We start from the raw sequence: 56374 nt of genomic DNA on the forward strand, positions 1-56374 counted from the left end.
CTGGTGCGGGAACAGCGCGAGCGGAGCGTCCGCCGGCTCCCCCGAGAAGAAGGTCTTCGCACGGGCGAGCGCGTCGGCGTCCTTGAGGACGTCCCCCCGCGAGGTCCCGTTGCCGAAGAGCACCCCGCCGAACCGCATACCCATATAGGCGGCCGAGTTGTTCAGGGTTCCCACGTAAGGGTCGGCAACCGAGACCTCCTCGGTCGCCAGCGCACAGACCCCCCAGAGCGTGCGCCCCTTAAGGGTCCCCTTGAAGTCGATCCCGGGCACCCGCAGCCACCCCGACCAGTAGTCCAGGTAGCGCTTGGTGAGCGCCGAGACCGAGTACCAGTACAACGGCGACACGATCACGATGTCGGTAGCCCGAAGCGTCGAATCCAGCAACAGCCGCGCATGCTCGTCAACCGGCGCGGCGATCCCCTCCCCGTCATGCCGCAGATCCACAAAGTCCGGCAACGGCCGCTCCACCAAACTGACCCACTCCTGCGACACCCCACCCGGCAACTGCTCAGCGGCCCGCCGAGCAAGCAACTCGGAATTCCCCCCGAGCCGACTACTACCGACCACGAACAGAAAACGACGGTCCGCCATGACGCCCCCAGGGATGAACGAGCCAGATCAGTACGACGGTACTTTATATGCGCGTGCATGGATTGAGCTAGGGCCGCTTCGGGCGCAGGCTGGGCTACTTCCGGGACCGGTCGGCCCACTTCGGGGACCGCTGGAAAGGGGCCGGACGCCCCGCCCCCACCTCCCGGGCCACCTCCAACAGCAGCCGCTCCCGCCCGTGCCGCGCGACGATCTGGAGCCCGACCGGGCATCCGTCCGCCCCCACTCCGGCCGGCACGCTGATCGCCGGATGGCCGCTCAGGTTGAATGCCCAGGTCAGGGCGGTGGAGTAGCGGTCGCCCGGGCCGTCGTGGCCGTGGGCGGCGTTGGGGGTCGTAGGGGTGAGGAGCAGGTCTGCGCGCCGGAAGACGTCGTCCAACTGCCGCTGATTGAGCCGACGTTCGCCGGGGGAGCCGCCTTCGGGGGAGCGGAGTGCGAGCCATGCCGGGGCGGGGTCGTCGAGGAGGAGGGCGTCGGAGGGCCCGGCGAGCCGTATGACACCGCCGCCGACGAGCCGCCGCATGGTGGCTTCGGCCAGGGAGAGGGGCTCGGGATCGGGGGTGACGAAGCCGAGGCCGGGGGACCAGAGGGCGGTGAGGGGGCGTTCGGGAACGGGTGACGAGGGGGCGGAGAGGGGCCGTTCGTCCAGAGGGGCTTGCGCGGGCCTGCCCAGAGAGGTTTGCGCGGGTCGACTCAGAGGGGCTTGGACAAGTCCGTTCGGGGAGGCATGCGCGGGCCCGCCCAGAGAGATTTGTGCGGGCCGGTCCAGCGGGGCTTGCGCGAGCCTGCTCAGAGGGGCTTGAACGGACCCGTTCGGAGAGGCTTGTGCGGGCCTGCCCAGATGGGGTTGCGCCTGGTCCGGAGGGGCTTGTGCGGGCCTGTCCGGAGAGGTCTGCGCGGGCCTGCCCAGATGGGGTTGCGCCTGCCCGTCCGGAGGGGCTTGTGCGGGCTGGTCCGGAGAGGCATGCGCGGGCCCGTCCAGAGAGGCATGTGCGGGCCTGTCCGGAGAGGCCGGCTCAAGCCCGTCCAGAGGAGTTCGTCTCGGCCTGCCCGGAAGCGTCTGCGCGGTCGCCCCGGAGACGACCTCCCAAGCGGCCAGCACATCGGCCGGATCGAGCCCCATCAGCCCAGGCGCCGCAAGTCCGGTCCGATCCGGAGAGGGGAACCGCCCATTGGTCACCTTGAGCCCGACAACTCCGCACCACGCGGCGGGAATCCGCACCGACCCGGCCCCGTCGCTCCCGGTGGCCAGCGGCACGAGCCCCGCGGCCACGGCGACGGCGGACCCGGCGGAGGACCCGCCCGGCGTACGGTCGTGCCGCCACGGATTGACCGTCCGCCCATGCCGCCCAACTCCCCATGTCTTCCAGGCAGTTCCCGCACCCGGCACGGCAGTGGCCCCCACCGGCACACACCCGGCCCGCACCAGCGCCGCCACCACCGGAGACCACCCCTTCACCCCGATCGGCACCCCGGCCAACACCAACAACTCCCCACCCCGAACCCGCACATCCACGTCCCGCGCCCACTCCAGCGCCTCCTCCTCCCACACCTCGGAAAACGCACACAACACAGGATCGAGCCGAGCGATACGAGCCAGCGCAGCCCGAACAACCCCCACAGCAGAAACAGCCCCACCCCGAACAGCCCGTGCGACAGAGAGAGCACTCATACAACTCCGAACAACAGAACAGCCCTTGAGGAGGGGAGGGGGTGGAGGAGGGGGAGACTTTGGGTGAGGCTGGCTGACGTACGCCGGGAAGGCCGAACGCCGGGAGGATCGTACGGCGCGCAGGCGTCGGCAGACCCCCGGGCCGGGGGAGAGCAGCGAACGGCGGGAGGCCCGTACGCATGGGAGCCCCCCCACGGGCGGAAAGCCGCGCACGGCGGGAGGGGACGACGGCGCGCAGGCGTCGGCAGGACCCGGCGCAGGCGGGAAGCCGCGTACGGCGGGAAGGGGACGTGGCGGGGGGTGTCCGCCCGCAGCGTCCGGCGTCAACTCCGGCTCCCGGCATGAGAAGCAGAACCGCCGGACCGAGGACGGACACCCCCCGGCACGGCACCGACCCACGACCGAACCGCAGGCGACAACCCACCGGCGAGGAACGCGCAGACGATCCCGAGCCCCCCCGGCGAGACACCCGCAGACGACCCCAAGCCCACCCACCCGCACACCCCACCCCCCGCTTTCTGGAACGAGGCTGTGACGTCCCGGTGACGTGACCACCCGGCCCGACCGGACATACTCGCCAGTAAGCGTGCGGATCCGAGCGAGGGAAAGATGGCGCTGCTCAGGCGTGGGAAGAAGCGGGACGAGAAGGGTACGGCCCAGCCGGCCGCCGTACTGGCCCCCGCACCGATCGACGTCCGCGTCACGAGGCCCGCCCCCGGCGCCACCGCGTCCATCGGCGGCGTACAGATCACCGCCCCCGACGGCGAGGACATCCAGCACACGGTCCTCGCCCACCTCCGCCGCATCGCGCTGGCGACAGGCCAGCCGGTCCAGGCGACGATCCACGACGAACCGGGCGGATACGTGGTCCCCATCCAGGTGGACGCGGACGGCGCGAGCAGACTGCTGGGCGAGCCGAGGTGCCTGCCGGCGCAGGAGCAACTGCCGCAGAAGCAACCGGCCCAGGAACTCCCGGCCCAACGCCCGAGCCCCCCGGAGATCCCCCCGATGCCGACGACCCCACCGACGGTCCCGGCACCGACGCCTGCCCCCGTGGACGAGGACTTCCCCCCGCCCACCCCACCACTGCCGCAGAAGAACTCCCCCCGAACGTTCCCCCTAAGGGCGATCCCGGAGCACACGGCGGACGGGCGGGACGCTGAGCCGAAGCCGTACGTGGAGCAGTCCCCGACGTTCGGACTGCGCCGGAAGCAGGGGAGCACGGCGGACGGTCAGGACGTCGGGCCGAAGCCGTACGTGGAGCCGTCCCCGACGTTCGGGCTGCGGCCGAAGTCGAAGAACGCGGTGGACAGGCAAGCCCCCGAGGCCCAGCCCTACCAAGACCCCGAGCCGAAGCCGTACGTGGAGCAGGTCCCCACCTTCGCGCTGCGCCCGCAGCGGCAGAACACGGCGGACCGTCAACCCCCCGCCCCCCAACCCCCCACCCCCCAGCCGTACACAGAATCCGCCCCCACCTTCGCCCTCCGGCCGGCGCAGGACCACCCCGACATGGCGAACTCCCCGTACACGGAACCCACCGGCACGGTCACACCCCCCACCGGAGTCTTCGGCCCGCCCCCGGACATGGCCCTCCAACTCCCCATCCCGATCGACGTGAAACCCCTCCCCACCGAACCGAACCCGCACCCCCCGACACCCGCCCCCACCCCCCTGATCGACCCCGAGTCCCTCGCCCCGGAGCCGGAACCCAGGCCCACCCCGGCCCGAGGGTTCGACGCGGTGGCGGAGTCCGTCCTGGCCGACGCCCCCGCCACACCCCCCGCCCTCCTGGCGGAGCCCATCGCGAGGGTCAACGAGGCGGTGCGGGCGGGCCGGATAGACGCGGCGGTGGCGCTGGCGGAGCAGACGGTGGTCGAGGCGTCGGCGACGCTGGGCCCGGAGCACCCGGAAGTACTCCGGACCCGTGAACTCGCCGCGTACATCGCGTACTTGTCCGGCGACCCGCTGCGCGCCTTCCACGTCTCCCTGGACCTCGCGAGGATCCACCGCAGGACGGGCGACCAGGAGTCCGCGTACGGCAACGTCCAGAGCGCGGCGACCGCGTGGCGTGCCGTACGCGAACCCGTACAGGGCCTCAACCTGGGCACCGAACTCCTGGTCCTGTGGACGGAGTTGGCGACGGAGGAGGGCACCCCGGCGGCGGCGGACATGGACCGCCTGGAGTCGGCCCGCACCAGGATGCTCCGCTTGGCGGACCGGGCACGGGCGAAGGAAGGCAACTGACTCAGGGAAGCCACCGCAACCCGAAAGTCACCGCAACCCGAAAGCCGCTGCACCCCCGAAGGTCGCCGCACCCGCGATAGCCGCCGCAGCCCTGAGCTGCCGCACCCCCGAAGGTCGCCGCACCCTCGAAAGCCGCCGCAGCCCTGAGCTGCCGCACCCTCGAAAGCCACCGCAGCCCTAAGCCGCCGCAACCCCGAAAGCCGCCGCACCCGCGATAGCCGCCGCACCCCTCAAGCCACCGCACCCCGGAAGGCGCCCCCCCTCAGGAAGACGCCCCCCGAAGCCCGCCCTCAAGCCCAACCCCCAAGCCCACCCCCCAATCCGCCCCGCCCCCACCCCATCACCCCCCTACGAAGACAACCCCCACACCGCATAAGCCACCGCATCCGCATTCCGATCCAACGCGGTGTCATTGATGTTCGCGGTCGTGTCGCACGAAGAGTGATAGCAGGAGTCGAACGCCCGCCCCGAAGTCCCACCCCACTTGCCGGCCTGCGCAGCCGTCTTCACATAGTCGGCCCCGCTGAAGATCCCCCCGACCGGCACCCCCACGTTCTTGAACGGCGCGTGATCCGACCGCCCGTCCCCCTCGGTCTCGATCTCGGTGGAGATCCCGATCCCCGCGTAGTAGTCCTTGAACGTCTTCTCGATCGTCGGATCGTCGTCGTACACGAAGTACCCGGGGTTGGGCGACCCGATCATGTCGAAGTTGAGATACCCGCTGATCTTGGCCCGGTTGGCGGCGGAGAGGTTGTTGACGTAGTACCGCGACCCCACGAGCCCCAGCTCCTCGGCCCCCCACCAGGCGAACCGAAGATGCTTGGTGGGCTGATAGTTCGCGCGGGCCACGGCGAGCGCGGTCTCCAGGATCGCCGCCGACCCGGACCCGTTGTCGTTGATCCCGGCCCCGGAGGTCACACTGTCCAAATGTGACCCGGCCATGACAACCTGATTCGAGTCTCCGCCGGGCCAGTCGGCTATGAGGTTGTACCCGGTCCGCCCGCCGGAGGTGAACTGCTGCACGGTCGTGGTGAACCCGGCCGAGTCCAGCAGCCCCTTCACATAGTTGACGGAGGCGAGATAACCGGCCCGCCCGTGCGCCCGGTTGCCCCCGTTGGCGGCGGCGATGGAGGAGAACTGGGTGAGGTGGGCTTTGACGTTGGCCAGCGAAATATCGGGCGCGGCGAGGACGCGGGGCGCGTCGACGGCCCCGGCGGACGAGCCGGTGGCCAGCAAGGTGACACCGGCGACGACGGCAGCCGCCGCCGACCGCGCGGAAACAGAGAGCTTCATGTGGGGGGTCGCTTCCAGCTCCAGGTGGGCCGCCCGCACGGGGTAACACGCGGGCGCCCACGGTGAATTGGGGTGACTGGATGGTGAAGCGGGAGTCAACGATCCGTCAAGAGGGAGTTCGCGTCATCAGCTTGTACGACCCCCCGCGCGGCCCCTGAACCGGACCCCGAACCGGACGCCGACCCGGCCCCCGAACCGGCCACCGCCGCCACAGCCACCCGCCCCCGCCGAGCCGCCCGCAACGCATCCCACGTCAACACCATCAACGAAACCCACACCAACCCGAACCCCACCCACCGCTCACCAGACATCGCCTCATGGAAATACAGCACCCCGAGCAGAAACTGAAACACAGGCGCCAGATACTGCAACAACCCCAGAGTCGACAACGGCACCCGTATGGCCGCGGCCCCGAAACACACGAGCGGCACGGCCGTGACGACCCCGGTGGAGGCGAGCAGCAGCGAATGCCCGGCCCCTTCCCCCAGGAACGTCGACTCCCCCCGCACCCCGAGCCACACCAGATACCCCAGCGCGGGTAGGAACAGCACGGCCGTCTCGGCGGCCAGCGACTCCACCCCGCCGAGCCCGACCTTCTTCTTCACCAGCCCGTACGTCGCGAAGGAGAACGCGAGGACCAGCGAGATCCAGGGCGGCCGCCCGTACCCGACGGTGAGGACGACGACGGCGCCGAACCCGGTCCCCACGGCCGCCCACTGCACGGGCCGCAGCCGCTCCTTCAGCAGCAGCACGCCCATCGCTATGGTGACCAGCGGATTGATGAAGTACCCGAGGGACGCCTCGACGACGTGCCCGTTGTTGACGGACCAGATGTACAGCCCCCAGTTGACGCTGATCACCACGGCGGCGACCACCACCAGCGCCAGCCGCCGGGGCTGCCGCAGCAACTCCCCGGCCCATGCCCAGCGCCGTACGACGAGCAGCGCGCCGGCGACGAAGACGAGGGACCACGTCATCCGGTGGGCCAGGATCTCCACGGACCCCGCGGGTTTCAGCAGCGGCCAGAACAGCGGGACCAGGCCCCACATCCCGTACGCCGCGACCCCGTTCAGCAGCCCGGTCCGCCCCTCACGCTCGTCCGCCACGACCCCTCCGCTCCACCGCCCGAACGCCCCACACGGACGCGCCCCGAAGGTAACGCCGAGAGCCCCCGGCTGTCATGCCCGTATCGGGATACGGTCATGACAGCCGGGGGCGGAGAACAGCAGCGGAACACCGGCCCAGAGCCCAGCCCCGAGCCCAGCGGCACTCAACCCGAGCCCAGCGCCCGAGCCCAGCCCCGCCAACCCCCCCCCGCTCAGCCCTTCAACGCCACCGCGATAGCCTCGGCCACCGGCGAAGCCGGCCGCCCGATCAGCCGCGCCAGATCCCCGGACGTGATCAGCAGCTCCCCCTTCTCGATCGCCGCGTCCACCCCCGCGAACAGCGCCGCGACCGGCTCCGGCAGCCCCGCCCCGGTCAGGATCCCGATCAGCGTCTCGACGGAGACGGGGTGGTACCCGATCTCCTTGCCGGTCTGCCGGCCCACCTCGGCGGCGTACTCGGCCTGGCTCCAGGACACGTCGCTGCCCAGCTCGTACGTCTTGTTCTCGTGCCCCTCGCCGGTCAGCACCGCGACCGCGGCGGCGGCGTAGTCCGCGCGGCCGGCCGTCGAGATGCGGCCCTCGCCGGCGGCGGCGGTCACCGCGCCGTGCTCCAGGACCGGCGCGAGGTTCTCGGTGTACACCTCGTGGTACCAGCCGTTGCGCAGCAGCACGTACGTCAGCCCGGAGGCGAGCAGCGCCTTCTCGGTGGCCCGGTGGTCGTCGGCGAGGGTCGCGGTCAGCGTGCCCGGCGCGGAGGTGTACGCCAGCAGCGCGACGCCCGCGGCCTTGGCGGCGTCGATGACGACCTGGTGCTGCGCGGGGCGGCCCTTGTCGAACTCGTTGCCCGAGATCAGCAGGACCTTGTCACCGGCCGCGAAGACGCCGTCGAAGGTCTCGGGGGCGTTGTAGTCCGCGACGGCCAGCTTGACGCCCCGCGCGGCGAGGTCGGCGGCCTTGGCCTCGTCGCGCACGACGGCCGTGATCTGCTCGGCGGGCACCTTCTCCAGCAGCTGCGTGACGACGTGACGGCCGAGGTTCCCGGTGGCTCCGGTGACGACGATGCTCATGATCTGTGACTCCTTGTGGGGTGCGTGGCACTCACCCTAAGATCTGCGCTAACCAAAAGAAAGTACCCACTTCAAAGTAAGGTACTGGCATGACGGTAAGCACCTATCTCACCCACGACACCGACGGCGCGGTCTGCCCCCACCGCCTGGTCATGGAACACCTCACCAGCCGCTGGGGCGTCCTCGTCCTGATCGAACTCCTGGACCGCCCCTACCGCTTCAGCGAACTGCGCCGCGCGATCGGCAGGGTCAGCGAGAAGATGCTCACCCAGACCCTCCAGACCCTGGAGCGCGACGGCTTCGTCCACCGCCACGCCCACCCCGTCATCCCGCCCCGCGTCGACTACTCCCTCACCCCCCTCGGCCGCGAGGCAGCCGAACAGGTCAGCGCCCTGGCCGCCTGGACCCAGCACCGCCTCGACGAGGTGCTGGCAGCCCGCGAGGAGTACGACGCCCGCAAGGCGAAGTAGGGCAGACGGCGCTCCCGGGGGCACACGTACGGCAGCGCGCCCCGCGCCCCGACCACCCTGACCTTCCGTGCGCCCCCTCTCCGCCTCCCATGCGTGTTTGCCCCGCCGGGCACGCTGAGGTCGAGGCGGTTCGCCCACCGCCCGCCACCTGACCAGGGGGTTGCCTTGAGGGGCCCACAGAAAACGCCCGGGCGGCACCGATTAGGTACCGTGCTGGCCGCCGGCGCCGGCCACCTCCGCGCCCGCCTCGCCCCGGGCACCCGGCGCCGGCGGTACGAGGAGCTGATGCTCCAGCTGGTCCACCAGGTCGCGCTCATGACCGAGGAGGTCCGCAAGGCCAATCTGATCCAGCAGTACCGGCTGACGGTCGAACAGCTCGACCGCACCATCGACGACCCCGCCCTGGCGGACGCGATGAGCACCCTGACGGGCCTGCCCCCGTCCAAACGCCGCCAACTCCTGTTCGCCAACCGGGAGTACGGCATCCTCTTCCTCGCCTACCGCACGGAATCCCTGACCTGGGAGGAACTGCTGGGCCACCTGAGGGTGCTGTGCCGCAACCCGGTGTTCGCGGAGTACTGGGACCGGACGACCGATCACCGGCGGAGCTTGCCGGAGGGGTCGCCCGAGGCCAGGGTCGGAGCGGCGGTCGATCAGATGTTCACCGATCTGGAGGACGACCCGGACGAGTGGTGGGTGGTAGGTCCATAACATGCCTCTTCACCCGCCCCGCATCTCCCGCCGCCTAGGCGACGCCCCCAAACTCCGCGGCAGCATGACCGCCGAAACCTGCCCCGACCTCTTCGAACTCTCCGACGGCTCCTTCGCCGTCATCGGCACCGAAGCCACCGCCACCCTCACCCCCCACCTCCCCCCAGGCATCACCCGATCCCCGGGCGAGACGATCGTCATCGTCCCCAGAGACTGCATCGCCCGAGCCAAACGGGACATCCCCGACGCCTGACCCACCCCCCCCCCCACAGCAGAAGGGCCCGGTACGACACCACCGGGCCCCAGCCGTACAAAACAGCCGTACCAAAAGCAGCCGCCTCAGCCCACCACGGTCCAGGTGTCCCCCCCGGCAAGCAGCGCAGCCAGGTCCCCCTTGCCCTGCCGCTCCACCGCCGTGTCGAGCTGCTCGGCCATCTGGGCGTCGTACACAGGGCGTTCCACCGAGCGCAGGACCCCGATCGGGGTGTGGTGGAGGGTGTCCGGGTCGGCCAGGCGGGAGAGGGCGAAGGCGGTCGTGGGGGAGGCCGCGTGCGCGTCGTGGACCAGGATGTCCGCCTCGTTCCCGGGCGTGACGTCGACGACCTTCAGGTCGCCCGTCAGCCGGTCGCGTACGACCCCCCGCGCCCCGTCCGCGCCGAACCTGACCGGCTGCCCGTGCTCCAGCGGGATCAGGGCCTCCTGGGCGGAGTCGCGGTCCTTGAGGGCGTCGAAGGCGCCGTCGTTGAAGATGTTGCAGTTCTGGTAGATCTCCACCAGGGCCGTGCCGGGGTGGGCCGCCGCCTGGCGCAGGACCGACGTGAGGTGCTTGCGGTCGGAGTCGATGGTGCGGGCCACGAAGGACGCCTCCGCGCCGATCGCCAGGGACACCGGGTTGAAGGGGGCGTCCAGCGAGCCCATCGGCGTCGACTTCGTGATCTTGCCGACCTCGGACGTCGGTGAGTACTGGCCCTTCGTCAGCCCGTAGATCCGGTTGTTGAACAGCAGGATCTTCAGGTTGACGTTGCGGCGCAGGGCGTGGATCAGGTGGTTGCCGCCGATCGACAAGGCGTCGCCGTCGCCCGTCACCACCCACACCGACAGGTCCCGGCGGCTGGAGGCGAGCCCCGTCGCGATCGCGGGCGCGCGGCCGTGGATCGAGTGCATCCCGTAGGTGTTCATGTAGTACGGGAAGCGGGAGGAGCAGCCGATGCCGGAGACGAAGACGATGTTCTCCTTCGCGAGACCGAGCTCCGGCATGAAGCCCTGGACGGCGGCGAGGATCGCGTAGTCCCCGCAGCCCGGGCACCAGCGCACCTCCTGGTCGGACTTGAAGTCCTTCATGGACTGTTTCGCCTCGGCCCGCGGCACCAGCTGGAGGAGCGGGTTGGCGTCGGACACCTCAGCCATCGATGGCCTCCTTCAGCGCCGTGGCGAGCTGCTGCGCCTTGTACGGCATGCCGTTGACCTGGTTGTAGGAGTGGGCGTCGACGAGGTACTTCGCCCGGACGAGGGTGGCGAGCTGGCCGAGGTTCATCTCGGGGATCACCACCCGGTCGTAGCTCTTCAGGACCGTCCCGAGGTTCTTGGGGAAGGGGTTGAGGTGGCGCAGATGGGCCTGCGCGATCGCGTCACCGGCCGCCCGCAGCCGCCGTACCGCCGCCGTGATCGGGCCGTACGTCGAGCCCCAGCCCAGCACCAGCGTGCGCGCGCCGGAGGGGTCGTCGACCTCCAGGTCGGGGACGGTGATGCCGTCGATCTTCGCCTGGCGGGTGCGGACCATGAAGTCGTGGTTGGCCGGGTCGTAGGAGATGTTGCCCGTGCCGTCCTGCTTCTCGATGCCGCCGATGCGGTGTTCCAGACCCGGGGTGCCGGGGACCGCCCAGGGGCGGGCCAGGGTCTCGGGGTCGCGCAGATACGGCCAGAAAGAGCCGTCGGGGCGGTTCGGCGCCTGCGCGAACCGCACGGCCAGGTCCGGGAGTTCGTCGATCTCGGGGATGCGCCACGGCTCGCTGCCGTTGGCCAGGTAGCCGTCCGACAGGAGCATCACCGGGGTGCGGTAGGCCAGCGCGATGCGCGCCGCCTCCAGGGCCGCGTCGAAGCAGTCGGCCGGGGTGCGCGGGGCGACGATCGGCACCGGCGCCTCGCCGTTGCGGCCGTACATCGCCTGGAGGAGATCCGCCTGCTCGGTCTTGGTCGGCAGGCCCGTCGAGGGGCCGCCGCGCTGGATGTCGACCACCAGGAGCGGCAGTTCCATGGAGACGGCGAGGCCGATGGTCTCCGACTTCAGGGCGACGCCGGGCCCCGACGTCGTCGTCACCGCGAGCGAACCCCCGAAAGCCGCCCCCAGCGCCGCCCCGATACCGGCGATCTCGTCCTCCGCCTGGAAGGTGCGCACGCCGAAGTTCTTGTGCCGCGACAGCTCGTGGAGGATGTCCGAGGCGGGGGTGATGGGGTAGGAGCCGAGGTAGAGCGGCAGGTCGGCCTGGCGGGAGGCGGCGATGAGGCCGTACGCGAGGGCGAGGTTGCCGGAGATGTTGCGGTAGGTGCCCAGCGGGAACGCCTGGGCGGCGGGGGCCACCTCGTAGGAGACGGCGAAGTCCTCCGTCGTCTCGCCGAAGTTCCAGCCCGCGGTGAACGCCGTCAGGTTCGCCTCGGCGATCTGCGGCTTCTTCGCGAACTTCGCCCGCAGGAACTTCTCCGTGCCCTCCGTGGGCCGGTGGTACATCCATGACAAGAGGCCGAGCGCGAACATGTTCTTGCTGCGCTCGGCCTCTTTGCGGGTGAGGTCGAAATCCTTCAGGGCCTCGACGGTCAAGGTGGTCAGCGGCACCGGATGCAGCCGGTACCCGTCCAGCGAACCGTCGTCCAGCGGCGAGGTGTCGTACCCCACCTTCTGCATCGCGCGTTTCGTGAACTCGTCCGTGTTGACGATGATCTCCGCGCCGCGCGGCACGTCCGCGATGTTCGCCTTCAGCGCCGCCGGGTTCATCGCCACCAGGACGTCCGGGGCGTCGCCCGGGGTCAGGATGTCGTGATCGGCGAAGTGCAGCTGGAAGGACGACACCCCGGGCAGCGTGCCCGCGGGGGCGCGGATCTCGGCGGGGAAGTTGGGAAGGGTGGAGAGGTCGTTGCCGAAAGACGCGGTCTCCGAGGTGAAACGGTCCCCGGTGAGCTGCATCCCGTCGCCCGAGTCACCCGCGAACCTGATGATCACCCGGTCGACACGGCGTACGTCCTTCGCCGCACCGGCCGGTTTGCGCTGCTCTCCCACGACGGCTTCGTCGGCCTGCTCCGTTGCGCTGACCTGACTGGTCACTGAACTGGACCTCCTTCGAGGCGGCTGCCCTGGGAGCAGCCTTCCCGCAGGCCCTCCCAGATCAAGCGTACGTCGGTACTGTGGCACGCCGGCCTTGCCCGCGACTTGCCGGACAGGCCCCTAACCTGACGCGGACCGCCCCTAAATTCCGGCCCGCTCAGGAGTTCAGATAGGTCAGCACGGCCAGCACCCGCCGGTGGTCCCCGTCGCTCGGCGCGAGCCCCAGCTTCAGGAAGATGTTGCTGACGTGCTTCTCCACCGCCCCGTCGCTCACCACCAGCTGCCGGGCGACCGCCGAGTTCGTCCGCCCCTCCGCCATCAGCCCCAGCACCTCCCGCTCACGCGGCGTGAGCCCCGCCAGCACGTCCTGCTTGCGGCTGCGCCCCAGCAGCTGCGCGACGACCTCCGGATCCAGCGCCGTCCCCCCGCGCGCGACCCGCACCACCGCGTCGACGAACTCCCGCACCTCCGCGACCCGGTCCTTCAGCAGATACCCCACCCCCCGGCTGGAACCGGCCAACAGTTCGGTGGCGTACCGCTCCTCCACGTACTGTGACAGCACCAGCACCCCGAGTCCCGGATACGCCCGCCGCAGCCGCACGGCCGCCCGGACGCCCTCGTCCGTGTGGGTCGGGGGCATCCGGACGTCGGCCACGACGACGTCCGGCAGCGCGCCCCCCTCGGCCAGCTCGGTGATCGTCTTGACGAGCGCGTCCCCGTCCCCGACCCCGGCGACGACCTCGTGCCCCCGGTCGGTGAGCAGCCTGGTCAGGCCCTCCCGCAGCAGTACCGAGTCCTCAGCGATGACGACTCGCACCTTGTCCTCCACGATGTCCGGCCCCCCGGTTGCTGTGTACGGCTGTTGTGCACACAGCATCGCAGGGGGGACGGGGTCGGCGGAGTTCCGGGCGCTGGCGGGCTGGGATTCACCGGGCTGTGGGGTTCGGATCCACCGGCCCGCTGGGATTCACCGCGCCTCGGGGCTGGGATTCACCGCGCTGTGGGGTCGGGATTCACCGGTCCGCTGGGATGCACCGATCCCGCCAGGCTGGGATTCACCGGCCCGGCCAGCTGCGCTCACCGGTCCCGCCAGGCCGCGTTCACCGGTCCCGCCACGGCAGCTCGGCCGTCACCCGGGTGGGCCCCCCGGCCGGCGAGTCCACCACCAGGATCCCGTCGACGGCGTCCAGCCGCCCGGCGAGCCCCGCGAGCCCCGAGCCGGCGGAGACGTCCGCGCCGCCCGCCCCGTCGTCGCAGACCTGGAGCATCAGCCGCTCCTCCACCCGCCACACGTCCACCGAGGCGGACCGGGCCCGCGCGTGCTTGCTGATGTTCTGGAGCAGCTCGGAGACGGTGAAGTAGGCGATGCCCTCGATGGCGGCGGCGGGCCGTCCCGGGAGGTCCACGTCGACGCGCACCGGGACCGTGCAGCGGGAGGCGACGGAGGAGAGGGCGGCGTCGAGCCCCCGGTCGGTGAGGACCGCCGGATGGATGCCGCGGGCGAGATCCCGCAGCTCCTGGAGTGCCGTCTTCACCTCGCCGTGCGCCTCGTCGACCATCCGCGCCGCCGCCTTCGGATCCTCGCGCAGCTTCTCCTTGGCGAGCCCGAGATCCATCGCGAGACTGACCAGCCGCGCCTGCGCCCCGTCGTGCAGATCCCGCTCGATGCGCCGCAGATCGGCGGCGGCCGTGTCGACGACCACCCCCCGGTCCGACTCCAGCTCCACCACCCGCGACGCCAGCCGCGAAGGGCTCAGCAGCCCGTGCACCAGCCCTCGGTCGACGGTGAGCAGCGCCCGCACGATCCACGGCGCCGCCAGCACCACCAGCAGCCCGACCAGCGCGGTCACGCCGATCTCGAAGGGGTTGTCCAGATAGACGTCGCGCGTCCCGTCGCCGTACAGCTGGATCCCGTCCTGCCCGGCGTACACCGGGAACACCCAGAACCACAGCGGGTACGTGAACAGCGCCCACCCGGTCGTCCACAGCACCACGGCGACCACGAACGTGAACACCGCCCACGGCAGGTGCAGCAGCCCGTACAGCAGATGCCGCCAGGCGACCCCGTCCTTCAGCACGGCCCCCATCCACGACAGCGCGCCCCGTTTACGGGCCCGCACCGGCGCCGGCTCCGCCACCCGCATCCCGAGCAGCCCCCGCGCCCGCGCCCGCTCCAGCTGCCCGAACCCCCGGCACCCGATGAGCCCGGCGGCCATCACCGGTACCCCGAGGAAGGTGACCAGCAGTCCGGCGCCGGCGGACATCATCGGCACGGCGAAGGAGAAGAACAGCACGGCCACCGGCAGCCCGGTCACCGCATAGGCCAGCTCTCCCCAACTCCGCCCGTCAAACGGCGCCGGCCCCCGCCGCCGCCCGCTTCGCAATCCCGTCTCAGCCATGGGGTCAAGCCTGGCGGGGGGTGAGGGTGGGGGGCCATGTGGTGGGTCGGCGTGTGGGGTGGGGGGTTATCCCTACCTTGGTGGTGGTGGTGGTGGCGGCGGTGGCGGTGGCGGTGGCGGTGGCGGTGGCGACTCTTGAAGGGGCGGCCCTTAGGGACGGTCCGTAAGGGGGCTGCCCTTAGGGGGCGGTTCTTGAAGGGGTGGCCCTTAGAGATGGCCCGTAAGGGACGCTGCCCTTAAGGGACGGGGCCGTAGGGGAGCCGCGCCCGTAAGGGACGGCCCGTAGGGGAGCTGCCCTTAAGGGGACCGTCTTAGGGGGGCTGCCCCTCGCTCGCGCCTACCCCTGTTCCCGGTCCCGCCAAGGGAGTTCGGCTGTCACTGTCGTCGGGCCGCCCGGTGGGGAGTCGACGACGAACAGGCCGTCGACGGCGCCGAGGCGGTCGGCGAGGCCCTTCATGCCGGTGCCGGCGGAGAGGGAGGCGCCGCCGCGGCCGTCGTCGGTGACCTGGATGAGCAGGCGCTCCTTGGCCCGCCAGACGTCGACGGCGGCCGAACGGGCACCGCTGTGCTTGCTGACGTTCTGGAGCAGCTCGGAGACGGTGAAGTAGGCGATGCCCTCGATGGCGGCGGCGGGCCGCCCCAGGAGGTCCACGTCGACCCGCACCGGGACCGTGCAGCGGGAGGCGACGGAGGAGAGGGCGGCGTCGAGCCCACGGTCGGTGAGGACGGCGGGATGGATCCCACGTGCGAGATCCCGCAGTTCCTGAAGCGCCAGTTTCACCTCCCCGTGCGCCTCCGCGACCATCTCCGCCGCCGCGTCCGGATCCTCCAGCAACTTCTCCTTCGCCAGCCCGAGCCCCATCGCGAGATTGACCAGCCGCGCCTGCGCCCCGTCATGCAGATCCCGCTCGATCCGCCGCAGATCCGCCGCGGCCGTATCGACGACCACCCCCCGGTCCGACTCCAGCTCCGCGATCCGCCGCTCCAGATCATCGGACGGCGACAACAGCGCCCGCACCATCACCCGGTCCACATTCGTCAGCCCCCGCGCGAGAAACGGCAGCACGGGCCAGGCCACGAAGAGGGAGACCAGCGTGACGGCGAAGGTGAGGATGCCCCAGGGCAGCCGTACGACGTTGTAGAGCACCGTCCGCCAGGCGACGGGGTCTTTGAGGGCGAGCCAGAGGGAGGGGAGGAACCCTTGGCCGGGGCCGCTGCGTTGGCGTTTGTCATGCGGGCGCCGGTCGTTCCGGTGCTGGTCGTTCCGGTGGGTGTCGTTCCGGTGTGTGCCGTACCGCCGCTGGCCGTTCCGGTATTTGCCGTGCCGCCAGGACAACCGGCTGGGCTCCTCCACCCGCACCCCGAGCAGCACCCGCGCCCGCATCCGCTCGAACCGCCCGAGCAGCCGCACCCCCATCAGCCCCATCGCGAGCAACGGCAGCCCGACGACGGTAGCGGTCAGCCCGACGCCGGTCGCCAGCATCGGCACGGTGTAACAGAACCCGGCCAGCGCGACAGGGAAGTTCGACAGAAGATGCGCGATCTCCTTCCAGGTGACGCCGTCGAAGGCGAACCGTGGCGAGGGGAGCGGCTCGTCGGACCCGGGGGACATCGAAGGAACTGCGGTCATGGGGCCAGCCTGCCGTGCCGGGGGGTGGAGACGCCATGAAGTTGCCCGCCGGGGGGAGCGGGGGGAAACCCCACCTCGGGGCGGGGCGTTTTCGGGCGCCGGACGCGTGACGGCCTACTTACCGTCCCTTTAGCAGGCCCTAGACTCCCGTGCGGAACGAATGGTCGTACAGGACAGCAGTGAAGGGACGGACGTGCGGGAACCGACCGGCGCCGATCCGACCGCGGTCGCGGCGGACTACTTCCAGTCGTACTCGGTCGTGGGGCTGCTCGCCGTCGTAGGCGTGCTGTTCGTGGCCGTGGCGTTCACCGCGGGCCGCCTGCTGCGCCCGGTGGTGCCGACGCCGGAGAAACTGATGACGTACGAGTGCGGGGTCGACCCCGTCGGGGAGGGCTGGGCACACACCCAAGTCCGCTATTACGTCTACGCGTTCCTGTACGTCGTCTTCGCCGTCGACTCGGTCTTCCTGTTCCCCTGGGCGACGGTCTTCGCGGCCCCCGGTTATGGCGCGACCACCTTGATCGAGATGTTCATCTTCCTGGGCTTCCTTGCTGTGGGCCTGCTGTATGCCTACAAGAAGGGGGTTTTGGAATGGGCGTGATGCCGGGGGAGGGGGCTGCTGAGGGGGCCGGAGCGGAGGTGTCGCCGTCGGTGGATGGGCGGGCCGGAGTCGGGGGCGAGAGGGTGCCGTCGGTTGGCGGGCGGTCCGGAGGTGAGAGGGTGCCGTCGGCCGGTGAAGGGGCCGGAGCGGAGGTGTCGCCGTCGGCGGATGGGCCGGTCGGCATCGGGGCGTCGGTGGATGGGCGGGCCGGAGTCGGGGGCGAGAAGGTGCCGTCGGCCGGTGAGCGGGTCGGAGCTGAGGCGGTGGCGTCGGCTTCGGCGTTGCCGGGGGCCGGATCGGGGCCGGTGCCGTTGCCGGACCCGGTTCTTCAGCCGAAGCTGCTGCCGGAGCCGTCGGCGGGGGCCGGCCGGCTGGGGGCGCTCGCCCGACTCGCTCCCGAGCCGATGAAGGTGATCCTCAACTGGGGCCGCCGCTACTCCCTCTGGGTCTTCAACTTCGGCCTGGCCTGCTGCGCGATCGAGTTCATTGCCGCGTCGATGGCCCGCCATGACTTCATCCGCCTAGGCGTGATCCCCTTCGCCCCGGGCCCCCGCCAGGCCGACCTGATGGTGGTCTCCGGAACGGTCACCGACAAGATGGCCCCCGCAGTGAAACGGCTGTACGAGCAGATGCCGGAACCGAAATACGTCATCTCCTTCGGCGCCTGCTCCAACTGCGGCGGCCCGTACTGGGATTCGTACTCGGTGACGAAGGGCGTGGACCAGATCATCCCGGTAGACGTCTACGTCCCCGGCTGCCCACCCCGCCCCGAAGCCCTCCTCCAGGGAATCCTGAAACTCCAGGAAAAGATCGCCGGGGAGTCGTTGGCGAGCAGATACTCCGCTGGGGGCGAGGGCGAGGGCGAGGGCGAGGGCGAGGGGCAGGGCCAGGGGCAGAGGCTGGGACAGAGCCCCCCTCTCCCGACCACAGCTCTCCAGAGCGACTTGACCCTGCGACCGACTCTGGACCAGGGGAAGGGGACGGGACGATGACGGGGGAGAGGGAGGAAGGGTCTGGGGAGTTGGACGGGAGGGAGCCTGAGGGGGCGGGGCGCACGGAGCCGGTAGGAACGCCGGAGCCGACGGAGGCTGCGAAGCCGGCAGGGACACCGGGGCCGGCAGAGCTGACGGAGGCTACGGAAGCGAGGGCGGTCTCGAAGCCCGCAACCCCTCAGACGTCGGAGCGGGCGGAAGCTGAGGCAGCCTCGAAGCCCGCAGATCCCCAGCCCCCGAAGCAGACAGAGCCGCTGACCCCTCTGAGTTCACCGAGTCCTCCAAACCTTCCGAACTTTCCGGACCCGGCGGAGCCGATGGGACCGGCGGCCGTGCCCACGACCTCGTCGGCGCCCCCGCCCGCCCCCCCGACCGGCTGGCTGCCCTCCCCGACGACGGAACTGTTCGGCGAAGGTGCGACCGCGGAGGAGTCGTACGAGGTCCTGACCGTCGACGTCCCCCCCACCTCCTGGATCACCGCCCTGCAAACGGCCCGCACGACACTGTCCTGCACGTACTTCGACTGGCTGAGCGCGGTGGACGAACCGTCGGTGGGCTTCCGGGTGTCGGCGCACGTCGTGGCGCTGCACCCCGTCCGCCGCCTCCTGCTGCGCACGACGGTCCCGCACACGCACCCCTCCCTCCCCACGGCGGTGGACGTATACGCGGGCGCCGCCTGGCACGAGCGCGAGACCCACGAAATGTTCGGCATCACCTTCGAGGGCCACCCCGCCCTGACCCACCTCCTCCTCCCGGAGACCTTCGAAGGCCACCCCCTGCGCAAGGACTTCGTCCTGGCCGCCCGCGTGGCGAAACCCTGGCCCGGCGCGAAGGACCCCGGCGAGTCGGACGGCACCCCCAAACGCCGCCAGATGCTCCCCCCGGGCGTCCCCGACCCCAACGACTGGGGCCCCCAAAAAGGCCAACTCCCCACCCTCCCCCCAACTCGCCGCACCCGCACGGCAACTCCACCCACGGAAGGACGACGGGCCACCTCGGCACACCCAGCCGAAGAAAGAACACCGGCCCACCCCGAAGCAACACCACCGGCACCCACCCCACCCCCCCGCCGCAACCGCTCAGCCTCCCAAGGCTCGGCCAGCCAGACCCAGCCGAAGGAAACAACACCAACCGAGGCAACGCCCCGCACCGGCGGACCAACTCTCGCCGAGGCAACGCCCCCGCCCGCCGCCCCCGGCCCCTCAACACCCCGCCGTAACCGCAGCGCATCTCAGGGCTCCGCAAGCCAGCCCCAGCCCGGGGGAGCGACCCCGGTTGAAGCAACGCCCCCGCCCACCCCCGGCACCTCAACGCCCCGCCGCAACCGCAGCGCCTCCCAAGGCTCCGCAAGCCAAACCCAGCCCGAGACCCCGGCCCCGCCCGCCGGATCGGCCCCGGCCGAGGAGCCGCCGTCCCCCACCCCCGGCACGCCGTCCCCCCGCCGCAACCGCAGCACATCTCAGGGCTCTGCAAGCCAACCTCCCCGCCGCTCCCGCAGCGTCTCCCAAGGCTCAGCCTCCCAACACCCCCAACCCCCCACAGACCAGCAGCCCCCTCCCACCCCCCGGACCCCCCGCAGCTCCGACGCCCCCTGGCACCACGCCCGCCCAGCCTTCGACGACCAGCAGGCCACCCCCACGGAACAGCCCCCGGAGCAGCCCCCAGCGAAGCAAGCCCCCGCCAGGCACCCCTCCGCGGAACAGCCCCCGACGAAGCAACCCCCCGCCAAGCAGCCCCCAGCGGACCAAGCCCCCGAAGCCACCCCCAGCACCACCCCCGACGACACCACCCCCGACACCCCCACAGGAGGCCGGCAGTGAACGACGCCCTGGACGTCGCCCTGCGGCTCCTGATCGTGTTTGTCGTCTTCCTCACCTTCCCCCTGATCGTCGGCCAGACAGAACACAAGGTCATGGCCCACATGCAGGGCCGCCTGGGCCCGATGTACGCCGGCGGCTTCCACGGCTGGGCCCAACTGATCGCCGACGGCGTGAAGTTCGCGCAGAAAGAGGACATCGTCCCCACCGGCGCGGACCGCCGCATCTTCCAGCTCGCCCCGGCCGTGGCCCTCCTCCCCTATCTCCTGGTCCTGCTCGCGATCCCGATCGGCCCCGGAGAAGGCGCCGTCGGCCAGGCCCTCGACGCGGGCGTCTTCTTCGTCCTCGCCGTGATGGGCGTCGGCGTCCTCGGCTCCCTCATGGCCGGCTGGGCCAGCGCCAACAAGTTCTCCCTCCTCGGCGGCCTGCGCACCGCCGCGCAACTGCTGGCCTACGAACTCCCGATGCTCCTGACCGCCGCCTCCGTCGCCATGGCGGCCGGCACGGTCTCCCTGCCCGGCATCCTCGACGCCTTCGAGTGGTGGTGGCTGCCCTGGCAACTCGTCGGTGCCGTCGTCTTCTTCGTCGCCGGCCTCGCCGAACTCCAGCGGCCCCCCTTCGACATGCCCGTCGCCGACTCGGAGATCATCTTCGGCGCCTACACCGAGTACACCGGCCTGCGCTTCGCCCTCTTCCTCCTCGCCGAGTACGCCGGGATCGTCGTCCTGTGCGGCCTCACCACCGTCCTCTTCCTGGGCGGCTGGCACGGCCCCTGGGGCGCCGACGGCCTCGGCTGGCTCTGGACCCTGCTGAAGACGGCCCTCCTCGCCTTCGTCGTCATCTGGCTCCGCGTCACCTACCCCCGGCTGCGCGAGGACCAGTTGCAGAAACTCTCCTGGACCCTCCTCGTCCCCCTCTCCCTCGCCCAGATCGCCCTCACCGGCGTCGTCAAGGTGGTGACCTCCTAGCCATGGCCCCGATCCCCGGCTCCGGGCTGGCCAAGGGCCTGGCCGTGACCCTGCGCACGATGACCCGCAGGTCCGTCACCGAGCAGTACCCCGACGCCCAGCCCGAACTCCCGCCCCGCACCCGCGGCGTCATCGGCCTGTTCGAGGAGAACTGCACGGTCTGCATGCTCTGCGCCCGCGAGTGCCCCGACTGGTGCATCTACATCGACTCCCACAAGGAGACGATCCCCGCCGCCGCCCCCGGCGGACGCGAGCGCAGCCGCAACGTCCTCGACCGTTTCGCCATCGACTTCTCCCTCTGTATGTACTGCGGTATCTGCATCGAGGTCTGTCCCTTCGACGCCCTCTTCTGGTCCCCGGAGTTCGAGTACGCCGAGACCGACATCCACGAACTCACCCACGAGCGGGACAGACTCCGCGAGTGGATGTGGACGGTCCCCCCGCCGCCCCCCGCGGACCCCGCCGCCGAACCCCCGAAGGAACTCACCGCGGCCCGCAAGACGGCAGAAAAACCGACCCCCGCCCAACAACAGCCCTCCACCCAGCGGCCACCCGCCCAGCAGCCCCCGGCCCCCTCGACCGACCGGCCCGGCCGAAGCACCCCCGGGCCCGACACCCCCCAGGGAGACCGGCCGTGACCCTCGCCCAAGCGCCGCACGGCTTCCTCTCCCCGACCGGCGTCGAGATCGCGTTCCTCCTCGTCGGCCTGGTCACCCTCGGCGCGGCCCTCGTCACCGTCACCACCAAGCAGCTGGTGCACGCCGCCCTCTGGCTGGTGGTGGCGCTCGGCGGGCTCGCCGTCGAGTACCTCCTGCTGACGGCGGAGTTCATCGCCTGGGTGCAGGTCCTCATCTACGTCGGTTCCGTCGTCGTCCTCCTCCTCTTCGGTCTGATGCTCACCCGCGCCCCCATCGGCCGCTCCCCGGACGCCGACTCCGGCAACCGATGGCCCGCCCTGGCCGTCGCGACCGCCGCCGCTGCCGCCCTGGTCTGGGTGGTCGCCGACGCCTTCCGCACCACCTGGGTCGACCTCGACGGACCGGCCGCCGGCTCCACCGAGGTCACCGGCGAGAGCCTGTTCCAGAACTGGGTCCTGCCCTTCGAGGCCCTCTCCGTCCTCCTCCTCGCGGCACTGGTCGGCGCGATCGTCCTGTCCCGCAAAGCGAACTCCGAATCAAGCTCTCCCCTCGTGAACGCCCGGACCGTCACACAGAGTTCCCACCCCGTCACAGATTCCCGAAAAACTTCTCCGGCCCCGGAAACCACCAAAACTCCGGGCCCCCAAAAAACTCCGGAACCCCCCAACACCCCACCCACCCCCACCGAGCAGGAAGGCACCTGATGCACCTCGCCTACCCCGCCCTCCTCTCGGCCCTCCTCTTCTGCACCGGCCTCTACGGCGTCCTCGCCCGCCGCAACGCGATCCTGGTCCTGATGTCGGTCGAGCTGATGCTCAACGCCGTCAACCTCAACCTCGTCGCCTTCGACGTCTGGCTCAGCAGGGCCGCGCACGACACCCTCCACTCCGGCCAGGCCCTCACCCTCTTCACGATCGCCGTCGCCGCCGCCGAGATCGGCATCGGCCTCGCGATCGTCCTCGCCGTGCACAGGAACCGCGGCACCTCCGACATCGACAAACTCCGCGACACCGCCGAGGCTCCCGGCAGCGGCGCCGACGAGACGGCCGCCGACGCGGACGAGAAGGCCGAGGCCGGCGCGTGACCACGACCACCCTCGCCGTCCTCGTCCCCCTCCTGCCGTTCCTCGGCGCCGCCGCCGGCCTCCTCCTGGGCCGCACCGCCCCCGGCTTCACCCGCCCCCTCGCGGTCCTGCCGGCCCTCGCCGCCCTCGCCCTGGCCGTCACCGTCGCCGTACGCCAGGGCGGCGGCACGCCCGTCGACGCGGCGGCCGAACTCACCCCCACCGGCTCGGTCCCGATCGAACTCGCCCTGCACATCGACGGGTTCGCCGCCCTCGTCGCCGTCCTGGTCACCCTGGTCGCGGCCTGCGTGCAGATCTACTCCACCGGCTACCTCCGCGACGACCCCCGCTACCCCTCGTACGCGGCCCTCGTCTCCCTCTTCACCGCCGCGATGCTCCTGGTCGTCTACTCCGGCGACCTGATCGTGCTGCTCGTCGGCTGGGAGGTCATGGGCATCTGCTCGTACTTCCTGGTCGGCCACCACTGGGAGACCCCGGCGGCCCGCGCCGCCTCCATCAAGGCGTTCCTCGTCACCAAACTCGGCGACGTCCCCTTCCTCATCGGCCTGTTCGCGCTCGCCGCCGACACCGGCTCCTTCCGGATCACGAAGGTCCTCGACGCCGTCGCGCACGGCGGTCTCGGCCACCCGACCCTGATCGCGCTGCTCCTCCTCGCGGGCGTCGCCGGCAAGTCCGCGCAGTTCCCGCTGCACACCTGGCTCCCCGACGCGATGGCCGGCCCCACCCCCGTCTCCGCGCTGATCCACGCGGCCACGATGGTCGCCGCCGGCGTCTACTTCACCGCCCGCCTCCTGCCCGTCTTCGAGTCCTCGCGCGCCGCGATGGTGGTCCTCGCCGTCATGGCCGCCGTGACGATGCTCGGCTCCGCGCTCGCCGCCCTCGCCCAGGACGACCTCAAACGCGTCCTCGCCTACTCGACGATCGGCCAGCTCGGCTACATGACCGGCGCCCTCGCCGTCGGCGACCGCTCCGCCGCCGTCTTCCACCTCCTCACGCACGGCGCCTTCAAGGCCCTGCTGTTCCTCGCGGCCGGCGCGCTCATCCACACCGCCGGCACCAACTCCCTCACCGCCCTGTCCCGCACGGGCGGTCTGCGCGCCCGCGTTCCCGACGCGTTCTGGACGATGACCGTCGCCCTCCTCGCCCTCGCCGCGATCCCCCCGTTCAGCGGCTTCTTCTCCAAAGAGTCCGTCCTGGGCGCCGCCGAACACGTCACCGCCGGCCACACCACCCACGCCCCCGCCGCCGCGGGCTGGCTCATCCTCGTCGCCGGCCTCACCACCGCCCTCCTCACCGCCGCCTACGCGACCCGTCTCTGGCTGCTCGCCTGGGCGCCCCCGCCGGTACGGAAAGCGCGGACCGCCGACGAAGCCGCTGCCTCAACCGTAGGCGATAGCCTCACTGAAAGTCACGGAAAGTCACCCGTTGTGATGAATGCCGTCCTCTGGGTCCTCGCCGTCCCCTCCCTCGCCCTGGGCGCCCTCGCCTACCGCCCCCTCCCGCACTGGTTCGACGGCACCCCCCTCGCCCCGACCCTCACCACCTCCGTCCTCGGCACCGCCGCCGCCCTGGCCGGCGGCCTCATCACGTACGCCGCCCGGCGCGCCCGCCCCGCCACCGACCCCGGCCGCCTCCTGCTCGGCCCCCTGCACCGCCACGCCGCCGCCGGCTTCCACCTGGACACCGCGTACGACACCCTGTTCGTCCGCCCGGTCCAGGCCGCCGCGAGCCTCGTACGGTTCCTCGACCGCGAGGTCGTCGACACCTACGTCCGGGGCGCCGCCGCCGTCCCCCGGCTGCTCGGGGCCGCCGTGCGCCGGGCCCAGACCGGCAACGTCCAGACCTATGTGAGCGCGCTGCTCGCCGGCACCGTCGTCCTCGCGGTGGCCGCCCTTCTCCTCGCCTCGGGAGCGTGAGCAGCCGTGATCGATATCAGCGAGTCCGTCATGCGGCTCCTCCTGGCGTTCACCGTCGCCGCCCCCTTCCTCGGCGCCGTCGCCGCCCTGCTGCCCGCCCCGCCCGGACTGAAGGGCACCTCGCCGCAGCAGGCCGTCCTGCGCCACGGCGTGACCGTCACCGCCGCCGTCCTCGCCGCGGCGATCGCCCTCGCGCTGGGCTTCGACCACGGCCACCCGTCGAAGATGCAGGCCAGTACGGACATCAGCTGGATCCCCGCGCTCGACGTACGCGTCCACCTCGGCATCGACGGCATCTCCCTCCCCCTGCTGGTCCTGACCGCGCTGCTGACCTTCCTGTGCGCGCTGTACTCCTACTTCAAGCCCCCCGCCGGCGGCTCCCCCAAGGCCTACGTCGCCCTCCTGCTCCTCCTCGAAGGCGGCACCCTCGCCACCTTCGCCGTCCTCGACCTGATCCTGTTCTTCCTCGCCTTCGAGACCGTCCTGATCCCGATGTACTTCCTCATCGCCCGCTGGGGCGGCGCCGGGCGGACGCGGGCGGCCTGGAAGTTCATCCTGTACACCCTCCTCGGCTCGGTCGTCATGCTGCTGGGCCTGCTCCTGATCGGCGTCAGAGCGGGCACGTTCGACATGGTGGCACTCGCCACTGACAACGGCCGGCCGCTCACCACATCCGTGCAGGTCACCGCCGTTTTGGCGATCGGTCTCGGGCTCGCGGTGAAGACGCCGATGTGGCCGCTGCACAGCTGGCTGCCCGATGCCCACACCGCCGCCCCGACCACCGGCTCGGTCCTCCTCGCCGGCGTCCTGCTGAAGATGGGCACGTACGGCTTCGTCCGCATCCTGCTCCCGGCCGCCCCCGACGGCCTGCGCACCTTCGCGCCCTACCTGGCCGCCTTCGCCGTCGTCGGCATCGTCTACGGCTCCCTCGCCTGCCTCGCCCTCGCCCGCCCCGGCGCGAACGGCGACCTCAAACGCCTGATCGCCTACTCCTCCGTCGGCCACATGGGCTTCGTCCTGCTCGGCATCGCCTCCATGACCCCGACCGGCGTCAACGGCGCCCTGTTCGCCAACATCGCCCACGGCCTCGTCACCGGACTGCTGTTCTTCCTCATCGGCGCCCTCAAGGACCGCACCGGCAGCACCGGTCTCGACACCCTCGCGCGCGCGGGAGGCGCCGCCCTCTACGGCAGGGCGCCCCGCCTGGGCGGCCTCCTGGCGTTCGCCGCCGTCGCCTCCCTGGGGCTGCCCGGACTCGCCGGGTTCTGGGGCGAACTCCTCGCCCTGTTCGGCGCGTTCGACCCCGCCGCGGGCCTCAGCCGCCCCGCCTACCTGACGTTCACCGCGATCGGCGCCTTCGGCACCCTCCTGACGGCCGCCTACCTGCTCACCGTCGTCCGCAGGGTCTGCATGGGCCCCCTGGACGACGACACCCCGCGCCTCACCGACGTGCGCGCGTACGAGTTCGCCGCCTTCACCCCGCTCGTCGTCCTCACCGTCGTCCTCGGCCTGTGGCCCAAGGCCCTCCTCGGCCTCACCGACCCGGCCGTGCAGCAGTTCCTCGCAGGAGGCCACCGATGAGCGCCCCGTCCGTCGTCCAGTCCGTCGACTGGCTGACGATCGCCCCGCCCACCGTCACGGCCGTCGTCGGCCTCGCCGTCCTGGTCGCCGACCTGTTCCTCCCGGACGCCAGGAAGCCCCTCCTGGGATGGCTGTCCGCCGCCGGGCTCGCCGCCTCCACGGCCCTGCTGCTGCCCCTCAAGGGCGCCGACCGGGCCACGTTCTGCCTGACCGACGCCCCGCGCGCGTGCAGCTACACGGCCGACCGGTTCACCCTGGTCGTCCAGCTGCTGGTGTTCGGCGGCGCCCTCCTGGTGGCCCTGCTGTCCGTGACCGCCCTCAAGGACGCGCGCAAGGTCCTCCCCGAGGGGGAGTACTGGTTCCTCCTGCTGTCCTCCGCCGCAGGCGCCGCCCTGCTGCCCGCCGCCCGGGACCTCGCCACCCTGGTCGTCGCCCTGGAGGTCGCCTCCCTGCCCGCGTTCGCCCTCGTCGGCCTGCGCCACGGCGACCGCAGGTCCTCCGAAGCGGCCCTGAAGTTCTTCCTGTCGTCCGTCACGGCCACCGCCGTCACCCTCCTGGGCGTCAGCTTCGTGTACGCCACCACAGGCACCCTCCACCTCACCCAGGTGGCCGACCGCATCCAGCACGTCGACGGCCAGTTCCACACCCTCGCGCAGGCCGGCGTCGTCCTCACCCTCGTCGGCTTCGCCTTCAAGACCGCCGCCGTCCCCTTCCACTTCTGGGTCCCCGACACCTACACCGGCGCCCCCCTGCCCGTCGCCGCCTACCTGTCGGTCGTCGGCAAGGCCGTCGGCTTCTCCGGCCTCATCCTCGTCACGGTCGTCGCCTTCCCGTCGTACGCCGACGTCTGGGGCCCCGCGCTCGCCGCGCTGGCCGCGCTCACCATGACCGCCGGCAACGCGGGCGCCCTGCGCCAGAGCGCCACGCGCGCGTACAGCGCCGTCCGCCTGCTCGCCTGGTCCTCCGTCGGCCAGGCCGGCTACCTCCTCGTGCCGATCGCCGCGGCGGCCTACTCCGACGACGCCCAGCACACCGTCGGCTCCACCCTCGCGTACGCCCTCATGTACGCCGCCGTGAACCTGGGGGCGTTCGCCGTGGCCGCCCTGGTGGGCCGGGACAGCGCGCACAACCGGCTCACCGACTACCGCGGCCTGTACGCCCGCAGCCCCCTGGCGGCGCTCCTCCTGGCGTTCTTCCTGCTCTGCCTCGCCGGGCTGCCGCCGGGCGTCATCGGCCTGTTCGCGAAGGTCACCGTCTTCTCCGCCGCCGTCGACGCGGGCCTGGGCTGGCTGGCCGTCGTCATGGCCGTCAACGTGGTGATCGCCCTCTTCTACTACCTGAGGTGGACGGCCCTGCTGTTCCAGACCCCCGACGACGCATCCGCGCGGCAGCCCCTCCCGGCCCCCCTGACGGCCGCGCTCGCCCTCACCGCCGTCCTCGCCGTCGCCCTCTCCGCGGCCCCCCAGCTGATCCTCCGCTTCGCCGGCACCGCCCTGTTCTGAGCCCTCCCCCGGACGGCCGACACCCCGGCCAGGGAACTCACGGGCCTCGCCTGGCGTTGACGGGATCAGGAGGGTCCACTGGGAGGTGACCCAGCGGGACCGCAGATCAGCAAGCAAAGGGTTCCCCTGCCGCACGACTTGGAGGGCGTACCGTGCACCGCCGGCACAACGGGCTCAGGACCGCAGTACTCCTCGGGGGACTGTCCGCACTCATCGTCGTCATCGGCGGCTTCTTCGGCCGCACCGGCCTGGTCATCGCCGTCCTCATCGCCCTGGGCACCAACGCCTACGCGTACTGGAACAGCGACAAGCTCGCTCTACGCGCGATGCGCGCCCGCCCCGTCAGCGAGTTCGAGGCACCCGCCCTGTACCGCATGGTCCGCGAGCTCTCCACCCAGGCCCGCCAGCCCATGCCCCGCCTGTACATCTCCCCGACCGAGGCCCCCAACGCCTTCGCGACCGGCCGCAACCCGCGCAACGCGGCCGTGTGCTGCACGGACGGCATCCTGCGCCTGCTCGACGAACGCGAGCTGCGCGGCGTCATCGGCCATGAGCTGAGCCACGTCTACAACCGCGACATCCTCATCTCGTCCGTCGCCGGCGCCCTCGCCTCGGTGATCGTCTTCCTGGCCAACTTCGCCTGGCTGATCCCCATCGGCCGCTCGGACGACGACGAGGGCCCCGGCATCATCGGCGTCCTGCTGCTGTCCCTGCTCGGCCCGCTCGCCGCCAGCGTCATCCAGCTCGCCATCAGCCGCTCCCGCGAGTACGAGGCGGACGCCTCCGGCGCGCAGCTGACCGGCGACCCCCTCGCCCTGGCGAGCGCCCTGCGCAAGCTGGAGACGGGCACCCAGCAGCTCCCGCTGCCCCCTGAGCCGCGTATCGAGACGGCGAGCCACATGATGATCGCCAACCCGTTCCGGCCCGGCCAGGGCCTCTCCAGGCTGTTCTCCACCCACCCGCCCATGGCGGACCGCATCGCCCGCCTGGAGAAGATGGCCGGCCGCTCGCAGTAAGGATTTTCCCCGGGTCAGGGGGGCCGGCTCAGCGCCCGCCGAACGCCTGGTCCGTCGGGACGACCTCACGCCCCAGCGGCATCAGCGAGACCGGGATCAGCTTCAGGTTGGCCCACCCGAACGGGATCCCGATGATCGACAGGAACAGCGGGATGCTCGTCAGCAGATGCCCGAGCGCCAGCCACCAGCCCGCGAGGACCAGCCAGATCACGTTCCCGACGCACGACGGCGCCCCCGCGTCCGGCCGCTCCACGGTCGTCCGCCCGAACGGCCACAGCACGAACCCGGCGATCCGCAGCGACGCGACGCCGAACGGGATCGTGACGATCAGGATGAAGCAGACCAGCGCGGCCACCAGATAGCCGAGCGCCATCCAGAAGCCGCAGAGGACCAGCCACAGGATGTTCAGCAGAAGGTTGAGCGGCTTCATGATCGGTACCTCTCCCGTCGCCGTGTCGCGGCACTGGCCGCTACCAGCAGTATCGGCCGGTCAGCACGGCGAGGGAGAACGGAAGCGGGCTTTGTAGCGCGATCGGGAACGTTCGGAGACGAACCCGGACGGGCGCCTACCGGTAGTTCACGAACTGGAGCGCGAAGTCGAAGTCCTGGCCCTTCAGGAGGGCGATGACTTCCTGGAGGTCGTCGCGGCTCTTGGAGCTGACGCGCAGTTCCTCGCCCTGGACCTGGGCCTTCACACCCTTGGGGCCCTCGTCCCGGATGATCTTGGCGACCTTCTTCGCGTTCTCCTGGGAGATGCCCTCCTTGATCTCCGCGAAGAGCTTGTACTCCTTGCCGGAGAGCTGCGGCTCACCCGCCTCCAGGGCCTTCAGCGAGATCCCGCGCTTGATCAGCTTCGACTGGAAGACGTCGAGGACGGCGGTCACCCGGTCCTCGGAGTTCGCCTCCAGCAGGATCTTCTCCCCGGACCACGAGATCGAGGCGCCGACGCCCTTGAAGTCGTAGCGCTGCGAGATCTCCTTGGCGGCCTGGTTGAGGGCGTTGTCGACCTCCTGCCGCTCGACCTTCGAGACGATGTCGAAACTGGAGTCGGCCATGTCCTGTGGCTCCTTGTATCGGGGGCGGGTCAAGTGCGTGCAAGCCTAGCCACCTGATCACCGCCGGGCGCAGTTCAATCGGGTGGCGAAGCACCCCATGGCATCGGGTATTGTTTACGTCGTTGCCAGGGAACACCGCCGCAAAGCGGTTCGAATCGGCGACAAACCCCCGGCGGTGTGCCCGAGCGGCCAAAGGGAGCAGACTGTAAATCTGCCGGCTCAGCCTTCCCAGGTTCGAATCCTGGCGCCGCCACACGGGAACGAAGGGCCCGTGGTCCACTGGAGACAGTGGACCACGGGCCCTTCGTCGTACGCGCTCCCGACGGCCGCGCCCATGAGGAAGCTCACACCCCGCCCCGGCCTCAACTCCCGCCCTCCGCAAGGCCGGTGCCGTCGCCCGCGCCTCCGGCCGACTCCCGCGCGGCCTGTCTCACCTCCTCCTCGACCTCCTGCCGGGAGCGCCCCTCCGCCTTGGCGTGTTCCGTGACCGCGGCCTGGGCGTCGCGGGCGAGGTCGCGCCAGGCCCGCCAGGCGGTCTCGTAGGTGTCGGACTGGGTCTCGGACCAGGGGGCCGCGGTGGGGGCGCCGTAGGTGTCGCGCAGGGCCAGGACGCGCGCGTGCGCCTCGTCGGCCGCGCGCTGGCGCTGCGTCAGCTCCTCGAAGGTGTGTGCCACGGGACCGGATGCTAAAGAGCTGATCCCACTTTCCGGTGACGGTTGCCCAGCGCGCCGCCCGCAGGTACCCGCGTGGCCCACTGAGGCACACTGGCCGCATGTCGAGCCGCCGCAGAGTCTGCCCCGAGTGCCGTCGAGAGATCGCCGTCGTCGCCGGACGGTTCGCCCGGCACGACCCGCCTGGCGCCCGCGGGCACGGCGACCTGACCTCCTGCCCCGGCTCCCGCCGCACCGCCCAACTCGGCGCGGCCCAGCCCGCACTGGACGGCTACACGGTCCCGGACTTCCCCGGGCAACTGTCCCTCTTCTGAGCACCGGTCACCCGGGAGGACGCCCCGCCGCAAGCCGCCCCGCACCCCGCCGCCGAAGACGCCCCCGCCGCCGAAGACGCCCCCGTCACCGAAGCACCCTCAGCAACCGCCCCTCACACCCCCCAACGACCCTGACCCGCCCTCAGTTCCCCGCCACCGACTTCACCGCCACCGAGACCGGCACCGAACCCCCCACCAGCTCCAGCGTCAGCCCCGCCGTCGCCGGTGTCTCCAGCAGCTCCGCCAGGACGGCCGCCACGTCGTCGCGCGCGATCATCCCGCGCCCGGTGTGCGCCTCAAGACGCACCAGCCCCGTCCCGGCGTCGTTCGTCAGCCCGCCCGGCCGCAGGACCGTCCAGTCCAGGCCGGCCAGCCCCCGCACGTACGCGTCCGCCGCCCCCTTCGCGCGCTGGTACACGTCGAAGACCTCGTCCCCGGCGTGCCCGGCGTCCGCGCCCAGCGAGGACACGACCAGGAACCGCCGCACCCCCGCGCGCACGGCCGCGTCCGCGAACAGCACCGCCGCGCCCTTGTCCACGGTCTCCTTGCGGTCCGCCCCGCTGCCCGGTCCCGCGCCCGCCGCGAACACGGCCGCGTCGGCGCCCGCCAGCACCCCGGCGACCTCCTCGACGGACGCCGACTCCAGATCCAGTACGACCGGTTCGGCGCCGGCCGACCGCAGGGCCTGCGCCTGCTCGGCCTTGCGGATCACCCCCACGACCTCGTCCCCGCGCGCGGCGAGCAACCGCTCCAGCCGCAACGCGATCTGACCATGACCTCCGGCGATGACAATGCGCATGGTCCCGACCGTACGCCGGAACCGGAACCCGCGCCCCACGACCACCACCGGACCACCCCCGCGCGCACCACAACTCCCCGCCCCGGCGGACCCCTTGGGAAACCCCGAGCCCGCGCGGGCGAGCCTCCATAGGGAAGCCCCTCAGGACACCTCCCCCCGCCCCTGCCGAGGCAGCCCCAGTTCCGCGGCAGCCGCCGAGTTGCAGTACTCCCGCACCGCGCTGGTCCGCGCCACAACGCGCCCCCGGTGCACGACGATCCGGCTGTACGCCAAGGACAGCGCCCCCGAGAGCCGCTCCCCCCGCACGGCCAGCAGCTCCGCGGGGAACCCCGCCTCCACCCGCACCTCGGGCAGCCCGAGCACCGCGCGGGCGGACGCGCTCACCGCGTCGTACGCCTCCTCAGGCCGCAGCCCCTCGCGCGAGGCCAGCAGGTACGCCGCCTCCAACGGGTCCCCGCGCCCCACCGGGTTGGCGACGTCCCGCAGCGCGCCGCTGCCCGCCGCCACCCGCACCCCGGCCGCCCGCAGCAGCCGTACGGGAGCCGTTCCGCGGCCCTCCACGGCCGCGCAGGAGCCCTGGGGGAGGCAGACCACGGCGACGCCCGCCGCGGCCAGCCGGTCGGCCGTACGGGCCGCCGCCGTCTCGGGGAGGGCGCCGCAGGGGCTGAGGGCGACCCCGGGGCGCAGTCCGCCGGCCATCGCGGCGAGGCGGGCGAGGCGGGCCGGGTCGGCGGCGGCGGTGTGCAGGTCGACGGGGCAGCCGTGCTCGGAGGCGACCTCCAGGACGGCCTCCACGTACCCGGTGGGATCGGGGTCCAGGTCGGGGCAGCCGCCCACCACCGAGGCGCCCATCTTCAGCGCGTCCCGCAGCATCGCGAGCCCGTCCGCGCCCGCGACCCCCGTCAGCAGCCGGGGCACCGCCACCGTCGTCAGCTCCGCGAGCCCCCGCAGCGACCGCCGCGCCTGGAGGACGGCGGCCAGCGCGCCGAGCCCCTGGACGTCGCCCACGCGCACGTGCGCGCGCATGGCGGTCGCCCCGTGCCCGAGTTGCAGCAACGCGGCTTCCGTGGCCCGCCGCTGGACGTCCGGCGGGGCGTACGACACCGGTCCCCCCGCGTCCGCCGACAGCGCGGTGTCCGCGTGGGCGTGGGGTTCGGCGGGGGCCGGCAGCAGCAGATAGCCGGTGAGGTCGACCCGTGCCCCGCGCGCGGGAGGCGCCGTCAGGCTCCCCGCCGTACCGACCGCCTCGATCCGGCCGCCCCCCAGCCGTACGTCGACGGTCCGTCCGTCGGTGAGGCGGGCGCCGCACAGGAGGACGCCCGTGGGGTCCTGCTGGCGGGAGGGGCCGGAGGACGGCGGTGGCTGCGGCTGGCTGTCGGGCATCGCGCTCCAGAGGCTCGGGACCGGCCCCCGGACAGGGCCCCAGGGGCGGGGTTACAAGATCACGCAAAGCGGGTCGAGCCTAGGGCGGCGCTGGGGTGCCGGCGGGGAGGAGCGCAATAGTCGTACCGGTGTGCCACCTCCCGCGCGCGGGGCTGGTGAGGCGGCCGGGACGGGCCGAAATCCGGGCCCGCACAAGGCTGGACAACGGATTTGGGTGAACGGCTGCGGACCGTGTAATGTCTTCCTCGCTCGCCCCAATAGCTCAGTCGGTAGAGCGTCTCCATGGTAAGGAGAAGGTCTACGGTTCGATTCCGTATTGGGGCTCTGGTGAGAGAGGCTCCCGTCGCAAGACGGGGGCGGATCTCATCAAAGCGGTGTAGCTCAGTCGGTAGAGCAAGCGGCTCATAATCGCTGTGTCACCGGTTCAAGTCCGGTCACCGCTACTGACAGTAGCCGATTGCAGGGTCGGTCCTTCGATCGGCTACTCTTTCTTGCGTTGAACACATTTACCCGTTCGTCCTAGGAGCACTCACGTGGCTGCCACCGACGTCCGCCCGAAGATCACGCTGGCCTGCGTGGAGTGCAAGGAGCGGAACTACATCACCAAGAAGAACCGGCGTAACAACCCGGACCGTCTTGAGATGAAGAAGCACTGCCCGCGTTGCAATGCGCACACCGCGCACCGCGAAACGCGATAAATCAGGCTCGTACGCCGAGGCCGTCCCCGAGAGATCGGGGGCGGCCTCGCGTCGTTGAGTGACCCTGTACCGGTCGGTAGAGCACAAGCAGGAGGTGCCGAGCCATGGCGCTCGACCAGTCCTTCGTGGGGCGGAGCTATCCGCCCACCGAGCCCTATGAGGTGGGCCGCGAGAAGATCCGCGAGTTCGCGACGGCGGTGGGCGACACCCACCCCGCCTACACGGACCCGGAAGCCGCCAAGGCACTCGGCCACCCCGACGTGATCGCCCCGCCGACCTTCGTGTTCATGGTCACGTACGAGGCGGCCCAACTCGTCGTCCAGGACGAGCGCCTGGGCCTCGACTACAGCCGCGTCGTCCACGGCGACCAGAAGTTCGCCTACGTCCGCCCCGTGCGCGCGGGCGACCGGCTCACCGTCACCTCCACCATCGAGAGCGTCCGCACGATGGCCGGCAACGACATCCTGGACGTCCGCGGCGACGTCTATGACGAGGCCGGCGAGCACGTCGTGACCGCCTGGACCAAGCTGGTCGCGCGCGCCGCCGACGACAAGGACGCACCGGAGGCCGGGGCATGACCGCGAAGCTCGCCTACGCCGACGTCGAGGTCGGCACCGAACTGCCCGCCCGCTCCTTCCCCGTGACCCGCGCCACCCTGGTGCGCTACGCGGGCGCCTCCCTGGACTTCAACCCCATCCACTGGAACGAGAAGTTCGCCAAGGAGGTGGGCCTGCCGGACGTCATCGCGCACGGCATGTTCACCATGGCCCAGGCCGTCCGCGTCGTCACCGACTGGGCCGGCGACCCGGGCGCCCTCGTCGACTACGGCGTCCGCTTCACCCGCCCCGTCGTCGTCCCCAACGACGACGAGGGCGCCGTCATCGAGGTCACCGGCAAGGTCGCCGCCAAGCTCGACGACAACACCGTCCGCGTCGACCTGGTCGTCACCAGCGGCGGACAGAAGGTCCTCGGCGTGCCCCGCGCGGTCGTCCGCCTGGCGTGAGCCACCCGCGAAGTAAGGGGCGTTCTCCATGGAGAGGCGCCCCTTACGCGTGCTCGGGCCGGACCGGCGTTGTCAGTGCCGTCTCGTAGGCTTGGCCGCGTGCTGGAACTCCACAACGCCCCGCTCGCCCCGCTGACCACGTTCCGGCTCGGCGGGCCCGCCGCCCGCCTGGTGACCGCGACGACCGACGCCGAGGTCATCGACACCGTCCGCGCCGCCGACGCCGCCGGAACCCCCCTGCTGATCATCGGCGGCGGCTCCAACCTGGTCATCGCCGACCAGGGCTTCACCGGCACGGCCCTGCGCATCGCCACCACCGGCTTCGAACTGAGCGGTACGGCACTGGAGCTGGCCGCCGGGGAGATCTGGACCGACGCCGTCGCCCGCGCGGTGGAGGCCGGGCTCGCCGGCATCGAGTGCCTGGCCGGCGTCCCCGGCTCGGCGGGCGCCACCCCGATCCAGAACGTCGGCGCGTACGGCCAGGAGGTCTCCGCCACCGTCACCGAGGTCGTCGCCTACGACCGGCGCGCGGGCGAGACCGTCACGCTCTCCAATGCCGAGTGCGCCTTCTCCTACCGGCACAGCCGCTTCAAGGAGGACCCCGCGCGGTACGTCGTCCTGCGCGTGCGCTTCGGCCTGGAGGACGCGGGCGGGCTCTCCGCGCCGGTGCGCTACGCGGAGACCGCGCGGGCGCTCGGCGTCGAGGTCGGCGACCGGGTCCCGCTGGAGCGCGCCCGCGAGACGGTCCTGAAGCTCCGCGCGGGCAAAGGCATGGTCCTGGACCCCGAGGACCACGACACCTGGTCGGCCGGCTCGTTCTTCACCAACCCGATCCTCACCGACGCCGACTTCGCGGCCTTCCACGCGCGCGTGCGCGACCGCCTCGGCGAGGACACCGAACCGCCCGCCTACCCGGCGGGGGAGGGCCGCACGAAGACGTCCGCGGCCTGGCTGATCGACAAGGCCGGCTACACCAAGGGCTACGGCACCGGCCCCGCCCGCCTCTCCACCAAGCACACCCTCGCCCTCACCAACCGCGGCGCCGCGACCACCGAGGACCTCCTCACCCTGGCCCGCGAACTCGTCACCGGCGTCCACGAGGCGTTCGGCGTGACCTTGGTCAACGAACCGGTGATGGTGGGCGTCAGCCTCTAGAAGCGCCGTCAGCCTCTAGAAGCACCGTCAGCCTTTAGAAGACGCCTAGGACGCGAGCCACGCGTCCACCCCCGCCAACAGCTCCCCCTTCACCCCCTCCGGCGCCGCCGACCCCCGGATCGACTGCCGGGCCAGCTCCGCCAACTCCGCGTCGGTGAAGCCGTGATGGGCCCGGGCCAGCTCGTACTGGGCGGCGAGGCGGGAGCCGAACAGGAGGGGGTCGTCGGCGCCCAGGGCCATCGGGACGCCGGCGTCGTACAAAGTGCGCAAGGGTACGTCCTCGGGCTTCTCGTAGACGCCCAGGGCCACGTTCGAGGCCGGGCAGACCTCGCAGGTCACGCCGCGGTCCGCGAGGCGCTTCAGGAGCCGGGGGTCCTCCGCCGCGCGCACGCCGTGGCCGACGCGGGTCGCGTGCAGGTCGTCCAGGCAGTCGCGCACGGACGCCGGGCCGGTCAGCTCGCCGCCGTGCGGGGCCGCGAGCAGCCCGCCCTCGCGCGCGATCGCGAACGCCCGGTCGAAGTCCCGCGCCATGCCCCGCCGTTCGTCGTTGGAGAGCCCGAAGCCCACCACCCCGCGATCGGCGTACCGCACGGCCAGCCGGGCCAGCGTACGGGCGTCCAGCGGGTGTTTCATCCGGTTCGCCGCGACCAGGACGCGCATCCCCAGGCCGGTGTCCCGGGAGGTCGTCTCGACCGCGTCCAGGATGACCTCGAGCGCCGGGATCAGCCCGCCCATCCGGGGCGCGTACGACGTCGGGTCCACCTGGATCTCCAGCCAGCCCGAGCCGTCCTTGAGGTCCTCCTCGGCGGCCTCGCGCACCAGCCGCCGGATGTCGTCGGGCTCGCGCAGGCACGAACGCGCCGCGTCGTACAGCCGCTGGAAGCGGAACCAGCCCCGCTCGTCCGTCGCCCGCAGCCGCGGCGGCTCCCCGCTGGTCAGCGCCTCCGCCAGCACCTCGGGCAGCCGCACGCCGTACTTGTCGGCCAGTTCGAGAACGGTCCCGGGGCGCATCGACCCCGTGAAGTGCAGGTGCAGATGGGCTTTCGGCAGCTGAGAGAGATCACGTACACGCTCCATTGGGCGATATTGCCGTACGAAGGTGAGGAGCAGGTAGCCGGTTCCCTGAACGTGCGGTTGCTCGCACACGCGAACGGGCCGCCTCCCGAAGGAGACGGCCCGCACGTCAGCGCCCTACTTGGCCTCCGCCAGCAGCTTCTGGATCCGCGAGACGCCCTCGACGAGATCCTCGTCACCCAGCGCGTACGAAAGCCGCAGATACCCGGGCGTCCCGAACGCCTCCCCGGGCACCACCGCGACCTCGACCTCCTCCAGGATCAGCTCCGCCAGCTCCACCGAGGAGGCGGGCCGCCTGCCGCGGATCTCCTTGCCGAGCAGCCCCTTCACCGACGGGTACGCGTAGAACGCGCCCTCGGGCACCGGGCAGACGACCCCCTCGATCTCGTTCAGCATCGAGACGATCTTCTTGCGCCGCCGGTCGAAGGCGACCTTCATCTCCTCGACGGCCGACAGATCACCGGAGACGGCGGCCAGCGCGGCGACCTGGGCGACGTTGGAGACGTTCGACGTGGCGTGCGACTGAAGGTTCGTCGCGGCCTTGACGACGTCCTTGGGACCGATCAGCCAGCCCACCCGCCAGCCCGTCATGGCGTACGTCTTCGCCACGCCGTTGACGACGATCGTCTTGTCGGCCAGCTCCGGCACGACCACCGGCAGCGAGGAGAACTCCGCGTCGCCGTAGACCAGGTGCTCGTAGATCTCGTCCGTCAGCACCCACAGGCCGTGCGCCGCGGCCCAGCGGCCGATCTCCTCGACCTGCGCGCGCGTGTAGACCGCGCCGGTCGGGTTGGAGGGCGAGACGAAGAGCAGGACCTTCGTGTTCGCGGTGCGCGCGGCCTCCAGCTGCTCGACGGAGACGCGGTAGCCGGTCGTCTCGTCGGCGACGACGTCCACCGGGACCCCGCCGGCCAGCCGGATCGACTCCGGGTACGTCGTCCAGTAGGGGGCCGGGACGATGACCTCGTCGCCCGGGTCGAGGATCGCGGCGAAGGCCTCGTAGATGGCCTGCTTGCCGCCGTTGGTGACCAGGATCTGCGCGGCCTCGACCTCGTAGCCGGAGTCGCGCAGGGTCTTCGCGGCGATCGCGGCCTTCAGCTCGGGCAGTCCGCCGGCCGGGGTGTAGCGGTGGTTCTTGGGGTCCTGGCAGGCGGCGACGGCGGCGTCGACGATGTAGCCGGGCGTCGGGAAGTCGGGCTCGCCCGCGCCGAAGCCGATCACCGGACGCCCGGCGGCCTTCAGGGCCTTGGCCTTGGCGTCCACGGCGAGGGTCGCGGACTCGGAGATCGCACCGACGCGGGCCGAGACCCGGCGTTCGGCGGGGGAGGTTGCAGCGCTCATACGGCCCATGTTTTCAGACCGGAAACCTCCCGGGCACGCCGGTTTCACGGACTGGGCAGCCGGGCACCCGGCGTGCTCACAACTGGCGGAACATCAGACCGAATCGGCCCACCAGCGCTTTGCGTTCGACGTCGGGCCGAGGAGCACGTACACTCATCCGTCGTTGGCCCTCAGCAGCCGATCCACCGGTAATGCACACCAAGCACTCGGGTGGATACGGTAGGTTGGGGGACACCGAAGGGTCGTAGCTCAATTGGTAGAGCACCGGTCTCCAAAACCGGCGGTTGGGGGTTCAAGTCCCTCCGGCCCTGCTTCACATATCTTGCTCAGGATGTGTGCGCAGGTAGTACTGCAACGCACCGCCGTGCGGCTCAGACCGGGCGCGGCACGGCCACGACCCGGGAACAGGTGAGGACAATGGCGGATGCCGTGGGCTCCATCGACACGCCTGATGCCCAGGATGAAGCTCCTGAGAGCAAGAAGACCCGCAAGGGCGGCAAGCGGGCCAAGAAGGGCCCGCTGAAGCGCCTCGCCACGTTCTACCGCCAGATCGTCGCGGAGCTGCGCAAGGTCGTCTGGCCCACGCGCAATCAGCTCAGCACCTATACGACCGTCGTGATCGTCTTCGTGGTCGTCATGATCGGTCTGGTCACCGCGATCGACTACGGCCTCAACCACGTGGCCAAGTATGTCTTCGGCTGATGCCGTCAGCGAAGGGCGCCGATGACCGGCGCCCCTTTCGCGTGTTCCACCCCTTGTAACCCAGGAAGAAGCAGCCACCGTGTCTGACCAGAACGTGAACGGAGCCGCCGAGGCCCGCGAGTCCGTCGACGACGAGCTGGACATCGTCGAGGCCGCGGACGGCGACCTGGACGAGGTCGAGGCTGCCGACGCCGAAGCGGGCGAGCCCGCCGAGGAGGACGCGGTCCACCTCGAAGAGGACGAGGCCGACGAGGACGAGGACGCCGAAGAGGCCGACGCGGACGAGGAGTCGGGCGGTGACGTCGAGGCCGCCGAGCCGGCCGAGCCCGTCGACCCCGTCGAGGCCCTCCGCGAGGAGCTGCGCACCCTCCCCGGCGAGTGGTACGTCATCCACACCTACGCCGGCTACGAGAACCGCGTGAAGACCAACCTGGAGCAGCGCGCGGTCTCCCTGAACGTCGAGGACTTCATCTTCCAGGCCGAGGTGCCGCAGGAAGAGGTCGCCCAGATCAAGAACGGCGAGCGCAAGACGATCCGGCAGAACAAGCTGCCCGGTTACGTCCTCGTCCGCATGGACCTCACCAACGAGTCCTGGGGTGTCGTACGCAACACCCCCGGGGTCACCGGGTTCGTCGGCAACGCCTATGACCCCTACCCGCTGACGCTGGACGAGATCGTCAAGATGCTCGCTCCCGAGGCGGAGGAGAAGGCGGCCCGTGAGGCGGCCGAGGCCGAGGGCAAGCCGGCGCCGTCGCGCAAGCTCGAGGTGCAGGTGCTGGACTTCGAGGTCGGGGACTCGGTCACCGTCACCGACGGTCCGTTCGCCACCCTCCAGGCGACCATCAACGAGATCAACGCCGACTCGAAGAAGGTCAAGGGCCTTGTCGAGATCTTCGGCCGCGAGACTCCGGTCGAGCTGAGCTTCGACCAGATCCAGAAGAACTAGTTCCTCTGGCAACAGACCTTCCGACCAGGTCAGGCGAGCTGTCACAGCTTGTCTGACCTGCTCGGTTTTTGGCCGCACACCTATACCCGTTATCGTTGTGCGGTATGCCTGCATTCGGAGTACAGCCGGACGCGGGCAGGGACCCGAAGGAAAGGACCCGGAGCGTCATGCCTCCCAAGAAGAAGAAGGTCACGGGGCTCATCAAGCTCCAGATCAACGCCGGTGCGGCGAACCCGGCGCCGCCGGTCGGCCCCGCGCTGGGCCAGCACGGCGTCAACATCATGGAGTTCTGCAAGGCCTACAACGCGGCGACCGAGTCGCAGCGTGGCTGGGTCATCCCGGTGGAGATCACGGTCTACGAGGACCGTTCCTTCACCTTCGTGACCAAGACCCCGCCGGCCGCGAAGATGATCCTCAAGGCCGCTGGTGTCGAGAAGGGCTCCGGCGAGCCGCACAAGACCAAGGTCGCCAAGATCACCCAGGCGCAGGTCCGCGAGATCGCCACGACGAAGCTCCCCGACCTGAACGCGAACGACCTGGACGCCGCGGCGAAGATCATCGCCGGTACCGCGCGCTCCATGGGCGTCGTCGTCGAGGGCTGAGTCCCACCCCCCTTCACCGCAGTCCAGTGGGAGGGCCGGCTCGGCCCCGACCACGACTCCAGAACCACACAGGAGCAGTAAATGAGCAAGCGCAGCAAGGCTCTCCGCGCTGCGGACGCGAAGATCGACCGGGAGAAGCTGTACGCCCCGCTCGAAGCCGTCCGTCTCGCCAAGGAGACCTCCACGAGCAAGTTCGACGGCACCGTCGAGATCGCCTTCCGCCTGGGTGTCGACCCGCGCAAGGCCGATCAGATGGTCCGTGGCACCGTGAACCTGCCGCACGGCACCGGCAAGACCGCCCGGGTCCTGGTCTTCGCGACCGGTGACCGTGCTGCCGCCGCGGAAGCCGCAGGCGCCGACATCGTCGGCTCCGACGAACTGATCGACGAGGTCGCCAAGGGCCGCCTGGACTTCGACGCCGTCGTCGCCACCCCGGACCTCATGGGCAAGGTCGGCCGCCTCGGCCGCGTGCTCGGTCCCCGTGGTCTGATGCCGAACCCGAAGACCGGCACCGTCACCCCGGACGTGGTCAAGGCCGTCACGGACATCAAGGGCGGCAAGATCGAGTTCCGCGTCGACAAGCACTCGAACCTGCACTTCATCATCGGCAAGACGTCCTTCGAGGACGAGAAGCTGGTGGAGAACTACGCCGCGGCGCTGGAAGAGATCACGCGTCTCAAGCCGTCCGCCGCCAAGGGCCGTTACATCAAGAAGGCCGCCATCAGCACCACGATGGGCCCCGGCATCCAGCTCGACCCGAACCGCACCCGCAACCTCCTCGTCGAGGAGGACCCGGCCGCGGTCTGAGCCCCACGGCTCGCCTCGTAGTCGGCGACGGGCCCCGCCCCCTGGAGACCAGGGGGCGGGGCCCGTTCCCTTTTCCGGGCCGGCCGCGCTGTCCGACCGCCGGTGCCCTGGGTTAACGTGCGATCACGGGCGACGCACAGGGGTGGGGCGGATGACGGGCAAGGCGGTGCGCCGGGCGGCGCTCGGCGCGGCTGTGGCGGCCACCCTGGGCGCCTCCGTGGCGTGTACGCCGCCGTCCGGCGGCCCGGGGCCCGACGAGCGCCCGCTGGCCGCCCTGCGCGCCGCCGAGAGCGCGACGCGGGGCGCCGGGTCCGCGCGGGTGGAGTCCAGCACGGTCATGGGCGAGCTGATGTCGATGACCGCGAAGGGCGCGGTCTCCTGGACCGGCGGCCTCACCGGCGCCCTCACCCTCACCTACACGGGCGGCAGCCTCGCCGAGACGATGCGCAGGACCGGCAGCACGTCGATGGAGGCCCGCTACCTCCCCGACGCGTACTACGCCCGCATGGGCGCCGCCTTCGCGAAGGAGACCGGCGGCCGGCGCTGGATCCGCTACGGCTACGCCGACCTGGAGCGGCTCGCCGGCGGCCAGGGCGCCTACATCGAGGACCAGTTGCGCGGCACCTCCCCGAACCGCTCGGTGAAGCTCCTGCTGTCCTCGGGGGACGTGCGCAAGGTGGGCACGGAGACGGTCCGGGGGCGGCGTACGACGCATTACTCGGGGTCCGTCGACGCGGACGCCTCCAGTGTGACCACCGAGACCCTGGACATCTGGGTCGACGAGCGGGGGCTGCTGGCGAAGAAGGTGGAGAAGGGGGGCGCGGGGGACGGGGGGTACAGCCAGACCGCGTACTACGGGGAGTACGGGGTCCGGGTCGCCGCCGAGCCGCCGCCGGCCGGGGAGACGGCGGACTTCTCGGCGCTGGTGGAGCGGCTGAAGGGGTCGTAGCAGCGGATTTGCCCCGGTGGACCCGCCTCACGTACTCTCCTTCTCGAAGCCAAAGACCGCTGGTCGTTGCCGTGTGCCTGTGAGGGTGTGCGGTGGCCGAAGGATTCGCTGCAACAGCGAGCGACCCGCGTAGGTGTGAGTGGAATTGCTCCTGGTCGGAAGCCGGAAACGGGTTCTGGTCGGTCGAGCTGAGCCCCGTGCGCCTGCGCCGGGGCCGTTTCGTTTTTCCCAGCCCCTTCCGAGCGGTCTCATCACCCGGAAGGAGGCCGACGCTCATGGCAAGGCCCGACAAGGCTGCCGCGGTGGCCGAGCTCACGGAGCAGTTCCGTAGCTCGAACGCCGCTGTGCTGACCGAGTACCGGGGTCTCACCGTGGCGCAGCTGAAGACGCTGCGCCGTTCGCTCGGTGAAGACGCCCAGTACGCCGTGGTGAAGAACACGCTGACCAAGATTGCGGCCAACGAGGCCGGGATCTCGACGCTCGACGACCTGTTCAACGGTCCGACGGCGGTCGCCTTCATCACCGGTGACCCGGTGACGTCGGCGAAGGGTCTTCGTGACTTCGCCAAGGACAACCCGAACCTCGTCATCAAGGGCGGTGTCCTTGACGGCAAGGCGCTGTCCGCCGACGAGATCAAGAAGCTTGCGGACCTCGAGTCCCGCGAGGTTCTGCTCTCCAAGCTGGCCGGTGCCATGAAGGGCAAGCAGACGCAGGCTGCGCAGCTCTTCCAGGCGCTGCCGACGAAGCTCGTCCGCACGGTGGACGCGCTGCGCGCCAAGCAGGACGAGCAGGGCGGTGCCGAGTAACTCGGCTCGCGAAATGACCGCCGCCTGAGGCTCACCGCCGCAGCGCAGTGGTCGTAGCGGGCCGAACGTACGCCCGCCATACATGTACATCCGGCACCAGCCGAATTAAGAAGTGGAAGGAGCAGCCATCATGGCTCTCACCAAGGACGAACTGCTCGCCGAGTTCGAGAACATGACCCTCATCCAGCTCGCCGAGTTCGTCTCCGCGTTCGAGGAGAAGTTCGACGTCACCGCCGCTGCCGCCGCCCCGGTCGTCATGGCCGGCGGTGCCGCCGGCGGTGCCGCCGAGGCCGTCGAGGAGCAGGACGAGTTCGACGTCATCCTCACCGGCGCCGGCGAGAAGAAGATCCAGGTCATCAAGGTCGTGCGTGAGCTGACCTCCCTGGGCCTCAAGGAGGCCAAGGACCTGGTCGACGGCGCGCCGAAGGCCGTCGTCGAGAAGGTCAACAAGGAGGCCGCGGAGAAGGCCAAGGAGGCGCTCGAGGGTGCCGGCGCGTCCGTCACGGTCAAGTAAGACCTTCCGCGGGTCTTCTGGGCTTGAGAAACACGGCTCACTAGGGCTGTAACGCGAGCACAGCGAAGAGCGATCATCCATCTGGGTGGTCGCTCTTCGGCGTGTCCGGGGGAGGGGCCACGGTTGCCTTGCCGCCCTGGTCACGGGGGGTATGGTGATCTTCGTCGTGTCGCCGGACACCCCCTGTTCGGGCGGGGGGCTCTTGACGAACAGCACGCAGCGCGCAATTCTCAGGACGCGTCGTCACACCGATCCGAATCCGAGGCATGGATCGGCGGCGAAGAGGGCAGTATCAACGTGCATCGAGGGCAGGCGTGCCAAGGGCGTTGAGGACAACGAGGGCTACAGAAAATCGGGGCTGGACATCAGTGTGCCGAGTGGCTACACTGACCCTTTGCGCTGCCTGTTAGCTGTCTCCTGCCCGTCACCAGGGGCAAGCCCTCACTTGAGCACCGACGCACAGACACTGTCTGACCTGGCCTTTCGGCTGTTTCGGACACGGTCTCTTCGTTCGTCGCGAGAGGGAGGGGCCGGGGAGCGCGTAGTGAGTCCGAGCCCTCGGAAGGACCCCTCTTGGCCGCCTCGCGCACCGCCTCGACCGCGAATACGAACAACGCCGCCAGCACTGCCCCGCTGCGCATCTCCTTTGCAAAGATCAAGGAGCCTCTCGAGGTTCCGAATCTGCTTGCGCTCCAGACCGAGAGCTTCGACTGGCTGCTCGGGAACACCGCCTGGCAGAGTCGGGTCGAGGAGGCTCTGGAGTCCGGTCAGGACGTCCCCACCAAGTCCGGTCTGGAAGAGATCTTCGAGGAGATCTCGCCGATCGAGGACTTCTCCGGGTCGATGTCGCTGACGTTCCGCGACCACCGCTTCGAGCCGCCGAAGAACTCCATCGACGAGTGCAAGGACCGCGACTTCACGTTCGCCGCGCCGCTCTTCGTCACCGCGGAGTTCACCAACAACGAGACCGGTGAGATCAAGTCCCAGACGGTCTTCATGGGCGACTTCCCGCTCATGACCAACAAGGGCACGTTCGTCATCAACGGCACCGAGCGCGTCGTCGTCTCGCAGCTCGTGCGGTCGCCCGGTGTCTACTTCGACTCCTCCATCGACAAGACCTCCGACAAGGACATCTTCTCCGCGAAGATCATCCCGTCCCGGGGTGCCTGGCTGGAGATGGAGATCGACAAGCGCGACATGGTCGGTGTCCGTATCGACCGCAAGCGCAAGCAGTCGGTCACCGTCCTGCTGAAGGCGCTCGGCTGGACCACCGAGCAGATCCTCGAGGAGTTCGGCGAGTACGAGTCCATGCGCGCCACCCTGGAGAAGGACCACACCCAGGGCCAGGACGACGCGCTGCTCGACATCTACCGCAAGCTGCGCCCGGGCGAGCCGCCGACCCGTGAGGCCGCGCAGACGCTGCTTGAGAACCTGTACTTCAACCCCAAGCGCTACGACCTCGCGAAGGTCGGCCGCTACAAGGTCAACAAGAAGCTCGCCGCGGACGCCCCGCTCGACGCCGGTGTGCTGACCGTCGAGGACGTCATCGCGACGATCAAGTACCTGGTCAAGCTGCACGCCGGCGAGACCGAGACGGTCGGCGACAACGGCCAGACGATCGTCGTCGAGACCGACGACATCGACCACTTCGGCAACCGCCGTCTGCGCAGCGTCGGCGAGCTGATCCAGAACCAGGTCCGTACGGGTCTCGCCCGTATGGAGCGCGTCGTGCGTGAGCGCATGACCACCCAGGACGTCGAGGCGATCACGCCGCAGACCCTGATCAACATCCGGCCGGTCGTCGCCTCCATCAAGGAGTTCTTCGGCACCAGCCAGCTGTCGCAGTTCATGGACCAGAACAACCCGCTGTCGGGGCTCACCCACAAGCGCCGTCTGTCGGCGCTCGGCCCGGGTGGTCTCTCCCGTGAGCGGGCCGGCTTCGAGGTCCGTGACGTGCACCCCTCGCACTACGGCCGCATGTGCCCGATCGAGACCCCTGAAGGCCCGAACATCGGTCTGATCGGCTCGCTCGCCTCCTACGGCCGCGTCAACGCGTTCGGTTTCGTCGAGACCCCGTACCGCAAGGTCGTCGAGGGTGTCGTCACCGACGAGGTCGACTACCTGACCGCCGACGAGGAGGACCGCTTCGTCATCGCGCAGGCCAACGCCACGCTCGACGACGACCTGCGCTTCACCGAGAACCGCGTCCTGGTCCGCCGCCGCGGCGGCGAGGTCGACTACGTCCCCGGTGACGACGTCGACTACATGGACGTCTCGCCGCGCCAGATGGTGTCGGTCGCGACCGCCATGATCCCCTTCCTGGAGCACGACGACGCCAACCGTGCCCTCATGGGCGCGAACATGATGCGCCAGGCCGTTCCGCTCATCAAGAGCGAGGCCCCGCTCGTCGGCACCGGCATGGAGTACCGCTCCGCCGTCGACGCCGGTGACGTGGTCAAGGCCGAGAAGGCGGGTGTCGTCCAGGAGGTCTCCGCGGACTACATCACCACCGCCAACGACGACGGCACGTACATCACGTACCGCCTGCACAAGTTCGCCCGCTCCAACCAGGGCACCTCGGTCAACCAGAAGGTCATCGTCGACGAGGGCGACCGGATCATCACCGGCCAGGTCCTGGCCGACGGTCCGGCCACCGAGAACGGCGAGATGGCGCTCGGCAAGAACCTGCTGGTCGCGTTCATGCCGTGGGAGGGCCACAACTACGAGGACGCGATCATCCTGTCGCAGCGCCTCGTCCAGGACGACGTCCTCTCCTCGATCCACATCGAGGAGCACGAGGTCGACGCCCGTGACACCAAGCTGGGCCCCGAGGAGATCACCCGGGACATCCCGAACGTCTCCGAGGAGGTCCTCGCCGACCTCGACGAGCGCGGCATCATCCGCATCGGTGCCGAGGTCGTCGCCGGTGACATCCTCGTCGGCAAGGTCACCCCGAAGGGTGAGACCGAGCTGACGCCCGAGGAGCGGCTGCTGCGCGCGATCTTCGGCGAGAAGGCCCGTGAGGTCCGTGACACCTCGCTGAAGGTGCCGCACGGCGAGATCGGCAAGGTCATCGGCGTCCGCGTCTTCGACCGCGAGGAGGGCGACGAGCTGCCGCCCGGCGTCAACCAGCTGGTCCGCGTCTACGTCGCCCAGAAGCGCAAGATCACCGACGGTGACAAGCTCGCCGGCCGGCACGGCAACAAGGGCGTCATCTCCAAGATCCTGCCGATCGAGGACATGCCGTTCCTGGAGGACGGCACCCCGGTCGACATCATCCTCAACCCCCTCGGTGTGCCGTCCCGGATGAACCCGGGACAGGTCCTGGAGATCCACCTGGGCTGGCTCGCCAGCCGCGGCTGGGACGTCTCCGGGCTCGGCGAGGACTGGGCCCAGCGCCTCCAGGTCATCGGCGCCGACCAGGTCGCCCCGCGCACCAACGTCGCGACCCCGGTCTTCGACGGTGCCCGCGAGGACGAGCTGGCGGGTCTGCTCCAGCACACCATCCCCAACCGCGACGGCGACCGCCTGGTGCAGCCGACCGGCAAGGCGCGGATGTTCGACGGCCGCAGCGGTGAGCCGTTCCCGGACCCGATCTCCATCGGCTACATGTACATCCTGAAGCTGCACCACCTGGTCGACGACAAGCTGCACGCCCGCTCGACCGGCCCGTACTCCATGATCACCCAGCAGCCCCTGGGTGGTAAGGCGCAGTTCGGCGGCCAGCGCTTCGGCGAGATGGAGGTGTGGGCCCTCGAGGCCTACGGCGCCGCGTACGCCCTCCAGGAGCTGCTGACCATCAAGTCCGACGACGTCACCGGCCGCGTGAAGGTCTACGAGGCCATCGTCAAGGGCGAGAACATCCCCGAGCCCGGCATCCCCGAGTCCTTCAAGGTCCTCATCAAGGAGATGCAGTCGCTCTGCCTGAACGTGGAGGTGCTGTCCAGCGACGGTATGTCCATCGAGATGCGTGACACCGACGAGGACGTCTTCCGCGCTGCGGAGGAGCTCGGCATCGACCTGTCCCGGCGTGAGCCGAGCAGCGTCGAAGAGGTCTGACGGGAGCTTCGGCCGGGCTTCGTGAGAAGCCCGGCCGGCCCCAGGACCCCCGTTTCAGACCACAGACTTACAACCCTGAGAGGGATTGACGCATAGTGCTCGACGTCAACTTCTTCGACGAGCTCCGGATCGGCCTGGCCACCGCTGACGACATCCGTCAGTGGAGCCACGGCGAGGTCAAGAAGCCCGAGACGATCAACTACCGCACCCTCAAGCCGGAAAAGGACGGGCTCTTCTGCGAGAAGATCTTCGGCCCCACCCGGGACTGGGAGTGCTACTGCGGCAAGTACAAGCGCGTCCGCTTCAAGGGCATCATCTGCGAGCGCTGCGGCGTCGAGGTCACCCGTGCCAAGGTGCGCCGTGAGCGGATGGGCCACATCGAGCTCGCCGCGCCCGTCACGCACATCTGGTACTTCAAGGGCGTCCCGTCGCGCCTCGGTTACCTCCTCGACCTCGCCCCGAAGGACCTGGAGAAGGTCATCTACTTCGCGGCGTACATGATCACGTACGTCGACGAGGAGCGCCGCACCCGCGACCTGCCCTCGCTGGAGGCGCATGTCTCCGTCGAGCGCCAGCAGGTCGAGAACCGCCGCGACGCCGACCTGGAGGCCCGCGCCAAGAAGCTGGAAGGCGACCTGGCCGAGCTGGAGGCCGAGGGCGCCAAGTCCGACGTGCGCCGCAAGGTCCGCGAGGGCGCCGAGCGGGAGATGAAGCAGCTGCGCGACCGTTCGCAGCGCGAGATCGACCGGCTCGACGAGGTGTGGACCCGCTTCAAGAACCTCAAGGTCCAGGACCTGGAGGGCGACGAGCTGCTCTACCGCGAGCTGCGCGACCGCTTCGGGACCTACTTCGACGGCTCGATGGGCGCCGCCGCGTTGCAGAAGCGGCTGGAGTCCTTCGACCTCGACGAGGAGGCCGAGCGCCTCCGCGAGATCATCCGCACCGGCAAGGGCCAGAAGAAGACCCGCGCGCTCAAGCGCCTCAAGGTCGTCTCCGCGTTCCTCCAGACCTCCAACAGCCCCAAGGGCATGGTCCTGGACTGCGTCCCGGTCATCCCGCCGGACCTGCGCCCGATGGTCCAGCTCGACGGTGGCCGCTTCGCCACCTCCGACCTGAACGACCTGTACCGCCGCGTCATCAACCGCAACAACCGCCTGAAGCGCCTTCTCGACCTCGGTGCCCCCGAGATCATCGTGAACAACGAGAAGCGCATGCTCCAGGAGGCCGTCGACGCCCTCTTCGACAACGGCCGCCGCGGCCGCCCGGTCACGGGTCCCGGCAACCGTCCGCTGAAGTCGCTGTCCGACATGCTCAAGGGCAAGCAGGGCCGCTTCCGGCAGAACCTGCTCGGCAAGCGGGTCGACTACTCGGCGCGTTCCGTCATCGTCGTCGGCCCGCAGCTCAAGCTGCACCAGTGCGGTCTGCCCAAGGCGATGGCGCTGGAGCTGTTCAAGCCGTTCGTGATGAAGCGCCTGGTCGACCTGAACCACGCGCAGAACATCAAGTCCGCCAAGCGCATGGTGGAGCGCGGCCGCACGGTCGTGTACGACGTCCTCGAAGAGGTCATCGCCGAGCACCCGGTGCTCCTCAACCGCGCGCCCACCCTGCACCGCCTCGGCATCCAGGCCTTCGAGCCGCAGCTCGTCGAGGGCAAGGCCATCCAGATCCACCCGCTCGTGTGCACCGCGTTCAACGCGGACTTCGACGGTGACCAGATGGCCGTCCACCTCCCGCTGTCCGCGGAGGCGCAGGCCGAGGCCCGCATCCTGATGCTGTCCTCGAACAACATCCTCAAGCCCGCCGACGGCCGTCCGGTGACGATGCCGACCCAGGACATGGTCCTCGGTCTGTTCTTCCTCACCACCGACGGCGAGCTGCGCGACACCAAGGGCGAGGGCCGGTCCTTCGGCTCCACGGCCGAGGCGATCATGGCGTTCGACGCCGGCGAGCTGGCGCTCCAGTCGCCGGTCGACATCCGCTTCCCGGTGGGCACCATCCCGCCGCGCGGCTGGACCCCGCCGGCCCGCGAGGAGGGCGAGCCCGAGTGGCAGCAGGGTGACAGCTTCCGGCTGCGCACCACGCTGGGCCGCGCGCTCTTCAACGAGCTGCTGCCCGAGGACTACCCGTTCGTCGACTACTCGGTGGGCAAGAAGCAGCTCTCCGAGATCGTCAACGACCTCGCCGAGCGCTACCCCAAGGTCATCGTGGCGGCCACGCTCGACAACCTGAAGGCGTCCGGCTTCCACTGGGCGACCCGCTCCGGTGTCACCGTCGCCATCTCCGACGTGGTCGTGCCCGAGGCGAAGAAGGCGATCGTCGCCGGGTACGAGGCCAAGGACGAGAAGGTCCAGAAGCAGTACGAGCGCGGTCTGATCACCAAGGAAGAGCGCACGCAGGAGCTCATCCAGATCTGGACCCAGGCGACCAACGAGGTCGCCGAGGCGATGAACGAGAACTTCCCCAAGACGAACCCCATCTTCATGATGGTTGACTCGGGTGCCCGAGGAAACATGATGCAGATGCGGCAGATCGCCGGTATGCGCGGTCTGGTGTCGAACGCGAAGAACGAGACCATCCCGCGTCCGATCAAGGCCTCCTTCCGTGAGGGCCTGTCCGTGCTGGAGTACTTCATCTCCACGCACGGTGCCCGTAAGGGTCTCGCCGACACCGCCCTGCGGACCGCCGACTCGGGTTACCTCACCCGTCGTCTGGTGGACGTCTCGCAGGACGTCATCATCCGCGAGGAGGACTGCGGCACCGACCGCGGCCTGCGGCTGCGGATCGCCGACCGCGGCGCCGACGGCGTGCTGCGCAAGACGGAGAACGTCGAGACGTCCGTCTACGCCCGCATGCTCGCCGAGGACATCACCGTCGACGGCCGTGTGCTGGCCCCGGCCAACACCGACCTCGGTGACGTCCTCATCGACGAGCTGGTCCGGCACGGCATCGAGGAGGTCAAGACCCGCTCGATCCTGACCTGTGAGTCGCACGTCGGCACCTGCGCGATGTGCTACGGCCGTTCGCTGGCCACCGGCAAGCTGGTCGACATCGGTGAGGCGGTCGGCATCATCGCCGCCCAGTCCATCGGTGAGCCCGGTACCCAGCTGACGATGCGTACCTTCCACACCGGTGGTGTGGCCGGTGACGACATCACCCAGGGTCTGCCGCGTGTCGTCGAGCTCTTCGAGGCCCGTACCCCGAAGGGTGTCGCCCCGATCTCCGAGGCCCAGGGCCGGGTGCGGATCGAGGAGACCGAGAAGACCAAGAAGATCGTCATCACTCCGGACGACGGCAGCGACGAGACGGCGTTCCCGATCTCCAAGCGCGCCCGTCTGCTGGTCAGCGAGGGCGAGGCCGTCGAGGTGGGCCAGAAGCTCACCGTGGGTGCCACCAACCCGCACGACGTGCTGCGCATCCTCGGCCAGCGCGCGGTCCAGGTCCACCTGGTCGGCGAGGTCCAGAAGGTCTACAACTCGCAGGGTGTGTCGATCCACGACAAGCACATCGAGATCATCATCCGGCAGATGCTGCGCCGTGTGACGATCATCGAGTCCGGCGACGCCGAGCTGCTGCCCGGTGAGCTGGTCGAGCGCTCGAAGTTCGAGACCGAGAACCGTCGTGTGGTCCAGGAGGGCGGTCACCCCGCCTCCGGCCGTCCGCAGCTGATGGGTATCACCAAGGCCTCGTTGGCGACCGAGTCGTGGCTGTCGGCGGCGTCCTTCCAGGAGACGACCAGGGTCCTGACGGACGCGGCGATCAACGCCAAGTCCGACTCCCTGATCGGCCTCAAGGAGAACGTCATCATCGGTAAGCTCATCCCGGCCGGTACGGGTCTGTCCCGCTACCGCAACATCCGGGTCGAGCCCACCGAGGAGGCGAAGGCCGCGATGTACTCGGCCGTCGGCTACGACGACATCGACTACTCGCCGTTCGGTACGGGCTCCGGCCAGGCCGTGCCGCTGGAGGACTACGACTACGGTCCGTACAACCAGTAGGCGCTAGCTTGATCACGAGAGCGGCCACTCCCTCAGGGGGGTGGCCGCTCTCGCGTGTGAGGAACGTCTGGGGAACCGAGTCCGAAGTCTCCGCGTTAAGGGATGATGTGGGGGGAAACCCGAAGTGCCGTCCCGGGGGAGGTGCCAGTGTCCTATCCGACTCCATGGCAGCCGTGGCAAGGAGGCCAGCAGCCGTCGATGCTCGCCTCGCACGCCGACCGCGAGCGGGCCGTCGATGTGCTGCGGGCCGGGTTCAGCGAGGGGCGGTTGCAGCAGGACGAGCTGGACAAGCGGACGGCCCGGGTCTATCAGGCGCGGACGATCAGCGAGCTGAGCCTGATCGTCGCGGATCTGCCCCAGGGGCCGGCCCCCGTCCAGCAGTTCGCCGCGCCCCAGCCCCCGCAGCCCTACGTCCCCCGGACCTTCCTGCCGGCCCCGCCGCCGACCAACAACAAGGCGGTCGGCTCGCTGGTCTGCGGAGTCCTGACGACGATGACCGCCGGCCTCACCGGCGTCCCCGCCGTCATCCTGGGCCACTCCGCCCGCTCCGAGATCCGCCGCACCGGCCAGGGCGGTGACGGCTATGCGCTGGCCGGGCTGATCCTGGGGTGGCTGTCGGTCGCGGGGTGGACGGCGTTCATCCTGCTGGCGATCCTGCTGGAGGTGTCGTCCTAGGGGATCCCCAGCTCGAACATCAGGTAGTGCGCGTACCAGCCCGACGCCAGCGCCGCCGTCCCGAACAGCACCGCCAGGCTCGGCCACTTCAGGCGGGACAGGGCCGCCGCCGGGGCCAGGAGCAGGGGGAACACCGGCAGGAGGTAGCGCGGGGTGTTCGAGAACATCTGCTGGGTGCCCAGGACCGTGATGACCGACGCCAGCGTGTACGCGACCAGGACCAGCGGCGGCTTCTTGCGCAGCATCAGCGCGATCAGGAACGGCAGCAGCAGAACCACCTGGACCGCCAGCATGTCCGGCACGCTGACGGCGAAGAGGTAGTTGTTCTTGCCGATCGCGGTGTTGCCGAGCACGTCCAGGGTGTACGAGCCGTAGTCGAAGTAGTGCGCCCAGCCCTCCTTCTGGAGCCGGAAGTAGGCGGTCAGGTCACCGGCACCGACACCGACCCAGGTGACGTAGGTCAGCAGGCCGAGGGGGGCGACGACCATCGCGTACACCGGGCCCGCGACGCCGTGTTCGCGGCGGGTCTGCGGGCGTACGAGCGTCACGATCGCCGCCAGCCCGACCGCGCCGATCAGCGCCGCCGACGTGGGGCGGTTCAGGCCCGCCACGAAGGCCAGGAGGCCCGCCGCCGCCCAGCGGTGCTTCAGCACGCACCAGCAGGTCCAGGTGGCGATCGCCACGAACAGGGACTCCGAGTAGACCGCCCACTCCACGCCCGCGCCGGGGAGCACCGCCCACAGGCCCGCCGCGATCGTCCCGGCGCGGTGGCCGGCCAGCGTCGAGATCACCGCGTAGACGCCGGCCGCCGCCACGAAGGACGCCAGCACCGAGACCAGGATCGCCGAGCCGTACAGGCCGAGGCCGGTGACCTCCGAGATGCCGCGGATCAGGGCCGGGTAGAGGGGGAAGTAGGCGACCGAGTTCTGCTGGACCGTGAAGAGGCCGCCGGGGGCGAGCTGCTGGAGGGGGCCGGGGGAGTAGCCGTGCTCGGCGACCTGGAGGTACCACCAGCCGTCCCAGGTCCCCAGCACGTCCCACCAGTGGGCGCCCCCGCCGAAGCGCGGATTCTTCGCCTTGTAGTCGCCGGCCGCCTCCAGCAGCGCGGCGAAGACGGTCAGCCCGACCAGCTTGCAGACGCCGTACAGGCCGAGCGCGGGAAGGTACGGGCGCAGCCCGGCGGGGACGGTGAGGCGGCGCCGGGCCCGCGGGGCGTCGGGCTCGGCGAGGTCGGTGGCGGTGGCCGTACTCATATCAAAGGGTCCCCCTAGGCATAAGATCGCACCAGAGTCGCACATCCGCTCCACAGGCTGGGGAGGGGCGCGTGGATACTGACGACGACATAGCGGCCGGGCTCTCGGTCGTCATACCGATGTTCAACGAGGAGGAGGCGCTGCCCGCGCTGGTCAGCCGGGTGCGGCCGGTCCTCGACGGGCTCGGGACGGGGTACGAGGTGGTCGCCGTCGACGACGGGTCCACCGACCGTACGGCCGAGCTGCTGGCCGCGTTCCGGCTGGGCTGGCCCGAGCTGCGGATCATCCGGCTGCGCCGCAACTCCGGCCACCAGGCCGCGCTGACCGCCGGTCTGGACCGGGCGGGCGGCGCGTACGTCGTGAGCCTCGACGCCGATCTCCAGGACCCGCCGGAGAAGATCCCCGAGATGCTGGAGCTGGCCCGCGCGCAGGGCCTCGACATCGTGTACGGCGTCCGCGCCGACCGGGCCAGCGACTCCGGGTTCAAGCGCTGGACGGCGGGCCTGTACTACCGCCTCGTACGGCGTCTCGCGGGCCCCTCCGTGCCCGCGCAGGCCGGCGACTTCCGGTTGCTCAGCCGGGCCGCCGTGGACGCCCTGAAGGCCCTTCCCGACCAGCAGCGCGTCTACCGGCTGCTGGTGCCGTGGCTGGGCTTCCCCAGCGGGCAGGTGACGTACGAGCGGGCGCCGCGCACCGCCGGGCGCAGCAAGTACCCGCTGGGGCGGATGGTCCGGCTCGCCGTCGACAGCGTCACGGGCTTCTCGGCGGCCCCGCTGCGGATCGCGACCTGGCTCGGGGGCGTGGCCTTCCTGGTCTGCCTCGCCCTGATCGGCTACACCCTGTGGGCGCACGCGTACGAGGAGACGGTCCCGGGGTGGACGTCCCTGTTCATCGGGGTGCTGTTCATCGGGGCGGTGCAGCTGATCTGTGTGGGGCTGCTGGGGGAGTACGTGGGGCGGATCTATACGGCGGTGCAGAACCGGCCGAGCTATTTCATAGGGCAGGACACGGGGGAGCCGGTGCGCAAGGGCAGCCGTAGCTCCGCCTGAAAGCGCCCGGCGTGTCGTGCCGCAGGTATTCGTTTTGACCGGAGTCGGTGTGCTGGGTACGCTCAGACCTTGTGCCTGGGGTGTGCCCTGGCTCCTGTGCGTGCCTTTCCACCGCACACGGGCCGCGTGCGGCCACCGCGATCCGCGCCCCTTCTCCGCCTCGGCGGCGAAGGTCTGCCGGATCCGACACACCCGACCGCGTGGGTCGGCGGTGTTCCAGGTTAGCTTCACCATTCGGCACACAGAAACCGGAGAAGTAGTGCCTACGATCCAGCAGCTGGTCCGCAAGGGCCGGCAGGACAAGGTCGAGAAGAACAAGACGCCCGCTCTTGAGGGTTCCCCTCAGCGTCGTGGCGTCTGCACGCGTGTGTTCACGACCACCCCGAAGAAGCCGAACTCGGCCCTGCGTAAGGTCGCGCGTGTGCGTCTGACCAGCGGGATCGAGGTCACCGCTTACATTCCGGGTGAGGGACACAACTTGCAGGAGCACTCCATCGTGCTCGTGCGTGGTGGCCGTGTGAAGGACCTGCCCGGTGTTCGCTACAAGATCATCCGCGGCTCCCTTGACACCCAGGGTGTCAAGAACCGCAAGCAGGCCCGCAGCCGCTACGGCGCCAAGAAGGAGAAGTAAGAATGCCTCGTAAGGGCCCCGCCCCGAAGCGCCCGGTCATCATCGACCCGGTCTACGCCTCTCCTCTGGTGACCTCCCTCATCAACAAGGTGCTGCTGAACGGCAAGCGCTCCACCGCCGAGCGCATCGTGTACGGCGCCATGGAGGGCCTGCGCGAGAAGACCGGCAACGACCCGGTCATCACGCTGAAGCGCGCGCTGGAGAACATCAAGCCGACGCTTGAGGTCAAGTCCCGCCGTGTCGGTGGCGCCACCTACCAGGTGCCGATCGAGGTCAAGCCCGGTCGCGCCAACACGCTGGCGCTGCGCTGGCTGGTCGGCTACTCCCGCGCCCGGCGCGAGAAGACCATGACCGAGCGTCTGCTCAACGAGCTTCTCGACGCTTCGAACGGCCTCGGTGCGGCCGTCAAGAAGCGCGAGGACACGCACAAGATGGCCGAGTCCAACAAGGCCTTCGCGCACTACCGCTGGTAGTCGCAGTCCACATCGAGACCGAGAGAAGACTGAAGCCTTATGGCTACCACTTCGCTTGACCTGGCCAAGGTCCGCAATATCGGGATCATGGCCCACATCGACGCGGGCAAGACGACCACCACCGAGCGCATCCTGTTCTACACCGGTGTGTCGTACAAGATCGGTGAGGTCCACGACGGTGCTGCCACCATGGACTGGATGGAGCAGGAGCAGGAGCGTGGCATCACGATCACCTCTGCTGCCACCACCTGTCACTGGCCGCTCGAAGACGTCGACCACACGATCAACATCATCGACACCCCGGGTCACGTCGACTTCACCGTCGAGGTGGAGCGTTCGCTCCGTGTCCTCGACGGCGCCGTGACGGTGTTCGACGGTGTTGCCGGCGTGGAGCCCCAGTCCGAGACGGTATGGCGTCAGGCGGACCGCTACGGCGTGCCGCGCATCTGCTTCGTCAACAAGCTCGACCGCACGGGTGCCGAGTTCCACCGCTGCGTCGACATGATCGTCGACCGGCTGGGCGCGGTCCCGATCGTCATGCAGCTCCCGATCGGTGCCGAGGCCGACTTCCAGGGTGTCGTGGACCTCGTCCGCATGAAGGCCCTGGTCTGGTCCGCCGAGGCCACCAAGGGTGAGATGTACGACATCGTCGACATCCCGGCCACGCACACCGAGGCCGCCGAGGAGTGGCGCGGCAAGCTGGTCGAGACCGTCGCCGAGAACGACGAAGAGATGATGGAGCTGTTCCTGGAGGGCCAGGAGCCCACCGAGGAGCAGCTGTACGCGGC

The 56374-nt window shown here is 70.3% G+C and carries 52 protein-coding genes, 4 tRNA genes and 1 pseudogene (2 of these 57 only partly in view); 38 read left to right on the forward strand and 19 right to left on the reverse strand.

What is annotated here, in order from left to right; all coding sequences use genetic code 11:
* The 3 genes and pseudogenes from ACYUD3_RS31175 to ACYUD3_RS31185 all read right to left on the reverse strand — a co-directional run.
* On the reverse strand, window positions 1-591 hold the 5' portion of the coding sequence (locus tag ACYUD3_RS31175; protein WP_470977177.1) for a flavodoxin family protein. It extends 12 nt beyond the left edge of the window; only the first 591 of its 603 coding nucleotides appear in the window; its start codon is at window positions 589-591; its stop codon lies beyond the left edge, outside the window.
* Window positions 592-685: 94 nt separating this feature from the next.
* Entirely contained in the window at window positions 686-1132 is a 447-nt protein-coding gene (locus tag ACYUD3_RS31180) for an amidase family protein (RefSeq protein WP_470977386.1), read from the reverse strand.
* Window positions 1133-1609: 477 nt separating this feature from the next.
* Window positions 1610-2281 (reverse strand): annotated as a pseudogene (locus tag ACYUD3_RS31185) (amidase family protein); the annotation flags it as partial.
* 609 nt (window positions 2282-2890) lie between these two features.
* Between ACYUD3_RS31185 and ACYUD3_RS31190 the strand changes: the two are divergent.
* Complete coding sequence (locus tag ACYUD3_RS31190; RefSeq protein ID WP_470977180.1) at window positions 2891-4525, forward strand: tetratricopeptide repeat protein; 1635 nt, start codon at window positions 2891-2893, stop codon at window positions 4523-4525.
* A gap of 348 nt (window positions 4526-4873) precedes the next feature.
* Here ACYUD3_RS31190 and ACYUD3_RS31195 read toward each other — a convergent pair whose 3' ends face one another.
* The 3 genes from ACYUD3_RS31195 to ACYUD3_RS31205 form a co-directional block, all read right to left on the reverse strand.
* Window positions 4874-5818 (reverse strand): M28 family metallopeptidase, encoded by a 945-nt coding sequence (locus ACYUD3_RS31195; RefSeq protein ID WP_470977182.1) that lies wholly within the window; start codon window positions 5816-5818, stop codon window positions 4874-4876.
* Between the two features lie 95 nt (window positions 5819-5913).
* Window positions 5914-6867, reverse strand: a complete 954-nt coding sequence (gene rarD / locus ACYUD3_RS31200) for an EamA family transporter RarD (RefSeq protein WP_470977389.1) — start codon at window positions 6865-6867, stop codon at window positions 5914-5916.
* 269 nt (window positions 6868-7136) lie between these two features.
* Window positions 7137-7991, reverse strand: coding sequence for an SDR family oxidoreductase (locus ACYUD3_RS31205; protein ID WP_470977185.1), 855 nt, complete (start codon window positions 7989-7991; stop codon window positions 7137-7139).
* A gap of 89 nt (window positions 7992-8080) precedes the next feature.
* Here ACYUD3_RS31205 and ACYUD3_RS31210 point away from each other — a divergent pair, with 89 nt between their 5' ends.
* The 3 genes from ACYUD3_RS31210 (at window position 8081) to ACYUD3_RS31220 (ending at window position 9425) form a co-directional block, all read left to right on the forward strand.
* Entirely contained in the window at window positions 8081-8461 is a 381-nt protein-coding gene (locus ACYUD3_RS31210; protein WP_470977188.1) for a winged helix-turn-helix transcriptional regulator, read from the forward strand.
* Between the two features lie 210 nt (window positions 8462-8671).
* Complete coding sequence (locus ACYUD3_RS31215) at window positions 8672-9172, forward strand: DUF6082 family protein (protein WP_470977191.1); 501 nt, start codon at window positions 8672-8674, stop codon at window positions 9170-9172.
* 64 nt (window positions 9173-9236) lie between these two features.
* Entirely contained in the window at window positions 9237-9425 is a 189-nt protein-coding gene (locus ACYUD3_RS31220) for a hypothetical protein (RefSeq protein WP_470977194.1), read from the forward strand.
* Window positions 9426-9511: 86 nt separating this feature from the next.
* Here the strand turns inward: ACYUD3_RS31220 and ACYUD3_RS31225 are convergent, their stop codons facing one another.
* The 5 genes from ACYUD3_RS31225 to ACYUD3_RS31245 all read right to left on the reverse strand — a co-directional run bounded on the left by ACYUD3_RS31225 (window position 9512) and on the right by ACYUD3_RS31245 (window position 16517).
* A complete protein-coding gene (locus ACYUD3_RS31225) occupies window positions 9512-10579 on the reverse strand; it encodes a 2-oxoacid:ferredoxin oxidoreductase subunit beta (protein WP_470977197.1) in 1068 nt (355 codons plus the stop codon).
* Entirely contained in the window at window positions 10572-12488 is a 1917-nt protein-coding gene (locus tag ACYUD3_RS31230) for a 2-oxoacid:acceptor oxidoreductase subunit alpha (RefSeq protein WP_470977200.1), read from the reverse strand. Before ACYUD3_RS31230 ends, ACYUD3_RS31225 begins: the two co-directional genes overlap by 8 nt.
* 157 nt (window positions 12489-12645) lie before the next feature.
* Entirely contained in the window at window positions 12646-13305 is a 660-nt protein-coding gene (locus ACYUD3_RS31235) for a LuxR C-terminal-related transcriptional regulator (RefSeq protein WP_470977203.1), read from the reverse strand.
* Between the two features lie 283 nt (window positions 13306-13588).
* Entirely contained in the window at window positions 13589-14887 is a 1299-nt protein-coding gene (locus tag ACYUD3_RS31240) for a sensor histidine kinase (RefSeq protein WP_470977206.1), read from the reverse strand.
* A gap of 337 nt (window positions 14888-15224) precedes the next feature.
* Window positions 15225-16517 carry a sensor histidine kinase gene (locus ACYUD3_RS31245; RefSeq protein WP_470977209.1) on the reverse strand — a complete coding sequence of 431 codons (1293 nt, stop codon included), beginning with the start codon at window positions 16515-16517 and terminating at the stop codon, window positions 15225-15227.
* Window positions 16518-16677: 160 nt separating this feature from the next.
* Here ACYUD3_RS31245 and ACYUD3_RS31250 point away from each other — a divergent pair, with 160 nt between their 5' ends.
* The 11 genes from ACYUD3_RS31250 to htpX all read left to right on the forward strand — a co-directional run bounded on the left by ACYUD3_RS31250 (window position 16678) and on the right by htpX (window position 28632).
* On the forward strand, window positions 16678-17118 hold the full coding sequence (locus tag ACYUD3_RS31250; RefSeq protein WP_470977212.1) for an NADH-quinone oxidoreductase subunit A: 441 nt from the start codon (window positions 16678-16680) through the stop codon (window positions 17116-17118).
* Window positions 17119-17399: 281 nt separating this feature from the next.
* A complete protein-coding gene (locus ACYUD3_RS31255) occupies window positions 17400-18110 on the forward strand; it encodes an NADH-quinone oxidoreductase subunit B (RefSeq protein ID WP_470977392.1) in 711 nt (236 codons plus the stop codon).
* A 332-nt stretch (window positions 18111-18442) separates the two neighbouring features.
* Window positions 18443-19930: an NADH-quinone oxidoreductase subunit C gene (locus ACYUD3_RS31260; protein ID WP_470977215.1), complete on the forward strand. Its 1488-nt coding sequence runs from the start codon at window positions 18443-18445 to the stop codon at window positions 19928-19930.
* Complete coding sequence (locus ACYUD3_RS31265) at window positions 19927-20895, forward strand: complex I subunit 1/NuoH family protein (protein WP_470977218.1); 969 nt, start codon at window positions 19927-19929, stop codon at window positions 20893-20895. Before ACYUD3_RS31260 ends, ACYUD3_RS31265 begins: the two co-directional genes overlap by 4 nt.
* A gap of 2 nt (window positions 20896-20897) precedes the next feature.
* Window positions 20898-21533 (forward strand): NuoI/complex I 23 kDa subunit family protein, encoded by a 636-nt coding sequence (locus ACYUD3_RS31270; RefSeq protein WP_470977221.1) that lies wholly within the window; start codon window positions 20898-20900, stop codon window positions 21531-21533.
* Window positions 21530-22237, forward strand: a complete 708-nt coding sequence (locus ACYUD3_RS31275; RefSeq protein ID WP_470977224.1) for an NADH-quinone oxidoreductase subunit J family protein — start codon at window positions 21530-21532, stop codon at window positions 22235-22237. Before ACYUD3_RS31270 ends, ACYUD3_RS31275 begins: the two co-directional genes overlap by 4 nt.
* Window positions 22237-22617: an NADH-quinone oxidoreductase subunit NuoK gene (gene nuoK / locus ACYUD3_RS31280; protein ID WP_470977227.1), complete on the forward strand. Its 381-nt coding sequence runs from the start codon at window positions 22237-22239 to the stop codon at window positions 22615-22617. The genes ACYUD3_RS31275 and nuoK overlap by 1 nt, the downstream gene beginning before the upstream one ends.
* A complete protein-coding gene (locus ACYUD3_RS31285; protein ID WP_470977230.1) occupies window positions 22614-24533 on the forward strand; it encodes an NADH-quinone oxidoreductase subunit 5 family protein in 1920 nt (639 codons plus the stop codon). Before nuoK ends, ACYUD3_RS31285 begins: the two co-directional genes overlap by 4 nt.
* Before the next feature lie 6 nt (window positions 24534-24539).
* Window positions 24540-26114, forward strand: coding sequence for a complex I subunit 4 family protein (locus tag ACYUD3_RS31290; protein ID WP_470977233.1), 1575 nt, complete (start codon window positions 24540-24542; stop codon window positions 26112-26114).
* Window positions 26111-27616 carry an NADH-quinone oxidoreductase subunit N gene (locus tag ACYUD3_RS31295; RefSeq protein WP_470977236.1) on the forward strand — a complete coding sequence of 502 codons (1506 nt, stop codon included), beginning with the start codon at window positions 26111-26113 and terminating at the stop codon, window positions 27614-27616. Before ACYUD3_RS31290 ends, ACYUD3_RS31295 begins: the two co-directional genes overlap by 4 nt.
* A 152-nt stretch (window positions 27617-27768) precedes the next feature.
* On the forward strand, window positions 27769-28632 hold the full coding sequence (htpX, locus tag ACYUD3_RS31300) for a zinc metalloprotease HtpX (RefSeq protein WP_470977239.1): 864 nt from the start codon (window positions 27769-27771) through the stop codon (window positions 28630-28632).
* A 28-nt stretch (window positions 28633-28660) separates the two neighbouring features.
* Here the strand turns inward: htpX and ACYUD3_RS31305 are convergent, their stop codons facing one another.
* Entirely contained in the window at window positions 28661-29062 is a 402-nt protein-coding gene (locus ACYUD3_RS31305; protein ID WP_470977242.1) for a YccF domain-containing protein, read from the reverse strand.
* A 136-nt stretch (window positions 29063-29198) separates the two neighbouring features.
* The gene (locus tag ACYUD3_RS31310; protein WP_470977245.1) at window positions 29199-29687 is read right to left on the reverse strand and encodes a YajQ family cyclic di-GMP-binding protein; all 489 of its coding nucleotides are present in this window, start codon (window positions 29685-29687) and stop codon (window positions 29199-29201) included.
* A gap of 171 nt (window positions 29688-29858) precedes the next feature.
* Between ACYUD3_RS31310 and ACYUD3_RS31315 the strand changes: the two genes are divergently transcribed.
* Window positions 29859-29940, forward strand: a tRNA-Tyr gene (locus ACYUD3_RS31315).
* Window positions 29941-30049: 109 nt separating this feature from the next.
* Here ACYUD3_RS31315 and ACYUD3_RS31320 read toward each other — a convergent pair.
* A complete protein-coding gene (locus tag ACYUD3_RS31320; RefSeq protein ID WP_470977248.1) occupies window positions 30050-30361 on the reverse strand; it encodes a hypothetical protein in 312 nt (103 codons plus the stop codon).
* Between the two features lie 98 nt (window positions 30362-30459).
* Between ACYUD3_RS31320 and ACYUD3_RS31325 the strand changes: the two genes are divergently transcribed.
* Entirely contained in the window at window positions 30460-30672 is a 213-nt protein-coding gene (locus tag ACYUD3_RS31325) for a hypothetical protein (protein WP_470977251.1), read from the forward strand.
* A 142-nt stretch (window positions 30673-30814) separates the two neighbouring features.
* Here the strand turns inward: ACYUD3_RS31325 and ACYUD3_RS31330 are convergent, their stop codons facing one another.
* Together ACYUD3_RS31330 and ACYUD3_RS31335 are read right to left on the reverse strand one after the other, a co-directional pair.
* Entirely contained in the window at window positions 30815-31471 is a 657-nt protein-coding gene (locus ACYUD3_RS31330; RefSeq protein ID WP_470977254.1) for an SDR family oxidoreductase, read from the reverse strand.
* A 141-nt stretch (window positions 31472-31612) separates the two neighbouring features.
* Entirely contained in the window at window positions 31613-32854 is a 1242-nt protein-coding gene (locus tag ACYUD3_RS31335) for an amidohydrolase family protein (protein ID WP_470977257.1), read from the reverse strand.
* Between the two features lie 251 nt (window positions 32855-33105).
* On the opposite strand from ACYUD3_RS31335, the gene ACYUD3_RS31340 reads away from it, so the two are divergent.
* The 6 genes from ACYUD3_RS31340 to ACYUD3_RS31365 all read left to right on the forward strand — a co-directional run bounded on the left by ACYUD3_RS31340 (window position 33106) and on the right by ACYUD3_RS31365 (window position 35710).
* Window positions 33106-33178: transfer RNA gene (locus ACYUD3_RS31340), tRNA-Thr, on the forward strand.
* 46 nt (window positions 33179-33224) lie between these two features.
* A tRNA-Met gene (locus ACYUD3_RS31345) sits at window positions 33225-33297 on the forward strand.
* A 90-nt stretch (window positions 33298-33387) separates the two neighbouring features.
* Window positions 33388-33552 carry a 50S ribosomal protein L33 gene (gene rpmG, locus ACYUD3_RS31350; RefSeq protein ID WP_003948671.1) on the forward strand — a complete coding sequence of 55 codons (165 nt, stop codon included), beginning with the start codon at window positions 33388-33390 and terminating at the stop codon, window positions 33550-33552.
* A gap of 104 nt (window positions 33553-33656) precedes the next feature.
* A complete protein-coding gene (locus tag ACYUD3_RS31355; RefSeq protein WP_470977260.1) occupies window positions 33657-34130 on the forward strand; it encodes an FAS1-like dehydratase domain-containing protein in 474 nt (157 codons plus the stop codon).
* Window positions 34127-34555 carry a MaoC family dehydratase gene (locus ACYUD3_RS31360; protein ID WP_470977263.1) on the forward strand — a complete coding sequence of 143 codons (429 nt, stop codon included), beginning with the start codon at window positions 34127-34129 and terminating at the stop codon, window positions 34553-34555. The genes ACYUD3_RS31355 and ACYUD3_RS31360 overlap by 4 nt, the downstream gene beginning before the upstream one ends.
* Before the next feature lie 99 nt (window positions 34556-34654).
* Entirely contained in the window at window positions 34655-35710 is a 1056-nt protein-coding gene (locus ACYUD3_RS31365) for a UDP-N-acetylmuramate dehydrogenase (protein ID WP_470977265.1), read from the forward strand.
* 45 nt (window positions 35711-35755) lie between these two features.
* Here the strand turns inward: ACYUD3_RS31365 and ACYUD3_RS31370 are convergent, their stop codons facing one another.
* Both ACYUD3_RS31370 and ACYUD3_RS31375 read right to left on the reverse strand, forming a co-directional pair.
* Window positions 35756-36787: an adenosine deaminase gene (locus tag ACYUD3_RS31370; protein WP_470977268.1), complete on the reverse strand. Its 1032-nt coding sequence runs from the start codon at window positions 36785-36787 to the stop codon at window positions 35756-35758.
* Window positions 36788-36901: 114 nt separating this feature from the next.
* Window positions 36902-38125, reverse strand: coding sequence for a pyridoxal phosphate-dependent aminotransferase (locus tag ACYUD3_RS31375; protein ID WP_470977271.1), 1224 nt, complete (start codon window positions 38123-38125; stop codon window positions 36902-36904).
* A gap of 238 nt (window positions 38126-38363) precedes the next feature.
* Between ACYUD3_RS31375 and ACYUD3_RS31380 the strand changes: the two genes are divergently transcribed.
* The 11 genes from ACYUD3_RS31380 to ACYUD3_RS31430 all read left to right on the forward strand — a co-directional run bounded on the left by ACYUD3_RS31380 (window position 38364) and on the right by ACYUD3_RS31430 (window position 52180).
* Window positions 38364-38436: transfer RNA gene (locus ACYUD3_RS31380), tRNA-Trp, on the forward strand.
* Window positions 38437-38542: 106 nt separating this feature from the next.
* Entirely contained in the window at window positions 38543-38827 is a 285-nt protein-coding gene (secE, locus tag ACYUD3_RS31385; protein WP_470977274.1) for a preprotein translocase subunit SecE, read from the forward strand.
* A gap of 79 nt (window positions 38828-38906) precedes the next feature.
* Window positions 38907-39773 carry a transcription termination/antitermination protein NusG gene (gene nusG, locus ACYUD3_RS31390; RefSeq protein WP_470977277.1) on the forward strand — a complete coding sequence of 289 codons (867 nt, stop codon included), beginning with the start codon at window positions 38907-38909 and terminating at the stop codon, window positions 39771-39773.
* A gap of 167 nt (window positions 39774-39940) precedes the next feature.
* On the forward strand, window positions 39941-40375 hold the full coding sequence (gene rplK, locus ACYUD3_RS31395) for a 50S ribosomal protein L11 (protein WP_470977280.1): 435 nt from the start codon (window positions 39941-39943) through the stop codon (window positions 40373-40375).
* An 81-nt stretch (window positions 40376-40456) separates the two neighbouring features.
* Window positions 40457-41182: a 50S ribosomal protein L1 gene (rplA, locus tag ACYUD3_RS31400; RefSeq protein ID WP_470977283.1), complete on the forward strand. Its 726-nt coding sequence runs from the start codon at window positions 40457-40459 to the stop codon at window positions 41180-41182.
* Between the two features lie 151 nt (window positions 41183-41333).
* Complete coding sequence (locus ACYUD3_RS31405) at window positions 41334-42131, forward strand: SCO4651 family lipoprotein (protein WP_470977286.1); 798 nt, start codon at window positions 41334-41336, stop codon at window positions 42129-42131.
* 275 nt (window positions 42132-42406) lie between these two features.
* Window positions 42407-42937 carry a 50S ribosomal protein L10 gene (rplJ, locus tag ACYUD3_RS31410; RefSeq protein ID WP_470977289.1) on the forward strand — a complete coding sequence of 177 codons (531 nt, stop codon included), beginning with the start codon at window positions 42407-42409 and terminating at the stop codon, window positions 42935-42937.
* Window positions 42938-43067: 130 nt separating this feature from the next.
* Window positions 43068-43451: a 50S ribosomal protein L7/L12 gene (rplL, locus tag ACYUD3_RS31415; protein WP_470977292.1), complete on the forward strand. Its 384-nt coding sequence runs from the start codon at window positions 43068-43070 to the stop codon at window positions 43449-43451.
* A 573-nt stretch (window positions 43452-44024) separates the two neighbouring features.
* On the forward strand, window positions 44025-47510 hold the full coding sequence (rpoB, locus tag ACYUD3_RS31420; protein WP_470977295.1) for a DNA-directed RNA polymerase subunit beta: 3486 nt from the start codon (window positions 44025-44027) through the stop codon (window positions 47508-47510).
* Window positions 47511-47605: 95 nt separating this feature from the next.
* Window positions 47606-51505 (forward strand): DNA-directed RNA polymerase subunit beta', encoded by a 3900-nt coding sequence (locus ACYUD3_RS31425; protein ID WP_470977298.1) that lies wholly within the window; start codon window positions 47606-47608, stop codon window positions 51503-51505.
* Window positions 51506-51703: 198 nt separating this feature from the next.
* The gene (locus tag ACYUD3_RS31430; RefSeq protein WP_470977301.1) at window positions 51704-52180 is read left to right on the forward strand and encodes a DUF1707 and DUF4190 domain-containing protein; all 477 of its coding nucleotides are present in this window, start codon (window positions 51704-51706) and stop codon (window positions 52178-52180) included.
* Here the strand turns inward: ACYUD3_RS31430 and ACYUD3_RS31435 are convergent.
* Entirely contained in the window at window positions 52177-53433 is a 1257-nt protein-coding gene (locus ACYUD3_RS31435) for a hypothetical protein (protein ID WP_470977304.1), read from the reverse strand. The genes ACYUD3_RS31430 and ACYUD3_RS31435 overlap by 4 nt on opposite strands.
* Before the next feature lie 71 nt (window positions 53434-53504).
* On the opposite strand from ACYUD3_RS31435, the gene ACYUD3_RS31440 reads away from it, so the two are divergent.
* From ACYUD3_RS31440 to fusA, 4 genes are all read left to right on the forward strand, one after another.
* Window positions 53505-54482: a glycosyltransferase family 2 protein gene (locus tag ACYUD3_RS31440; RefSeq protein ID WP_470977307.1), complete on the forward strand. Its 978-nt coding sequence runs from the start codon at window positions 53505-53507 to the stop codon at window positions 54480-54482.
* Between the two features lie 259 nt (window positions 54483-54741).
* Complete coding sequence (gene rpsL / locus ACYUD3_RS31445; RefSeq protein WP_003948652.1) at window positions 54742-55113, forward strand: 30S ribosomal protein S12; 372 nt, start codon at window positions 54742-54744, stop codon at window positions 55111-55113.
* Window positions 55114-55115: 2 nt separating this feature from the next.
* Complete coding sequence (gene rpsG, locus ACYUD3_RS31450; protein ID WP_355869282.1) at window positions 55116-55586, forward strand: 30S ribosomal protein S7; 471 nt, start codon at window positions 55116-55118, stop codon at window positions 55584-55586.
* Between the two features lie 39 nt (window positions 55587-55625).
* Window positions 55626-56374: the 5' portion of an elongation factor G gene (gene fusA / locus ACYUD3_RS31455; protein WP_470977310.1), read on the forward strand. 1381 nt of this gene lie beyond the right edge of the window; 749 of the gene's 2130 nt are visible here — the first part of the coding sequence; its start codon is at window positions 55626-55628; the stop codon falls past the right edge of the window.

The organism is Streptomyces sp. AMJ-169 (genome assembly GCF_055597585.1).

Bases quoted from the DNA above. Each gene is read 5' to 3' on its own strand.
- ACYUD3_RS31180 (WP_470977386.1), bottom strand. From the start codon at position 1,132: ATGCGGCGGCTCGTCGGCGGCGGTGTCATACGGCTCGCCGGGCCCTCC.
- ACYUD3_RS31190 (WP_470977180.1), top strand. From the start codon at position 2,891: ATGGCGCTGCTCAGGCGTGGGAAGAAGCGGGACGAGAAGGGTACGGCC.
- ACYUD3_RS31195 (WP_470977182.1), bottom strand. From the start codon at position 5,818: ATGAAGCTCTCTGTTTCCGCGCGGTCGGCGGCGGCTGCCGTCGTCGCC.
- rarD (WP_470977389.1), bottom strand. From the start codon at position 6,867: ATGTGGGGCCTGGTCCCGCTGTTCTGGCCGCTGCTGAAACCCGCGGGG.
- ACYUD3_RS31205 (WP_470977185.1), bottom strand. From the start codon at position 7,991: ATGAGCATCGTCGTCACCGGAGCCACCGGGAACCTCGGCCGTCACGTC.
- ACYUD3_RS31210 (WP_470977188.1), top strand. From the start codon at position 8,081: ATGACGGTAAGCACCTATCTCACCCACGACACCGACGGCGCGGTCTGC.
- ACYUD3_RS31220 (WP_470977194.1), top strand. From the start codon at position 9,237: ATGACCGCCGAAACCTGCCCCGACCTCTTCGAACTCTCCGACGGCTCC.
- ACYUD3_RS31225 (WP_470977197.1), bottom strand. From the start codon at position 10,579: ATGGCTGAGGTGTCCGACGCCAACCCGCTCCTCCAGCTGGTGCCGCGG.
- ACYUD3_RS31240 (WP_470977206.1), bottom strand. From the start codon at position 14,887: ATGGCTGAGACGGGATTGCGAAGCGGGCGGCGGCGGGGGCCGGCGCCG.
- ACYUD3_RS31245 (WP_470977209.1), bottom strand. From the start codon at position 16,517: ATGACCGCAGTTCCTTCGATGTCCCCCGGGTCCGACGAGCCGCTCCCC.
- ACYUD3_RS31250 (WP_470977212.1), top strand. From the start codon at position 16,678: ATGGTCGTACAGGACAGCAGTGAAGGGACGGACGTGCGGGAACCGACC.
- ACYUD3_RS31270 (WP_470977221.1), top strand. From the start codon at position 20,898: ATGGCCCCGATCCCCGGCTCCGGGCTGGCCAAGGGCCTGGCCGTGACC.
- nuoK (WP_470977227.1), top strand. From the start codon at position 22,237: ATGCACCTCGCCTACCCCGCCCTCCTCTCGGCCCTCCTCTTCTGCACC.
- ACYUD3_RS31295 (WP_470977236.1), top strand. From the start codon at position 26,111: ATGAGCGCCCCGTCCGTCGTCCAGTCCGTCGACTGGCTGACGATCGCC.
- ACYUD3_RS31305 (WP_470977242.1), bottom strand. From the start codon at position 29,062: ATGAAGCCGCTCAACCTTCTGCTGAACATCCTGTGGCTGGTCCTCTGC.
- ACYUD3_RS31310 (WP_470977245.1), bottom strand. From the start codon at position 29,687: ATGGCCGACTCCAGTTTCGACATCGTCTCGAAGGTCGAGCGGCAGGAG.
- ACYUD3_RS31325 (WP_470977251.1), top strand. From the start codon at position 30,460: ATGTCGAGCCGCCGCAGAGTCTGCCCCGAGTGCCGTCGAGAGATCGCC.
- ACYUD3_RS31330 (WP_470977254.1), bottom strand. From the start codon at position 31,471: ATGCGCATTGTCATCGCCGGAGGTCATGGTCAGATCGCGTTGCGGCTG.
- ACYUD3_RS31335 (WP_470977257.1), bottom strand. From the start codon at position 32,854: ATGCCCGACAGCCAGCCGCAGCCACCGCCGTCCTCCGGCCCCTCCCGC.
- ACYUD3_RS31355 (WP_470977260.1), top strand. From the start codon at position 33,657: ATGGCGCTCGACCAGTCCTTCGTGGGGCGGAGCTATCCGCCCACCGAG.
- ACYUD3_RS31360 (WP_470977263.1), top strand. From the start codon at position 34,127: ATGACCGCGAAGCTCGCCTACGCCGACGTCGAGGTCGGCACCGAACTG.
- ACYUD3_RS31370 (WP_470977268.1), bottom strand. From the start codon at position 36,787: ATGGAGCGTGTACGTGATCTCTCTCAGCTGCCGAAAGCCCATCTGCAC.
- ACYUD3_RS31375 (WP_470977271.1), bottom strand. From the start codon at position 38,125: ATGAGCGCTGCAACCTCCCCCGCCGAACGCCGGGTCTCGGCCCGCGTC.
- secE (WP_470977274.1), top strand. From the start codon at position 38,543: ATGGCGGATGCCGTGGGCTCCATCGACACGCCTGATGCCCAGGATGAA.
- rplK (WP_470977280.1), top strand. From the start codon at position 39,941: ATGCCTCCCAAGAAGAAGAAGGTCACGGGGCTCATCAAGCTCCAGATC.
- rplA (WP_470977283.1), top strand. From the start codon at position 40,457: ATGAGCAAGCGCAGCAAGGCTCTCCGCGCTGCGGACGCGAAGATCGAC.
- ACYUD3_RS31405 (WP_470977286.1), top strand. From the start codon at position 41,334: ATGACGGGCAAGGCGGTGCGCCGGGCGGCGCTCGGCGCGGCTGTGGCG.
- rplJ (WP_470977289.1), top strand. From the start codon at position 42,407: ATGGCAAGGCCCGACAAGGCTGCCGCGGTGGCCGAGCTCACGGAGCAG.
- rplL (WP_470977292.1), top strand. From the start codon at position 43,068: ATGGCTCTCACCAAGGACGAACTGCTCGCCGAGTTCGAGAACATGACC.
- ACYUD3_RS31430 (WP_470977301.1), top strand. From the start codon at position 51,704: ATGCTCGCCTCGCACGCCGACCGCGAGCGGGCCGTCGATGTGCTGCGG.
- ACYUD3_RS31435 (WP_470977304.1), bottom strand. From the start codon at position 53,433: ATGAGTACGGCCACCGCCACCGACCTCGCCGAGCCCGACGCCCCGCGG.
- rpsG (WP_355869282.1), top strand. From the start codon at position 55,116: ATGCCTCGTAAGGGCCCCGCCCCGAAGCGCCCGGTCATCATCGACCCG.